This window comes from Pseudomonas sp. GD03862, assembly GCF_029840855.1.
Taxonomy (GTDB): Bacteria; Pseudomonadota; Gammaproteobacteria; order Pseudomonadales; family Pseudomonadaceae; genus Aquipseudomonas; species Aquipseudomonas alloputida.
The window spans coordinates 56944-114495 of sequence record NZ_JAOCDI010000013.1 but is presented as its reverse complement, the minus strand read 5'-3'; the positions used below and the strand labels follow the sequence as shown (position 1 = coordinate 114495).

Sequence of the window (57552 nt, the reverse complement as noted above, 5' to 3'; positions counted from 1 at the left end):
ATCACCGTTGCCTTGCCCACGTCGGTGCGTTTTTCCGCCCGCGCCGAGAAGATGCTCGCGCCCTCGATGCCGATGAACACCCACACGGTGACCAGCATCATGTTGCGCACCTGGTTCATGACACTCCCAAGCTCTGGCGTGCCCGTGGCCCAGATATCGGCGGTGAAGATGTCGAGCCTGAAGGCGAACAGGCAGATCAGGGCGAACAGCACCAGCGGCACCACTTTGGCCACAGTGGTGACCAAGTTGATGAAGGCGGCTTCCTTGATGCCGCGTAGTACCAGGAAGTGCACCGCCCACAACAGGATCGACGCGCCAATGATGGCGGCTGGGGTGTTGCCTTCACCGAAGATCGGGAAGAAGTAACCCAGGGTGCTGAACAGCAGCACAAAGTAGCCGACGTTGCCCAGCCAGGCACTGATCCAGTAGCCCCAGGCCGAGGAAAAGCCCATGTAGTCGCCGAAACCAGCCTTGGCGTAGGCATACACCCCGCCATCCAGATCAGGCTTGCGGTTGGCCAGGGTCTGGAACACGAAGGCCAGGGTCAGCATGCCGACTGCGGTGATCGCCCAGCCGATCAGCACGGCCCCAACCCCTGCGCTGGCGGCCATGTTTTGTGGCAGCGAGAAGATACCGCCGCCAATCATCGAGCCGACGACAAGTGCAACTAACGCGCCGAGCTTTAGTTTTCCGGATGAATCAGACATTTAACAACTCCTGCCAGGAGAAAGTTGACGACAGAATAGATCCGACGCCTTTGCCTTGACCTGACTTGCGTCAGTTTAAGGCGACGTGAAGGTAGGAAATTTCCTTCACGGGTGCTCCTGGAGAGTGCCGACAGCTTGAGCTGCAGGCCTTGTGTGCTGGCACCTCCATGTCCTTCTAGAGCAAACGCTCTGTTCAGCCTGCGATGCTTGAAACTAGCTGCTTTTGCCGCTTTCGCAAATTTTCCACAAGAATTTCGAGTTTTATCCGTTTCTTTTCTAGTTGCCGGACTGCTGCTAGTTTTGAGAGAGCAGGCACATAGACAAAGCAGTTATGAGTGATATAGGTTGAACGCACAGCTTTAGTATAAGTAACGATATTCATATAGCCCGCAAGGCTGTTTCAAATGCATGACAGGGCTCGAAGAAAGGGAGGCTCATGAGCGAACCGGGACAGAAGCTGCGCCTGGGCGCGCTGATCGCGCTGGTGGTCGGGTCGATGATTGGCGGCGGTATCTTCTCGCTGCCGCAGAACATGGCCGCGCGTGCTGATGTGGGCGCAGTGCTGATCGGCTGGGGGATCACCGCGGTCGGCATGTTGGCCCTGGCCTTCGTGTTCCAGACCCTGGCCAACCGCAAGCCGGAACTGGACTCAGGGGTATATGCCTACGCCAAGGCCGGCTTTGGCGAGTACATGGGCTTTTCCTCGGCCTGGGGCTACTGGATCAGCGCCTGGCTGGGCAACGTCGGCTACTTCGTGCTGCTGTTCAGTACCCTGGGCTTCTACTTCCCGGTGTTCGGCGAAGGCAACACGCCCATCGCCATCGGATGTGCCTCGCTGCTGCTGTGGTCGGTGCACTTCCTGGTACTGCGCGGCATCAAGGAGGCGGCCTTCATCAACCAGGTCACCACCGTCGCCAAAGTGGTGCCTTTGCTGATTTTCGTGGTGATCGCGGCATTTGCCTTCCGCGCCGATATCTTCACCCGGGATATCTGGGGCTTGAGCAACCCACAATTCGGCAGCGTGCTGGAGCAGGTGCGCAACATGATGCTGGTGACCGTGTTCGTGTTCATCGGCATCGAGGGCGCCAGTGTGTATTCCGGGCGCGCCCAGCGTCGGTCAGACGTTGGGAAGGCCACGGTCATCGGTTTTCTGGGTGTGCTGGCGCTGCTGGTGCTGGTCAACGTGTTGTCGCTGGGCATCATGACCCAACCGGAACTGGCCGGGCTGCAGAACCCCTCGCTGGCCTCGGTGCTGGAGCATATCGTCGGCCCCTGGGGCGCCTTGCTGATCAGCCTCGGCCTGGCGGTCTCGCTGCTTGGCGCCTTGCTTTCATGGGCGCTGCTGTGTGCCGAAATCCTTTACGCCACGGCGCGGGACAAGACCATGCCGCGCTTTCTGGCCAAGGAAAACGCCAACCATGTGCCGGCTAACGCCCTGTGGCTGACCAACTGCATGATTCAGGGTTTCCTGCTGATTACGCTGTTCTCCGCCGGTACGTACACCAGTCTGATCTACCTGGCCTCGTCAATGATCCTGGTGCCCTACCTGTGGTCTGCGGCGTATGCCGTGCTGCTGGCGATGCGCGCAGAAACCTATGCCGGGCAGCCGAGGTTGCGGCGCAAGGACTTGCTGGTGGCGCTGGTTGCCCTGCTGTATGCCGTGTGGCTGCTGTATGCCGGCGGGCTCAAGTACCTGCTGCTTTCGGCGCTGCTGTACGCCCCCGGCGTCATCTTGTTCGCGAGGGCCAAGCATGAGCAGGGGCAGACGTTGTTCACGGCCTGGGAAAAGCTGATTTTCGCCGCCGTGCTGGTGGGTGCCGCGCTGGCGGCCTACGCCTTGTATTCAGGGCTGCTGAGCTTGTGACGGGGCAGGGCAGACGTGTTCCGGGCGTGACCAGATCCACAGGTTGCCCAGGGTCATGCCGGCGATTGCCAGGAATACTGGCCAGTGGTGTTCCAGAAAGGTCAGCATCAAGCCCGCGCACAGCAGCATGCTGATGGTTGCGCTGACCTTGGCCCGGCGCTGGATCACCTTGCCGTTGCGCCAGTTATGCAGAATTGGCCCGAACAGCCGGTGGTTCTCCAGCCATGCCGACAGCCGCGGTGAACTGCGTGTGGCGGCCCAGGCGGCCAGCAGGATGAACTCGGTGGTCGGCAAGCCAGGAATCACAATGGCGACCAGACCCACCCCAAGGCTCACGTAAGCCAGGATTCCATACAACAGGCGGGCGAGTTTCGAGCGGGCTGGTAGGGTCATGTTCTCACTGCAAAAAACGGTTCGGCCACCGGAGGGGTGGCCGGCTACGGCGTATCAGACCAGCGCGGCATCCGCAGCGTAGGCGTGCTTGAGCAACTGGGTGAAGCGCTCGAAGGCAGCCACTGCACCGCGTTCGGCAGCCGCTTCCTCTTCAGGCGAGAGCGCCAGGCCATCGAGGATGCGGGTGAACTGCTTCCAGCCTTCGGCACGGCCACCGGCGGGCTCCCCCAGGTGACGGGCGCCGAAGCTGTCGGACAGTTCCAGGGCCACGGCACGCTTGATCAGAAACGCAGCGCCCAGTTTGGAGCCTTCGGAGACGAAGATCCAGCCCATTGCCTCGCCCAGGCTCGGCTTGCCCACGGCACCCGGTACGGCGGCCGGTATTTCGGTGTCGAGGTCGGCGAGGTCCAGGCGGGCCTGCTCGGCACGGCAGCGCTCAGCCAGATCAGGGACGATGGCGATCAGCTGAGGGTCGTTGTACAGGGCCTGCAGCTCGGACTGGAACAGGTACTGTGCGACGACGAAGCGGGCGAAACTTTCGCGGCTGTCGAAAGGCGCGTGGGATTTCACCAGGGCATCCAGCTCGGCGTGCGGGGCGTGGGTGATCTGGTTCAGGCGCTGGGAGCGCAGGGCTGGGCGGTCGGTCATGGGGGAGTCCTTGGAAAGAGGGCGTCTAGATACAAGACGAAACAGCGGGAGCGGGACAGTAAAAAAAGCCGGTATTTGTGTTGCCAGTACCGGCCTCTTCGCGGGTTTACCCGCAAAGAGGCCGGTACAGACGTAACGCCTCAGATATCCCAAACCACATTGATACCGAAGTTGCGCCCCGGCATGGTCAGGCGGTCGATGTTGGCTGGCTGGGTCACAGCCGCCTCACCCTGGCCGTCGTAGCTGCGCACCGAATCCCACTGCCAGTACTTCTTGTCGGTAAGGTTGTACAGCCCGGCGTTGATGGTGACGTCGTCGGTGACCTTGTAGTAGCCGGTCAGGTCCAGCACACCGTAGCCCGGGGTGCGGAACTTCGAGGTAGAACCGTCAGGCGAATAAAAGGTGCTGTCGTCGACACGGGTCTTGCGCTTGACCAGCGTCCAGCTCAGCAAGCCACCGTAGTTCTGCTGCTCGTAGCCCAGGCCGAATACGCCCTTGAGCGGGTTGACACTGTTCAGCGGTTGACCGGTGTCATCGTTACGACCATAGGTGTAGGCAATCGAGGTTTGGGTATAGAGACCCTGCGGTGCGCCGAAGTGGTCGAGGTTCAGGCGGCCCTTGAATTCGGCACCCTTGATGGTGGCGTGCTTGATGTTGTTGGCCTGGAAGGTCTGTTCCAGGTTGGCGCTTTGCACGGCATCTTCGTCGATGAAATCACGGTACTTGTTGTAGAACACTGCCACGTCGAAGTTGCCGGCGTCGAAGTTGCCTCGCAGGCCGGTTTCGTAGCTTTTGCTCTTTTCAGGCTCAAGGTTCGGGTTGCCCTCCACGCGGTAGCCTTGGTCCAGGTTCTGGAAGCGGCCATACATGGCTTTGGCGGTCGGCGTGCGGAAGCCCTCTGCATATTGGCCGTACCAGGTGTAATTGTCGTTGAAGGCGTAGGTCAGGCCGAACTTGGGCGAGACGCGGTGCCACTTCTTGTCCGAATCGTCCTGGGAGGTAGGCGCTGTACCGCTGGACTCCAGACCGCGCAGGAATTCCTCGGTGAATTTGGGCTCCATACGGGTGTAGTCGTAGCGCGCGCCGGGCATGAAGGTCCAGTTGTTCCAGCGGATTTCATCCTGCGCGAACAGGCTGTAGGTATTCACGGTCGGGTCCGGGAAGTCGCTGACCAAGGCCTGCCCGTCACGCGCGCTGTCCTGTCCGATGGCTGTACAGGTACCACCGATGTTCAGGCAAGTGCCGGTGCCGCTACGTGAACCCGTGACTTTCTCCTGTTTGAGTGTGGTGCCGTAGGTAAACAGGTGGTCGGTTTGGCCAATGCTGAAGGCCTTGTCCAATTGGGCGTCGAATACCCACTGGCGATCCTTGTAGGTAGTCTGCCGGTCCCGAAACACTTGGCGTCCCGAGGCGACATACAGCTCATCGGTACGTTGGTCGGTCTTCGCGATCTGGTAGTTGAGGCTCCATTTGACGTGATCCGCGACCACGCTATCGAGGTCGAATTCATGATTGAGGCCGAAGCGTTCACGGGTGATCGTGTCGTTGCCTTGGCGCATGCGGTACGAGTTCATGCCACCGAAGCCCGGAATGAACGGCCCACCCACCGCGCTGAGGATGTTCTGGTCGCGGTCATCCTTGTAGCGCTCGTAGGTGAACCCCAGGCGCGCGTCGTCGGCGTAGTTCCAGCCCAGCTTGGCCAGCACGTTGGTGGTGCGCGCATCCATCGGGTTGGCTTCGGTGCGCGACAGGCCGTCGCCACTGTGGCTGCCGTGGGTTTCGGTCTCGTGGCCGTTGCGCTGGCTCAGGTGCAGCAGGCCGTCGAAGTCACCCTGGCGGCCGGCGACGGTGGCGGAGGTCAGCCAGCTTTCGTCGGCCGAGCTGTAGCCGGTTTTCAGGCGTGCCCCCACATCCTTACCGGGCTTGATGATGTCGTCCGGATCGAGGGTGAAGTAGCTCACCGCACCGCCGATGGCGTTGCTGCCATACAACACCGAGGCCGGGCCGCGGAGGATTTCCACACGCTTGACGATTTCCGGGTCGACATAGTTGCGCTGGGTCTGGGCGTAGGGGCCGTAGAAGAAGCTGTCGGGGATCGACACGCCGTCGACTTGGGTGAGGATCCGCTCGCCGTCGATACCACGGATGTTGTAGCCGTTCAGCCCGCTGCGCTGGCCGGTTCCGGATACCGAAACCCCCGGCTCGTAGCGCACCAGATCCTGGATATTGTTCACGTTCTGCCGGTCCAGTTGCTCACGGGTCTGCACGCTGACAGTGCTCGGCACCTGGCTGACGTCCTGTGCGCTGCGGGTGGCGCTGACGGTCACCTGCTGCAGGGCGATCACGTTGCTTGCGGTTTGGCGCTCCAGTACCACATTGCCGTTGCTGATCTTGCGAAAACTCAGCCCGGTACCCCGCAACAGGCGCTTGAGGGCAGCATCTGGCGGCAGCGAACCCTGTACGCCTGGCGAAGCCACGCCGTCGGCCAGCTCGGCGCTGAAGCCGACCTGCCAGCCGGTGACCTGGCTGAAGGCGTTGATCGCCGACACCAGCGGCTGCTGGCCGATGCTGAAGCGGTAGTCGCCCATGCGCGGGCTGCTGGCCTGGGCCGGCTCGGCGGCCAGCGCCGGCAGGCTGCAGGCACCGCTGGCGAGCAGGGCAAGGGTCAACAGGGACAGTTGTCCTGTACGGCGGGGAAGGTTGGACGAGCGGGTAGGACCAGTGGACATCGGAAGCGCTCCCAGACGCGCGGGCTGTTATAGGTGATGGCTGTTCTCGTTCTCAAACAAGAATCAGTTGCATTGGCTATAACGAGACGGGCGGGCGAGTGCGATCGCGTAAAAATAATTCAGGGGTCAGTTCAGGATGACCAGCGCCGGGTACTCATGCAGTTGTGCCGAGGTGATGTGGGCCAGTGCGCGCAGGGTTTCCAGTGGCTGGTCGAGGCGGTAGTTACCGGTGACGGCAACGTGCTCCAACTGCGCATTGCGGTTGATGATCCAGCCCGGGTAGTAGCGCTGCACTTCGGCCAGCACCTGGCTCAACGGGCAGTTCTCGAACACCAGGCGGCCGTCGATCCAGGCCAGGTCCTTGTGCATGTCGGGGCGCTGGCGCTGGCCAAAGCCCTGGGGGCCGACGCTGATGCTGTCGCCGGCACTCAGGCGGATGCGCTGGTCGCGCTCCCCCTGCAGGTCGACATCGCCGCGTTGCACCCGTACCTGGGCCTCGCCGTCAAGGTAGCGCACGGCAAAGTCGGTGTCGCGCACCTGTGCGCGCAACGGCCCGGCTTCCACCTCCAGCGGCAGCTGCGCGCCCTCGGGGACCTGGAAGTAAGCCTCGCCCTGTAGCAGGCGGGCGACCTGGCGGCCGTCCTGGCGTTCGCTGGCGAATGCCGAATTGGTGTTGAGCAGCACTTTTGCGCCGTCTTCCAGTTGCAGGCGCTGGCGCTCGCCGACCACCGTAAGGTGGTCGGCCTGCAGGCGCATGGGCAGGTTACCGACGGTGAACAGCCCGACCAGCAGCAGCGCTGCGGTGGCCAGGGGTTTCCAGTGACTGCGCAGGCGCCCGCGCCATGAGCGGCGTTGCTGCTGGTGCATGTGCGTGGCCACCTTGTGCAACGGCGTACCGTTCCACAGCGCCTCGGCTTCGACATAGGCCTCGGCGTTTTCCGGCGCGGCGCTCAGCCAGGCTTCAAAGGCCTGGGTGTCTGCGGCATCTGCGCATTGCAGGCGCACCAGCCAGTCCAGCGCCTCGTCCATGGCACGAGCACGGGCATCAGGCCTGGCAGGTGACGGGCGAGGGGCAGGGCTGTCGGTCACGGTGAATCCTTGAATGGTTTTTTGCGAATGATCAGGGCTAAGGCGGGGTGTGGCAAGGGCTTTGCGTTGCCGTTCGCCTGGGGTCAGCTCACTTGAGTCGTTCGGCAACACCCATGCAGATTGCCATGATCAGTTTCAGTTCCTTTTGTACCGTGCTGGGCGAAACACTCAGTTGTTCGGCGATTTCCAGATAGGTGGCGCCATGCAGGCGGCTGAGGATGAAAATGCGTTGTTGGCGTTCGCTCAGTTGATTGAGGCTGACGCTGAGGTGCTTGAGCAACTGCTCGGCGTGGGCGGCATCCTCGCTGCTGGTGGCGGGCGCGGCGACACTGTGCAGCACTTCGTCGGGCACGTCGTCGACCAGCATGCGTGCCTGCACCCGGCGTGCACGCAGGTGGTCCAGCGCCAGGTTGCGCGCGGTCTGAAACACGAACGGCTCGATGTGCTCGATGGGCCGCTCGCCCAGCGCGCGGGACACCCGCAGGTAGGTTTCCTGCAGCAGGTCTTCGGCCGTGCTGGGGTTACCGACCATGCGCTGCAGGGTACGCAGCAGGGTGAGGCGCTGAACGAGGAAGACGGAATTGAACCGGGACTGACTCACGGGGGGACCTGGCCGACGAAAGGTTAATGATAATGCTTATCATCCGTGCGGCAGGTCAAGTGTGGAATTATCAGGAAAAGGTAAAGATTGTAGTCGCTGGATGTCGTTTGCTTTTTTTTGGAGCAACTGTCTTGCTCAATTTCCAAAAGCTGGCGCGATCCCTGTGGGAGCGGGCTTGCCCGCGAACACGGGCGAAGCCCGTGCCATCCACCACGGTGTTGGCTTCGCGGGCAAGCCCGCTCCCACACGGGTCGCGTCAGCCAGCCCGGTGCAGCGCCAGGCAGTTGTCCAGCATCCGGTTGCTGAACCCCCACTCGTTGTCATACCAGGCCAGCACCTTGAGCATCCGCCCGTTGGCCCGGGTATGGTTGGCATCGAAGATCGACGACAGCGGGTTGTGGTTGAAATCGCAGGAAACCAATGGCAGGGCGTTGTAGCCCAATACCTTGGAATGCTTGCTGGCCTCGAGGAACAGCTGGTTGACCTGCTCGGCCGTGGCCTCGCGCTTGAGGTTGACGGTGAGGTCCACCAACGACACGTTGATGACGGGCACCCGCACCGCCATGCCGGTCAGCTTGCCGGCCAGCTCCGGCAGCACCAGGCCCACGGCCTCGGCGGCACCGGTCTTGCTCGGGATCATCGACTGGGTGGCTGAACGCGCGCGGTACGGGTCGCTGTGGTAAACGTCAGTCAGTACCTGGTCGTTGGTGTAGGCGTGGATGGTGGTCATCAGGCCTTGCTCGATGCCGAACTCCCGGTGCAGCACCTGGGCGATCGGCGCCAGGCAGTTGGTGGTGCAGGAGGCATTGGAAATGACCTGGTGCGAGGCACGCAGGATGTCGTGGTTGACCCCGTACACCACAGTGGCATCGGCACCCTTGGCCGGAGCCGAGACAATCACCTTGCCCGCCCCGGCGGCCAGGTGCGCAGCGGCTTTGGCGCGGTCGGTGAACAGCCCGGTGCACTCGAACACCACGTCGATCGCCTCGGCCTTCCAGGGCAGTTCGGCCGGATTGCGAATGGCACTGACCGCGATACGGTCACCGTTGACCGTCAGGCTTTCGTGGTCGGCCTCGACGGTCGCGTCGAAGGTGCCGTGGACACTGTCGTACTTGAGCAGGTGGGCATTCATGGTGCTGTCGCCCAGGTCGTTGATGGCGACGACCTGCAGGTCCTGGCGGTAGCCTTGGGTATACAGTGCGCGCAGGACATTGCGCCCGATTCGGCCGAATCCATTGATGGCGATGCGAAGGGTCATGGCAGTACCTCTGGCAGTTCGAGTGAAACCTGTGGCACAAAGGAGCTTCACTGAAACGGTTTTGTTGTTGGAATTACAAGATTATTCACTGGCTGATAGAAAACAAGCCTTTTTAGTGGCAGTATTTTGTTTAAATATACAACGAGTGGTTGGGCGTCGTGCCTCCACCGATGCAGCGGGCTCCTAACCATGAGCCTAGGCCGCAATCGTTTGGAGGGGAAATGCCCGGTAAACCGCCCTTACAATTAGCCTGGAGTCCAGTACATGCATCCGCGCATCCTTGAGGTCACCCAGCGGCTGGTCGAACGCAGCCGCGCCACCCGCGAACGCTACCTGCAACTGATTCGCGGCGCGGCCAGTGAAGGCCCCATGCGTGCCAGCCTGCAGTGCGCCAACTTCGCCCACGGCGTGGCCGGTTGCGGCAGCGAAGACAAGCAGACTCTGCGCCTGATGAACGCGGCCAACGTGGCCATCGTCTCGGCCTACAACGACATGTTGTCTGCCCACCAGCCTTACTTGCACTTCCCCGAGCAGATCAAGCAGGCCCTGCGCGAGGTCGGTTCGGTCGGCCAGTTCGCCGGTGGCGTGCCGGCCATGTGCGACGGGGTGACCCAGGGCGAGCCGGGCATGGAGCTGGCGATCGCCAGCCGTGAAGTGATCGCGATGTCCACGGCGGTAGCGCTGTCGCACAACATGTTCGACGCGGCACTCATGCTGGGCATCTGCGACAAGATCGTCCCCGGCCTGATGATGGGCGCGTTGCGCTTCGGCCACCTGCCGACCATCTTCGTCCCGGGTGGGCCAATGGTTTCCGGCATCTCCAACAAGCAGAAGGCCGATGTGCGCCAGCGCTATGCCGAAGGCAAGGCCAGCCGCGAAGAGCTGTTGGAGTCCGAGATGAATTCCTACCACAGCCCCGGCACCTGCACCTTCTACGGCACCGCCAACACCAACCAGTTGGTGATGGAAGTGATGGGGCTGCACCTGCCGGGCGCCTCGTTCGTCAACCCGTACACGCCGCTGCGTGACGCACTCACCGCCGAGGCTGCGCAGCAGGTGACACGCATGACCAAGGCCAGTGGCAGCTTCATGCCGCTGGGCGAAATCGTCGACGAGAAGGCGCTGGTCAACTCCATCGTCGCGCTGCACGCTACCGGCGGCTCGACCAACCACACCCTGCACATCCCGGCGATCGCCCAGGCTGCGGGTATCCAGCTGACCTGGCAGGACATGGCCGACCTCTCCGAAGTGGTGCCGACCCTGTCGCACGTCTACCCCAACGGCAAGGCCGACATCAACCACTTCCAGGCTGCCGGCGGCATGGCCTTCCTGATTCGTGAACTGCTCGACGCCGGCCTGCTGCACGAAGATGTCAACACCGTGGCCGGCCATGGCCTGCGCCGCTACACCCAGGAACCCTTCCTCGACAATGGCAAGCTGGTGTGGCGCGAAGGGCCGCAACACAGCCTGGACGAAAGCATCCTGCGCCCGGTGTCGCGACCATTCTCGGCCGAAGGCGGCCTGCGGGTGATGGAGGGCAACCTGGGCCGTGGCGTGATGAAAGTCTCTGCCGTCGCCCCCGAGCACCAGGTGGTCGAGGCCCCGGCGCGGGTGTTCCAGGACCAGCAGTCGCTGGCCGACGCGTTCAAGGCCGGTGAGCTGGAACGTGACTTTGTCGCGGTGGTGCGCTTCCAGGGCCCGCGTTGCAATGGCATGCCGGAACTGCACAAGCTCACCCCGTTCCTCGGTGTATTGCAGGACCGTGGCTACAAGGTTGCGCTGGTCACCGACGGGCGCATGTCCGGTGCCTCGGGCAAGATCCCGGCGGCCATCCACGTTTGCCCGGAGGCTTACGACGGCGGCCCGCTGGCGCGGGTGCGCGATGGTGATATCGTGCGGGTCGACGGAGTCGAAGGCACGTTGCGGATCATGGTGTCGGCCGAAGAACTGGCCAGCCGTGAGCTGCCGCCGGCACCCCAGGGCAACGACCTCGGTTGTGGGCGCGAGCTGTTCGGCTTCATGCGCATGGCGTTCAGCCCGGCAGAGCAGGGCGCCAGTGCCTTTACCTCGGCCCTGGAGCACCTCAAATGAAGCACCTGCTGGTTGGTGATATTGGCGGCACCAATGCCCGTTTTGCGTTGTGGCGTGACAACCAGCTGCATGAAGTAAATGTTTTCGCCACCGCGGACTACACCAACCCCGAGCAGGCCATCGAGGCCTACCTGGAAAGCCAAGGTATCGCCCGCGGTGGTCTGGCGGCGGTGTGCCTGGCGGTGGCCGGCCCGGTCGATGGCGATGAATTCCGCTTCACCAACAACCACTGGCGCCTGAGTCGCACGGCATTTTGCAAGACCTTGCAGGTCGAGCGACTGTTGCTGATCAATGATTTCACCGCAATGGCGCTGGGCATGACGCGTCTGCGCGAAGGCGAGTTCCGCGAGGTGTGCCCCGGCCAGGCCGACCCCTCGAGGCCGGCATTGGTGATCGGGCCAGGTACTGGCCTGGGTGTGGGCTCGTTGCTGCGTCTGGGCGAACAGCACTGGAAGGCCCTGCCGGGTGAAGGCGGACATGTTGACCTGCCGGTAGGCAATGCTCGCGAAGCGGCAATCCACCAGCAGATCCACAGTCAGATCGGCCATGTCAGCGCCGAGGCCGTGCTCAGTGGGGGTGGCCTGGTGCGGCTGTACCAGGCGATCTGTGCGCTGGACGGCGACACGCCCAGGCACAAGACCCCGGCGCATATCACCGATGCCGCACTGGGCGGTGAGCCTCGTGCGCTGGCGGTGGTCGAGCAATTCTGTCGTTTCCTTGGGCGAGTGGCGGGTAACAATGTGCTGACGCTGGGCGCGCGAGGCGGGGTCTATATTGTGGGCGGTGTGATTCCGCGCTTTGCCGAGCTGTTCCTGCGTAGCGGGTTTGCTGCGAGTTTTGCCGACAAGGGGTGTATGAGTGGCTATTTCACCGGGGTTCCGGTGTGGCTGGTGACGGCGGAATATTCCGGGTTGGAGGGGGCAGGGGTAGCGTTGCAGCAGGCGTTGGATCACTGAGGGGGCCGCTTTGCGGCCCCGATGGCAATACCCGACAGCAGGCAAAAAGACCTGTAATCAACAAGAGGAAGGACCACCTTGAGCACTGCCGGCAAATCGATCCTGATGGTCGACGACGACCAGGAAATTCGTGAACTGCTGCAAACCTACCTGAGCCGCTCCGGCTTCCAGGTGCATGCCGAGGCTGACGGCAAGGGCTTTCGCCACGCGCTGGAAACCACGCCCTGCGACCTGGTCATTCTTGACGTCATGTTGCCCGACGAGGACGGCTTCAGCTTGTGCCGCTGGGTACGCCAGCACCCACGCCAGGCGCGCGTACCTATCATCATGCTCACCGCCAGTTCGGACGAGGCCGACCGGGTCATCGGCCTGGAGCTGGGCGCTGACGACTATCTGGGCAAGCCGTTCAGCCCCCGCGAACTGCAAGCGCGAATCAAGGCTTTGTTGCGCCGCACCGAGTTCGGCCAGACGGCGCCGGGCAGCGCCGTGCTGGCTTTCGACGACTGGCGCCTGGACACGGTCAGCCACCGCCTGTTCCACCGTGATGGAGAGGAGGTGATTCTCTCCGGCGCCGACTTTGCCCTGCTCAAACTGTTCCTCGATCACCCGCAGCAAATCCTCGACCGCGACACCATCGGCAACGCCACCCGTGGTCGCGAACCGATGCCGTTGGACCGTATCGTCGACATGGCGGTCAGCCGTCTGCGCCAGCGCCTGCGCGATACCGACAAACCTCCCCGGCTGATCCGCACCGTGCGAGGCAGTGGCTACTTGTTGGCGGCGCATGTCTGCTGTGCGCCCTGAGCGGCGCTGGCGCCTGCTGCCGCGCTCCTTGCTGGGGCGCATGCTGTTGCTGACCTTGCTGGTTGTCCTGCTGGCCCAGGGGTTGTCCAGCATCATCTGGGTGTCCCAGCTGCGCGCCAGCCAGCTTCAGGGGCTGCGTGCCAGCGCCAGCAGCCTGGCCCATTCCATGAGTGCCAGCGTCAGTTACTTCCGCTCGCTGCCGGTGGCCTATCGGCCGCTGGTGCTCGACCAATTGCGCAGCATGGGCGGCACGCGTTTCTTCGTGTCGCTTAACGCCACGCCGCTGGACATGCAGGCACTGCCCGTCACCCCTCGCAAGCAGGCGGTGATCGATGTGTTCCAGCAGGTGCTGCACGAGCGCCTGGGTTCGCAGATGGAAATTTCCGTGGAGTTTGTCGGGCCTGACGACCTGCGCATCTTCAACAGCGGCCTCAAACTCGACGAACTGCCGCGCTCATGGGCCCATTATTCGCTGACCCTGGAACCGCTGAAACCCCCGGTACTGGTCACGCAGATCCGCTTGGGCGAGGGCGAATGGTTGTACATCGCCTCGCTGTTGCCCGAACCGTACACGGGGCTGGAAGCCGAACGCCTGCCGCGCCAGCAGATCGGCTTCATCGTGCTGACCACGGCCTTGCTGTTGCTGTTCATCGGCTTGCTGGTGCATTGGCAAAGCTGGCCACTGAAGCGCCTGGCGCGGGCCGCCCGAGAGATGTCGCTGGGTGCCGATGTGGCGCCAGTGGCTGAAGCTGGCGGCAGTGAAGTGGTCGAGGTGAGCCGGGCATTCAACAGCATGCGCGAGCGTATCAGCCGTTACCTGACCGAACGCAGCCAGCTGTTCAGCGCCATTTCCCACGACCTGCGCACGCCGATCACCCGCCTGCGCCTGCGTGTCGAACTGCTGGAGGACGAGCGCCTGCAGGCCAAGTTCAGCCAGGACCTGGACGAACTGGAGTTGCTGGTCAAAGGCGCGTTGCAGTGCGTAAAGGACACCGACATCCACGAAAACATCGAGCCGGTCGACCTTAACCAGGTGCTGGAGATTCTGGCCGAGCCTTACCTGGGCGATGGTCGCATCACCGTCGAGGGCCAGGCGCTGGCGCCTTACCCGGGCAAGCCGCTGGCGTTGCGTCGCTGCATCGGCAACCTGATCGACAACGCCATCAAGTACGGCGAACGGGCGCGGCTGCGCATCATCGACGGGGCAGAGGGCTTTGTGCTGCAGGTGGATGACCAGGGGCCCGGGGTGCCGCAACAGCAGCTGGAACAGGTGTTCGAGCCGCATTTCCGGCTGGCCGGGCAGCAGCAGGGGTATGGGCTGGGGTTGGGCATTGCGCGCAACATCGCCCATAGCCATGGGGGCGAGGTGAGCTTGCTGAACCTGCGGGAGGGCGGGCTGCGGGTGACCCTGTATTTGCCGCGGGGTATGGATTGAGTTTTTGGGGTGCCTGTGCGGGCCTCTTCGCGGGTGAACCCGCTCCTGCAACGACCGAGTCAGGTTTGCGTCGTAGGAGCGGGTTCACCCGCGAAGAGGCCCGCACAGGCACCCAAAATGTCACTGCCCGGTGACAATCCCGCCGTCCTTCGTGACATCCGCCATGACCCCGCTGGCTAGAATTCGCAAACGACTGGCAAGGATCAAGCTGGCCCATGACCCCCCTCAACCTGTCCGTTAACAGCTGGCTCAATGCCCCGGCCCACACCGCCTGGCGCCTGGCTGAAGCACAGCGCCTGCTGGCCTTTGCCAAGGCCGCGAAACTACCCGACGGTTTCGGTAACCTGGATGCCAATGGGCAACTCGCCCCCGGTGCCCGTGCCGAAACCATCAACACCGCCCGCATGACCCATTGCTTTGCCCTGGCCCACCTGCAGGGCATCCCCGGTAGCCTGGCCTATGCCGAGCACGGTGTGGCAGCACTGCGCGGTGCCATGCAGGATGCCACCCACGGCGGTTGGTTCGCCCATCCTGGCGGCCACGACGATAGCGGCAAGGCGGCGTACCTGCATGCCTTCGTCGCGCTGGCCGCCAGCTCGGCGGTGGTGGCCGGCGCTGTCGACGCCAATACGCTATTGGCAGACGCAATCCAGGTGATCGAAGCGCATTTCTGGAGCGAAGAAGAAGGTGCCCTGCGGGAAACCTTCTCCCGCGCCTGGCAGCTCCCCGAGCAGTACCGGGGCGCCAACAGCAACATGCACGCGACCGAGGCCTTCCTGGCGTTGGCAGACGTCACCGGCAACGGCCTGTGGCTGCAACGTGCCTTGCGTATCGCCGAACGCATCATCCATACCCATGCCGCCGCCAACGGCTATCGGGTGATCGAACATTTCGATGCCCATTGGCAGCCGCTGCCGGATTACAACCTCGAACACCCCGCCGACCCCTTCCGGCCTTATGGCACTACACCCGGGCATGCCCTGGAGTGGGCGCGGTTGCTGTTGCACCTGGAAGCCAGCCTTGAACGGGCCGGCCTGTACGCCCCGCAATGGCTGGCGGACAGTGCCCGCGCATTGTTCGACACAGCCTGCCAACAGGCCTGGAACGTCGATGGCGAACCGGGTTTCGTCTATACGCTGGACTGGGCTGATCGCCCGGTGGTGCATGCACGATTGCACTGGGTGCACGCTGAGGCTTGCGCGGCTGCGGCAGCCCTGTTGCAACGCACCGGCGAGGCGCATTACGAACAGTGGTACCGCTGCTGCTGGGGCTTTATCGCCAACCATTTCATCGACCCCATTGGCGGCAGCTGGCACCACGAACTCGATGCGCACAACCAGCCGGCCGGGTCCCTCTGGCCGGGCAAGCCCGACCTCTACCACGCCTACCAGGCGCTGCTGCTGCCAGGCTTGCCGCTGGCACCCAGCCTGGCCAGCAACCTGGCCAGCTCCAGCTATGTAACCAGATGATGACATTCACGCATCGCTTCGTTACCTGACGAGGCGGGCACGCTGTTTAGACTTCATGCTACGCAAGCGATCGACTTGCACGGCATAACAACAAGAAAGGTGCTCCGATGAATTCCACGCTCCGTCTCGCTGCCGCAATTTCCTTTGCCTCGTTAATCCCCTTGGGTGCCCAGGCTGCTGAGGCCAAAGGCAGTGTCGAAGTGGTGCACTGGTGGACCTCCGGTGGTGAAAAAGCGGCGGTCGATGTGCTCAAGGCCCAGGTCGAAAAAGACGGCTTCATCTGGAAGGACGGCGCCGTCGCCGGCGGCGGTGGTGCAACGGCCATGACCGTGCTCAAAAGCCGCGCAGTGGCCGGCAACCCGCCGGGCGTCGCGCAGATCAAAGGCCCGGACATCCAGGACTGGGCGGCCACCGGCCTGCTCGACGCCGATGTGCTCAAGGATGTGGCCAAGGAAGAAAAGTGGGACTCGCTGCTCGACAAGAAAGTGGCCGACACCGTGAAGTACGACGGTGACTACGTTGCCGTACCGGTGAATATCCACCGCATCAACTGGCTGTGGATCAACCCCGAGGTGTTCAAAAAAGCCGGCATCGACAAGGCGCCCACCACTCTCGACGAATTCTACGCCGCTGCCGACAAGCTCAAGGCTGCCGGTTTCATCCCGCTCGCCCATGGTGGCCAACCCTGGCAGGACAGCACCGTGTTCGAAAGCGTGGTGCTGTCGGTGATGGGCGTCGATGGCTACAAGAAGGCCTTGGTCGACCTCGACAGCGCAACGCTGACCGGGCCGCAGATGGTCAAGGCGCTGACCGAGCTGAAAAAAGTCGCCACCTACATGGACCCGGACGGCAAGGGCCAGGACTGGAACCTGGAAGCTGCCAAGGTCATCAACGGCAAGGCCGGCATGCAGATCATGGGCGACTGGGCCAAGAGCGAATGGACCCTGGCGAAGAAAACTGCTGGCAAGGATTACCAGTGCGTGCCGTTCCCCGGTACTGACAAGTCCTTCCTGTACAACATCGACTCGTTGGTGGTGTTCAAGCAGAACAACGCTGGCACCTCTGCCGGTCAGCAGGACATCGCCCGCAAGGTGCTGGGTGAGGACTTCCAGAAAGTCTTCAGCATCAACAAGGGTTCGATCCCGGTACGCAACGACATGCTTGCCGACATGGGCAAGTATGGTTTCGATGCCTGTGCTCAAACCTCCGCCAAGGACTTCCTGGCCGACGCCAAAACGGGCGGCCTGCAACCGAGCATGGCGCACAACATGGCCACCACGCTGGCCGTGCAGGGCGCGTTCTTCGATGTGGTGACCAACTACATCAACGACCCCAAGGCCGACCCGGCCGATGCGGCGAAGAAGCTGGCGGCGGCTATCAAGGCTGCCCAGTAACGGCTGTTCGCGGGCACGCCCGCTCCCAGATGGGCCCTGCTCACCACTGTTCCTGGTCATGACGCCGGACCTGTGGGAGCGGGCTTGCCCGCGAAGCGGTGCATAGCACTGCCACTACCTCGGGATCCAATACATGACCACGACCACCGCCCAATTGCGGGCCTCACCCCTGGACGCGCTTCAGCGCTGGCTGCCCAAGCTGGTGCTGGCACCCAGCATGTTCATCGTCCTGGTGGGCTTCTACGGCTACATCCTCTGGACCTTCGTGCTGTCCTTCACCACCTCGACCTTTCTGCCCACCTACAAGTGGGCGGGCCTTGCGCAATACGCCCGTCTGTTCGACAACGACCGCTGGTGGGTGGCGAGCAAGAACCTGCTTCTGTTCGGCGGCCTGTTCATCGCCATCAGCCTGGCCATCGGTGTGTTGCTGGCGGTGCTGCTGGACCAGCGCATCCGTCGCGAGGGCTTCATCCGCACCATTTACCTGTACCCCATGGCGTTGTCGATGATCGTCACCGGTACCGCCTGGAAGTGGCTGCTCAACCCGGGCATGGGCCTGGACAAGTTGTTGCGTGACTGGGGCTGGGAGGGCTTTCGCCTGGACTGGCTGATCGATCCCGACCGGGTGGTGTATTGCCTGGTGATCGCGGCCGTGTGGCAGGCTTCGGGCTTCATCATGGCCATGTTCCTTGCCGGCTTGCGTGGCGTCGACCCGTCGATCATCCGCGCTGCGCAGATGGATGGCGCCAGCCTGCCGCGCATCTACTGGACCGTGGTGCTGCCCAGCCTGCGCCCGGTGTTCTTCAGTGCACTGATGATCCTCTCGCACATTGCCATCAAGAGCTTCGACCTGGTGGCGGCAATGACGGCCGGCGGCCCGGGTTACTCCTCCGACTTGCCGGCCATGTTCATGTACTCGTTCACCTTCAGCCGCGGCCAGATGGGCATGGGCTCGGCCAGCGCCATCCTGATGCTCGGGGCAATCCTGGCGATCCTCGTGCCTTACCTGTACTCGGAGCTGCGGAGCAAACGCCATGCATAGTCCTGTCGACAAGCCGGTGCTCAGCTTCAGCCGTATGGCCATCCATGCCGTGTTGCTGATCGCCGTGCTGCTGTATCTGGTACCGCTGGTGGTGATGCTGCTGACCAGCTTCAAGACCCCCGAAGACATCACCACCGGCAACCTGCTGAGCTGGCCTGCAGTGATTACCGGCATAGGCTGGGTCAAGGCCTGGGGAGCGGTCAGCGGTTACTTCTGGAACTCGATCATGATCACCGTGCCCGCGGTGCTGATCTCCACCGCGATTGGTGCACTGAACGGCTATGTGCTGTCGATGTGGCGCTTCCGAGGTTCGCAACTGTTCTTCGGCCTACTGCTGTTCGGCTGTTTCCTGCCGTTCCAGACTGTGCTGCTGCCGGCCTCGTTCACCCTCGGCAAGCTTGGCCTGGCCAGCACCACCAGCGGCCTGGTGCTGGTGCATGTGGTCTACGGCCTGGCCTTCACCACGCTGTTCTTCCGCAACTTCTACGTGAGCATCCCCGACGCGCTGGTCAAGGCCGCGCGGTTGGACGGTGCCGGGTTCTTCACCATCTTCCGCCGCATCATCCTGCCGATGTCCACGCCGATCATCATGGTCTGCCTGATCTGGCAGTTCACCCAGATCTGGAACGATTTCCTGTTCGGCGTGGTGTTCTCCAGCGGCGATTCGCAACCGATTACCGTCGCCCTGAACAATCTGGTCAATACCAGCACCGGGGCCAAGGAATACAACGTCGACATGGCGGCAGCGATGATCGCTGGCCTGCCAACCCTGCTGGTCTACGTGGTGGCAGGCAAATATTTCGTGCGCGGGCTGACGGCCGGCGCGGTCAAGGGGTAAGCCATGGCAACGCTCGAACTTCGCAATGTGAACAAGACCTACGGCAGCGGCCTGCCGGATACCCTCAAGGACATCCAGCTGTCGATCAAGGACGGCGAGTTCCTGATCCTGGTGGGCCCGTCGGGCTGCGGCAAGTCGACCCTGATGAACTGTATCGCCGGCCTGGAGCAGATCACCGGCGGCGCCATCCTCATCGACGAGCAGGACGTCAGTGGCATGAGCCCCAAGGACCGCGATATCGCCATGGTGTTCCAGTCCTATGCGCTGTACCCCACCATGAGCGTGCGCGAGAACATCGAGTTCGGCCTGAAGATCCGCAAGCTGCCCCAGGCCGCCATCGACGAGGAAGTGGCGCGGGTGGCCAAGTTGCTGCAGATCGAACACTTGCTGGCGCGCAAGCCGGCGCAGCTGTCCGGCGGCCAGCAGCAGCGCGTGGCCATGGGCCGGGCGCTGGCGCGGCGACCCAAGATCTACCTGTTCGATGAACCCCTGTCCAACCTCGATGCCAAGCTGCGGGTCGAAATGCGCACTGAAATGAAGTTGATGCACCAGCGCCTGAAGACCACCACGGTGTACGTCACCCATGACCAGATCGAGGCCATGACCCTGGGCGACAAGGTCGCGGTGATGAAGGACGGCATCATCCAGCAGTTCGGCACCCCGCAGCAGATCTACAACGACCCGGCCAACCAGTTCGTGGCCAGCTTCATCGGTTCGCCGCCAATGAACTTCATTCCGGTGCGTCTGGCCAGGCAGGATGGCCGCTTGCTGGCGCTGCTCGACAGCGGCCAGGCGCGCTGCGAACTGCCCTTGGGGGAGGCTGCTGACGCGCTTGAGGGGCGCGAGATCATCCTCGGCATCCGCCCTGAGCAGATCGCCCTGGGCGCTGCTGACGGCAATGGTTTGCCGGCTATCCGCGCCGAGGTGCAGGTGACAGAGCCCACCGGGCCGGACCTGCTGGTGTTCGTCACGCTCAACCAGACCAAGGTGTGCTGCCGCCTGGCGCCAGATGTGGCGTGCCGGGTGGGTGACACCCTCAACCTGCAATTCGACCCGGCCCGGGTGCTGCTGTTCGACGCCGCCAATGGCGAGCGCCTGCATCTGGCCAGTACTGGCGCAACCGCAAAGGACAACGTGGCTCACTTCAAAGGCCGTTGACTCGTCTACACCATCAATAAGAAAAAGAGGACGCAAAGGGATGGAACAGCGCAAACGCATCAAGACACTGGGATCGCTGGCCTTGCTTGCACTTGTAGGCAGCAGCGGTACACAGGCTGCCGAGGCTTTTTCCAGCGAATCCAAATGGATGACCGGCGACTGGGGCGGCACCCGGACCGAGCTGCTGGACAAGGGCTATGACTTCACCCTCGATTATGTGGGTGAGGTGGCTGGCAACCTGCATGGCGGCTACAACGACGACAAGACGGCACGCTACAGCGACCAGTTCGCCCTCGGCGCGCATCTGGACTTGCAGAAGATACTGGGTTGGCATGATGCCGAGTTCAAGCTGGCGATCACCGAGCGAAGCGGTCGCAACCTGTCCAACGACCGCATCAGCGACCCGCGCGCCGGGCAGTTCAGCTCGGTGCAGGAGGTGTGGGGCCGTGGCCAGACCTGGCGCCTGACCCAGATGTGGATCAAGCAGAAGTACTTCGACGGCGCGCTGGACGTGAAATTTGGCCGTTTTGGCGAGGGCGAGGACTTCAACAGCTTCCCTTGCGACTTCCAGAACCTGGCCTTCTGCGGCTCGCAGGTGGGCAACTGGGTGGGCGGCATCTGGTACAACTGGCCGGTCAGCCAGTGGGCGCTGCGGGTGAAGTACAACATCACGCCGGAGTTCTTCGTACAGGTCGGGGCCTTCGAGCAGAACCCTTCCAACCTGGAAACCGGCAACGGCTTCAAGCTCAGCGGCAGTGGTACCAAGGGTGCGATCTTGCCGGTGGAAGCGGTGTGGTCGCCCAAGGTCAATGGCCTGCCGGGCGAGTACCGCCTGGGTTACTACTACAGCACGGCCAAGGCTGACGATGTGTACGACGACGTCAACGGCAACCCGCAGGCGCTGACAGGTGAAGCCTTCAAGTCGCACTCCAGCAAGCACGGATGGTGGGTGGTGGCGCAGCAGCAGGTCACTGCCCATGGCGGCGACGTCAACCGGGGCCTCAGCCTTTTCGCCAACTTCACCGTGCACGACAAGGCCACCAACGTGGTCGACAACTACCAACAGGTGGGGTTGGTCTACAAAGGCGCTTTCGACGCCCGGCCCAAGGATGACATCGGCTTCGGTGTGGCGCGTATTCATGTGAATGACGACGTGAAGAAGCGCGCCGAACTGCTCAACGCACAGAGCGGCATCAACGATTACGACAACCCTGGTTTCGTACCGCTGCAGCGTACCGAATACAACGCAGAGCTCTACTACGGCTTCCACGTTACCAACTGGCTGACCGTGAGGCCCAACCTGCAGTACATCAAGAGCCCTGGCGGGGTGGACGAGGTGGATAACGCGCTGGTCGCTGGCTTGAAGATTCAGTCGTCATTCTGAGTCAACTTGTTGTAAATTTACGCCAATCCATTTTCGGTTCCCGGCACCCACTGGTCTGCAGTGGGTGTTGGGGATAGGCCGAGACAGCGCTATCTCAAACAACAAGAGCTCTGAACCATGCCCGAACATCCGCTCCATCGCTTCTTCTCCTCGCAGCGGCCCCGGCCGACATTCGAGTGGGAGCGTTATCAGCAGCGCGATGTCCTGATCATCGACCACCCCCGTTGCCAGGCGGTGTTCAGCCGCCAGGGCGCGCAGTTGCTGCACTTTCAACCAGCGGGTGAACGGCCGTGGCTGTGGTGCGCCGAACAGTGGCCGCAGGTGGGGGCGATCCGCGGTGGTGTGCCGGTGTGCTGGCCCTGGTATGGCCGTCATCCCAGCGAAGACCTGTGGCCGGCCCACGGTTGGGCGCGGTTGCTGGACTGGAAGCTGGTGGACAGCCGTGAGGACGAGGAGGGCGTGACCCTGAAATGGCGGCTGGACCTGTGCGACTGGCAGGTCGACCTGCATGCCCGGTTGGGTAGCCGCATGGAGCTGAGCTTGAGCACCGAACATCAGGACAGCGAACCCTGCCAGTTGAGCCATGCGCTGCTGGCGTACTGGCGCATCAGTGACGTGTCCGAGATAGCGCTGTCTGGTCTGGAAGACATCGAGGGCTACGACCGCCTCAACCGCCAGGCTTGCCGTGAGGATGGCGCGCTGAAGCTCAAGGGCGGCTGCCAGAAGGTCTACCCCGGTACGCCACGGGTGCAATTGCAGGACCCAGCCTGGCAGCGCGAGCTGTGCATCGACACCGGTGACAGCGACGACACCGTGGTCTGGCACCCTGGCAATCGCCCGCTGATGGGGGTGACTGGCCGCGAGTCGCAGCGTTTTGTCTGCGTCGAGGCGACCAGTGGCAGTGGCGAAGGCCTGAGCCTGGCACCTGGGCAGCGTGCGCACCTGCGATTGCAGGCGCACCGGCTCAGTTGAGTTCGTCGTCCTCGATCGGGTAGCGGCTGGCGTTGAGGCTTTCCTTGATCTTGCGCAGGTGGGGCTGGAAGTCCACGCCGCGGCGCAGGGTCATGCCGGTGGCCAGTACATCGAGCACAGTCAGCTGGATGATCCGCGAGGTCATTGGCATGTAGATGTCGGTATCTTCCGGCAGCGGAATGTGCAGGCTCAGGCTGCAAGCATTGGCCAGTGGCGAGCCTGCGGCGGTCAGGCCCAGCACCGAAGCGCCGTTTTCACGTGCCAGGCGCGCCACTTCGACCAGTTCGCGGGTGCGCCCGGTGTAGGAAATGATCACGAACAGATCGCCGGTGTGGGCGACCGAGGCCAGCATGCGCTGCATCAGCACATCGGCGTGGGCCGACACGGCCAGGTTGAAGCGGAAGAACTTGTGCTGCGCATCCAGGGCCACCGGGGCTGAGGCGCCGAGGCCGAAGAAGTGGATCTGCCGGGCCTGGATCATCATGTCCACGGCGCGGCTGACCTGCTGCGGGTCCAGTTGCTGGCAGGCGCTGTCAAGCGAGGCGATGGCGCTGGCGAAGATCTTCTGGGTGTAGGCGGCCGGGTCATCGTCGGCCTCTACCGCGCGGCTGACATAGGCGGCACCACTGGCCAGGCTCTGCGCCAGTTGCAGCTTGAGCTCGGGGTAGCCGCTGACGCCGAACGAGCGGCAGAAGCGGTTGACGGTCGGTTCGCTGACCTTGGCCGCCTGGGCCAGCGCAGCGATGCTGAAACGGGTGGCTTGTTGCGGGTTGAGCAGGATGACTTCGGCGACTTTGCGTTCGGCCTTGTTCAGCTCGTCGAGGCGGCCCTGGATCTGTTCCAGGAGGTTTCGCACGCGGTCCATGGGTGTGTCCTTGGGTCGGGAAGACAGCCGGCTGTGTGAGCAGCAGGCTTTTTGCACGGTCGTCTATCGTACTGTCGGTGCGGTTGGCGTACCACTTGTCTGTAACACTTGTGTGTAATGTTGTGGTTTTTACTACATTATCCCTTGAAAACCGTGTGTGAAAGCGGTATTCCTAGACCAACTTTAGGAAAGAACCAACATCATGGCCGCAATCAGTGTCGAACCTTGCACCTTTGCCCTGTTTGGCGCCCTCGGCGACCTGGCATTGCGCAAGCTGTTTCCTGCGCTCTACCAGCTCGACCGGGCCAACCTGTTGCACCCGGACACCCGCCTGCTGGCCCTCGCCCGTGAGGTCGGCAGTGCGCAGGAGCACCTGGACAGCATCGAAGCCCACCTGCGCCGGCACGTGCCCGAGGCAGATATCGAGCCTGCTGCGCTGGGGCGCTTCCTTGCCCGCCTGAATTACCAGCACCTGGACTTCCTTCAGCCCGAGGGCTATCAGGCCTTGGCCGAGCAACTGCCGGGCGAGCTGCCGCTGATCGCCTACTTCGCCACGGCGGCGGCGGTGTATGGGGCCATCTGCGAAAACCTCGACAAGGTCGGGCTGGCTGCGCGCACCCGGGTAGTGCTCGAGAAACCTATTGGCCACGACCTGGAGTCGTCGCGCCGGGTCAACGATGCCGTGGCGCGGTTCTTCCCTGAAAGCCGGGTTTACCGCATTGACCATTACCTGGGCAAAGAGACGGTGCAGAACCTGATTGCCCTGCGCTTCGCCAATAGCCTGTTCGAAACCCAGTGGAACCAGAATTCCATCTCCCATGTGGAGATTACCGTCGCGGAAAAGGTCGGTATCGAGGGCCGTTGGGGTTATTTCGACAAGGCCGGCCAACTGCGCGACATGATCCAGAATCACCTGCTGCAGTTGCTGTGCCTGATCGCCATGGACCCGCCCAGCGAACTGTCCGCCGATGCCATCCGCGACGAGAAGGTGAAAGTGCTCAAAGCCCTGGCACCGATCACTGGCGACGGCCTGAGCACCAGCGTGGTGCGCGGCCAGTACATTGCCGGCTACAGCGAAGGCAAACCGGTGCCGGGTTACCTGGAAGAAGACAACGCCAACGCCCAGAGCGACACCGAAACCTTCGTTGCCCTGCGCGCCGACATCCGTAACTGGCGCTGGTCGGGCGTGCCGTTCTACCTGCGAACCGGCAAGCGCATGCCGCAAAAACTGTCGCAGATCGTCATTCACTTCAAGGAAACGCCGCACTACATCTTCGCCCCGGAACAGCGTTTGCAGATCGGTAACAAGCTGATCATCCGCCTGCAACCGGACGAAGGCATTTCTTTACGGGTGATGACCAAGGAGCAGGGCCTGGACAAGGGCATGCAACTGCGCAGTGGCCCATTGCAGCTGAATTTTTCTGATGCCTGGCGCAGTGCACGAATTCCGGATGCCTACGAGCGACTGTTGCTCGAAGTGATGCGCGGCAACCAGAACCTGTTCGTGCGCAAGGACGAAATCGAGTATGCCTGGAAGTGGTGCGACCAGTTGATCGCCGGCTGGCGTAATGCGGGCGATGCGCCCAAGCCATACGCGGCGGGCTCCTGGGGGCCGATGAGCTCGATTGCACTGATCACACGCGATGGGAGGGCGTGGTATGGGGATATCTGAATTGAAACTGCCAGCGGCCGTGAAGGCTCATGAACTGGCGGATGCCAAGGCACTGTCCGTGTCCTTGGCTCATGATGTGGCTGAGCGCCTGCGCGCCGCGATTGCCGCCAAGGGGCAGGCCTGTGTGGTGTTGTCTGGCGGCCGCAGCCCGGTGCCGTTCCTGGAGAAACTGGCCAGCGAGCACCTGGACTGGGCCAAGGTCACTGTCAGCCTGGCTGATGAGCGCTGGGTGCCGGTGGAGCACGCCGACAGCAATACCGGCCTGCTGGCCCGCCACCTGCTGAAGGGCGAAGCGGCCAAGGCCCGTTTCGTTGGCCTGTACCAGCAGGCGGAGAACCTCGATGCAGCTGCGCTCAAAGCTGACCAGGCCTTGGCCGAGCTACCGCCGATCGACGTGCTGGTGCTGGGCATGGGCGACGATGGCCATACCGCCTCGCTGTTCCCCGCCAGTCCCAACCTGGAAGCAGGCCTGGACCCGGCCGGCCCACGCCGCTGCCTGCCGATGCTGGCGCCGAGCGTGCCGCACCAGCGCCTGTCGATGACCCGTTCGCTGCTGGCCAGCGCGGCCTTCATCGCGCTGTCTGTGCAAGGCCAGGGCAAACTCGCTACCCTGCGCGCCGCGCTGGCGGGCAACGACCTTACTGAAATGCCGATTCGCGCTTTTCTTCACGACCCCCTGGACATCTACTGGTGCCCATGAGCCAAGGATCCACTGTCATGACCACCCTTGAACGCCCACAGCCCAAGCTCTCGATGGCTGATAAAGCCGCGCGGATCGACGCCATTTGCAAAAAGGCGCGCATCCTGCCGGTAATCACCATTGCTCGTGAGGAAGACATTCTGCCGCTGGCTGACGCCCTGGCCGCTGGCGGTATCCGTACCCTGGAAGTGACCCTGCGCTCGCAGCATGGCCTCAAGGCCATTCAGGTGCTGCGTGAGCAGCGCCCGGAGCTGTGTGTCGGCGCCGGTACCGTGCTCGACCGCAGCATGTTCGCGGCGGTTGAAGCTGCGGGCGCGCAGTTCGTCGTTACCCCTGGCATTACCCAGGACATTCTCGAGGCTGGCGTGGACAGTGAAATCCCGCTGTTGCCGGGCATCAGCACGCCGTCCGAAATCATGATGGGCTATGCCCTGGGCTACCGCCGGTTCAAGTTGTTCCCGGCGGAAATCAGCGGCGGCGTAGCGGCGATCAAGGCCTTTGGTGGCCCGTTCGGCGATATTCGTTTTTGTCCCACCGGCGGTGTGAACCCGGCCAACGTGCGCAACTACATGGCACTGCCGAATGTGATGTGCGTGGGTGGAACCTGGATGCTCGACAGCAGCTGGATCAAGAACGGTGACTGGGCGCGGATCGAAGCGTGCAGTGCCGAGGCGATGGCGCTGCTGGACGCCAACTGAAAACAGTTGTGTGCTTTACGGCTTGTGGGGCGCTTGGTCGGCGCCCCTTTTTTTGCCTGGGGTATTTGCCGTGGTTGTGCTGGCCCTTTCGCGGGTAAACCCGCTCCTACGCACCGATCTGCGGTGGACATACACCGGGGGGCACAGGCCGTTGTAGGAGCGGGTTCACCCGCGAATGGGCCGGGCCTGCTGGCCAATATCCCTGGCCGTTCACCGTTGCCGTGGCCTCCGTATTCGCGGGTAAACCCGCTCCTACACCTGATCGGTGGTGGACACACATTGGTGATTGGGCGCAGCCCGTCGTAGGAGCGGGTTTACCCGCGAAAGGGCCAGTCCAGGCCAACAAAAAGCCCGCATCAAACGATGCGGGCTTTCTCATCCCTCATTCCAGGCTTCAGGCCGCCTTGGCTTCCTGCTGGCTCAGCGAGCGGTTCAGCGCACTGAACAGGGCCTTGAAGCTGGCCGTGGTGATGTTCTCATCGATACCCACGCCATGTACCGGGCGGCCACCGGCCACGCGCAGTTCGATGTAGGCAGCTGCCTTGGCGTTGGTGCCAGCGCCAATCGCATGCTCGTTGTAGTCCATGATCTCCACGGCAATCGGCAGGCCGGCCACCAGTGCTTCCAGGGCGCCGTTGCCCTTGCCGCGCCAGTGCAGGGTGGTTTCGCCTTCACCGGCAACTTCCACTTCCACGGCGCTGTGGCCGTTTTCTTCCTGCAGGCGATGGCTGACCAGTGCGTATGGCGCGTTGGCCTGGAGGTATTCCTTGTGCAGCAGGCTGTAGATCTGCTGGGCGGTCATTTCCAGGCCCAGGCGGTCAGTCTCACCCTGCACCACCTGGCTGAATTCGATCTGCATGCGACGCGGCAGGCTGATGCCATATTCCTGCTCGAGCAGGTAGGTGATACCGCCTTTGCCCGACTGGCTGTTGACGCGGATTACCGCTTCGTAGCTGCGGCCGATGTCGGCCGGGTCGATCGGCAGGTAAGGCACCTCCCACAGTTCCCCATCCTGCTGCTTGGCGAAGCCCTTGCGGATGGCGTCCTGGTGCGAGCCGGAGAACGCGGTATGGACCAGGTCGCCCACATACGGGTGACGAGGGTGTACCGGCAACTGGTTGCATTCTTCGACCACCTTGCGCACGCCGTCGATGTCGGAGAAGTCCAGCAACGGGTCGATGCCCTGGGTGTAGAGGTTCAGTGCCAAGGTCACCAGGTCGACGTTACCGGTACGCTCGCCGTTGCCGAACAGGCAGCCTTCGGCACGGTCGGCGCCGGCCATGAGGCCCAGTTCGGTGGCAGCGATGCCGGTGCCGCGGTCGTTGTGGCAGTGCAGGCTGATGATCACGCTGTCGCGGCGGCTGACGTTGCGGCAGAACCACTCGATCTGGTCGGCGTAGATATTTGGCGTGGACACTTCCACGGTGGCCGGCAGGTTGAGGATGATCTTGTGTTCAGGGGTAGGGTTCCACACCTCGATGACCGCGTCGCAGACCTCCTTGGCGAACTCCATTTCAGTGGCGCTGAAGGTTTCTGGCGAGTACTGGAAGGTCCACTGGGTTTCCGGCTGCTGGGCGGCGTACTTGACGAACAGCTTGGCCGCGTTCACCGCGATGTCCTTCACGCCTTGCTTGTCCTGATTGAAGACGATGCGGCGGAACGACGGGCTGGTGGCGTTGTACAGGTGGACGATGGCCTTCTTCGCACCGCGCAGCGATTCGAAGGTACGGGCAATCAGGTCTTCACGTGCCTGGGTGAGCACCTGGATGGTGGTGTCATCCGGGATGTGGCCGTCCTCGATCAGGGTGCGCACGAAGTCGAAATCGGTTTGCGAGGCAGACGGGAACGAGGCTTCGATCTCCTTCACGCCAACCTGCACCAAGGTCTTCCAGAAGCGCAGTTTCTTCTCCGAGTCCATCGGCTCGATCAGCGACTGGTTGCCATCACGCAGGTCGGAGCTGCACCAGATAGGTGCCTGGGTGATGGTCTTCGACGGCCAGGTACGGTCAGGCAGGTCGATGGTCGGGAAAGCGCGGTATTTCTTCGAAGGGTCTTTGAGCATGGTCATGGAAGCAATCCTTTTGTGTGCGGCCGAGATCGGGCCTGCCGAGCGATAACGATATGAAGAGGCGAGGCGACGCGATTCAGCCTGGTAGTCGGGCGCTGACCAGGCAGAGGCTGCGATGTTGTCGGAGCAGGATGAGGGTGCTGAAGGTTTTCATGCCTTCAAACTTAACCAGTGGGGTGGGGGATGGCAAGCGTTCGGGAAAAATTGAGAGGAATGCTTAAAAAAAGCCATTAGGCGAGATTTTATGGCTTGGATCTGCTGGGCGCTTATTGATGTTTGCGCAGTATTTTTCGATGGCGCAACACAGTTGAACTGCTGTCGACTGTGCTGGCCTCTTCGCGGGCATGCCCGCTCCCACAAGTATTGTGCTGTGTCTGAAGGCTTCGCTGTACCTGTGGGAGCGGGCGTGCCCGCGAAGCAGGCGCCGCAGTTTCAGGGCTGGAACGCGCCAATGAAAATCGCCGGGTCCACCCGCGCATCGTTCAGGCTGACGTTCCAGTGCATGTGCGGCCCGGTAGCCCGCCCGGTCGAGCCCACGCGTCCGACCACCTCGCCACGACGCAGTTGCTGGCCGACCTGCACATCGATTTTCGACATGTGGCAGAACATGCTGATAAAGCCCTGCCCATGGTCGACGAACACCGTGCGGCCGTTGAAGAAATAATCCCCCACCAGAATCACTTTGCCATTGGCGGGTGTCTTGATCGGCGTGCCTGCCGGCACCGCAAAATCCAGCCCCGCATGAGGGTTGCGTTCTTCGCCGTTGAAGAAGCGGCGCACGCCGAACTTGCTCGACAGCGGGCCGTTGACCGGCTTGTCGAGAACCAGGTTGCTCGGCAGGTTCGGGCTGAAGCTGCGGTAGGCCTTGATCTGCTCGGCCAGCTCGCGCTCGATGCGCTTGAGGTCGGCCGGGTTCGGGTTGACTTGGCGCGTGTTCTTCAGGGTAATGCGCTGCTCAGGGTACTTCTTGCTGCCTACGCTGAAAGGCAGGGTGCGCCCGCCCTGGTTCAGCACTGCGGTGCCGGGCTTCTGGGTCAGCGGGATGCCGACGATGGCCAGCCAGTTGTCCTGCTCCTTCACCACCAGCACCGGCTTGCCGTCGAAACGGGCGCTGGGTGCGTTAGCGGCGGGGCCCAGGTCGACGACTGCCACACCGCCGGGTACCGGTTTGTTCAGTGTGCGGGTGATGTAGCTGGCCTGGGCGCCGCCGGCCAACAGCAGCAGGGAAAGGGCAAGCAGGGGCGCGAGCACGCGGGGCATGTGTCAGTCCAGTAGTGAGAGGGTGACCGGGGTCAGGTGGTTGTCTTCGACCCGCACCAGCAGCTCGCCTTCGTTCAGGCGGGCGGTCAGGCGTTGGCCGTTGCGGGTCTGTTCGGCGCTGCGAATGGCCTGGCCTTGCTCATCCAGCAAAATGCTGTATCCACGGGCCAGGGTGGCCAGCGGACTGACCACCTGCAGTGTCTGCAACTGGGCCTGGAACCGCTGGCGACGGTCCTTGAGCACCTCGCGCATGGCCCGTGGCAGGCGCTCGGCCAGGCTGTCCAGGCGCTGGTTCAGCAGTTTCAGGTTACGCCCCGGATGCTGCGCGGCCAGGCGGGCGTCCAGGCGTGCCAGGCGTTCGCGGCGCTGGTTGAGGTTGAGCATGAACGCGCGACGCAGGCGCATGTCCAGGTCGTCCAGGCGTTGAGCCTGCTGGCGCAAACGCTCGCCTGGGTGGCGCAGGCGCCGGGTGAGTGACTCCAGGCGCAGGCGGTCGTGGGTCAGACGGTTCTGCATGCGCAGCAGCAGGCGCCGTTGCAGGCCATCCAGGCGTTGCCGAAGGCCGCTGTTGTCAGGGGCCAGCAGCTCGGCGGCAGCCGACGGGGTGGGCGCGCGCACGTCAGCCACGAAGTCGCTGATCGACACGTCGGTTTCATGGCCCACGGCGCTGACAATCGGCGTGACGCAGGCGGCCACGGCACGCGCCACGGCTTCCTCGTTGAAACACCACAGGTCTTCTAGCGAGCCACCACCCCGCGCCAGAATCAGCGCATCGAAGCCGAGGCTGTCGGCCAGGCGGATGGCGCGTACGATCTGCGCGATGGCTTCGCGGCCCTGTACCGCCGTAGGTATCAGGTTCAGCTCCACCTGCGGGGCACGGCGGCCGAACACGCTGATGATGTCGCGGATCACCGCGCCAGTGGGCGAGGTGATGATGCCGATGCGCTGCGGGTGAGCCGGCAGTGGCTTCTTTCGTTCGGCGCTGAACAGCCCCTCGGCCCCGAGCTTTTCCTTCAGGGCATCGAAAGCCAGGCGCAGCGCGCCATCACCGGCTGGCTCGACGGTGTCGAGAATCAGCTGGTAGTCGCCACGCCCCTCGAACAGCGAAACCTTGCCACGCACCCGCACCGCCAGGCCATCGCGCAGCGCCTGGCGTACCCGCGTGGCGTTCTGCCGGAACAACGCACAACGCACCTGGGCGCCGCTGTCCTTGAGGGTGAAGTACAGGTGGCCGGACGCCGGGCGGGCGAGGTTGGAGATTTCGCCTTCCACCCACACGCTGCGGAAAACGTCTTCCAGCAGCACGCGGGCGCGGCCGTTGAGTTGGCTGACGGTAAGGACCTCGCGGTCCAGCCCGAGTCGTTCGAAAGGGTCTTTGATCATGGCTGGCATCATAAATGACATCGGCCCCGGTTGTCTGTCCCGGGCCCTGTTGGAGCGGGTGCACCGGCGAAGAACAAGGTTCAGGCCTGCAGGGCCGTTACGAACTGCCGGGCTATCTGCCCCGCATCGCGGCGACAGGCCAGCGCCACTGTGCTCTGGCAATCTCCTTCCAGTGCCACGAAACTGACCGAAGCGGGTGCGATCTGGCGCATGCACTCTGGCAACAACGCCACCCCAAACCCCGCCTGTATCAGCTGCAACTGCGTAGTCTTGCGCGACAGTACCTGCGCCGCCTGCGGGAAGAACCCTGCCCCCATGCACAACGAGGCCGACAGGTAGCTCAAGCCACCGCGATCCCGGTGCGGGATGGAAATGAAGCGTTCTTCCTTCAATTGCTCCAGTTGCACGTGCTGAGTACCCGCCAAGGGGTGTCCAGCGGCGACCGCCAGCAACAAGGGTTCGTCGAACAACTCGTGCAGCACCACGCCTTCATGCTGGCGCAGCACCGGCAAGCGCAACAGGCCGATATCCAGCCGTCCGGCAGCAATGTCTTCCAGCTGTGCCTCCGATGACTGCTGCGCAATCTCCAGCGAAACCCCTGGGTTGTGCTTCAGGTAGTTCCCCAGGCGAGCCAGAAGCCCGCCGGTCAGCGGCACGGTGCTGGAATGGTTCAGGCGCAAGCTGCCTTGCAACCCTTGGCCAATGTCACGGGTAACCCGCTCGGCCTGTTCCAGGTCAGCCAGCAAGCGTCGCGCCCGTTCAAGAAAGGCCTGACCGGCCAGCGTCAGGCGAGGCAGGCGCGCCGTGCGTTCGAACAGCGGCGTGTCCAGTTGTTGCTCCAGCTCCTTGATCTGCCGGCTAAGGGCCGACTGGGCTACGTACAGGCGCTCGGCTGCACTGCTGAAACTGCCGCACTCGGCGATCTCCACGAAGTAACGCAACTGTCGGATCGACGTCATGTCATGCCTTTTCGAGATGGCTTTTTAAATAAAGGCATATTAGTCGGCATGGCTCATGGCTGGCTAACCTTTGCCTGTCTTCCCAGGAACTGCTGCCATGCTTGCCCAACTGTCGTTTTCCGGCCTTGACTGGCTGTCGATCCTGTTCGCCATTGCCGTGGCTTACATCGTCTTCGGCATCGCCGGCTTCGGTACTGCACTGGTGGCGGGGCCAGTGCTGATTCACTTCATGCCGTTGTCACGCATCATCCCGTTGCTGGTGCTGCTGGATTTCGTGGCCGCGTTCGGCAACCTGCTGCCGTCGCGCCGGGATGTGGTCCGCAGTGAATTGCTGCGGCTGCTGCCCTTCATGGCCTTGGGTTGTACGTTGGGCGTGGTGTTCCTGCTGCAACTGAAGTCCGACCTGTTGCTGCTGTTGATGGGGGTATTCGTGACTGCCTATGCAGTTTACGGGCTGGCAGTGAAAGTGAGGCCAGCCAGCCTGTCCGGCTTCTGGGCGGTGCCGATGGGCACGGCAGGCGGGTTGTTCGGGGCTTTGTTCGGCAGCGGCGGGTTTCTTTATGCCCTTTACCTGAGCGCACGGCTGGAGGTGAAGGAACAGGTACGCGCCACCCAGAGCGCGCTGATCAGCTGCAGTACGATAGTGCGTCTGTCACTGTTCCTGATTGCCGGTGTCTATGCCGACCAAAGCCTGCTGCTGCTCGCCGCCTCCCTGCTGCCTGTCATGTTCATTGGCCTTTGGGTAGGGCGTCGGTTGACCAACCGGTTGTCCCGCGAAGCGTTCGTACGGCTGGTGACCTGGCTGGTGCTGGCCAGTGGGCTGGCGTTGATTGGTCGCTACCTGAGCGCCTGAGCGGTAGAATTGCGTCATTACCGGCGTTTTTCAGGCTTGTCCCGTTCATGAACACCCAGAGCATCATCGTTCCAAAGCTGTCTACCGTCCCGGTGCATGAAGCCCGTGCCCGTGCCATCCTGCGCTGGCTGGTGCGCGAAAAGATCGTCGAGGAGCAGCTGACCACCTGTGGCCGCACCGGCAACCGCATGGGCCACGCCCTGGCGGCAGGGGCGCGCAAAGTGGCCCTGCACCCGGAAAAACTGCCCTTCGGCGAACCGGTCAACGGCCTGGAAGTGATGCTCAAACGCTGCATCTATACCCCCACCGAAGGCTTCCTCGAAGAAGCCGGTTGCCCGGAGTGCCGGCGCGAGGTAGGTGAGCCGTTGTTCGAAAGCCTGGAAGAGTGGATGCCGGCAGTGAGCGACAACTTCACCTGCCCACTGTGCGGCTTCGAAGATGACATCAATGGCTTCATTTACCTGCAGCCATGTGCCTTTTCCAACCTGGGGTTCATCTTCAACAACTGGGGCGAGGCAGGCTTCACCCAGGCCTTTCTCGACAGCTTCGCCGACTGGCTCGACCAGCCGGTGGCCGTGGTGCAGGTAAAACTGCCACAAGCCTGACCGAAGGCCCTTATTTTGCATTGAGCGGCGCGCCATGCATGAGTATAATGGCGCGCTTCCATTTTTCCCGCCCGGGAGCCCCCGCGATGCTGCGTATCAGCCAAGAAGCCCTGACCTTCGACGATATCCTCCTTGTACCTGGCTATTCCGAGGTACTGCCCAATGAAGTCAGTCTCAAGACCCGTTTGACCCGTGGCATCGAGCTGAACATTCCGCTGGTTTCCGCTGCCATGGATACCGTGACCGAAGCGCGTCTGGCCATTGCCATGGCTCAGGAAGGCGGTATCGGCATCATCCACAAGAACATGACCATCGAACAACAGGCCGGCGAAGTGCGCAAGGTCAAGAAGTTCGAGGCTGGCGTGGTCAAGGACCCGATCACCATCGACGCCGATGCCACTGTGCGCGACCTGTTCGAGCTGACCCGCCTGAACAACATTTCCGGCGTGCCGGTATTGGCCAACGGCGACCTGGTCGGCATCGTCACCTCCCGTGACGTGCGTTTCGAAAATCGCCTGGACGCCAAGGTTCGCGACGTGATGACGCCGAAAGAGCGCCTGGTCACCGTCCGCGAAGGCGCCGACAAGAACGAAGTTCGCGAGCTGCTGCACAAGCATCGTCTGGAAAAAGTCCTGATCGTTGACGACAAGTTCAACCTCAAGGGCATGATGACCGTCAAGGACATCGAAAAGGCCAAGGCTTACCCGCTGGCCAGCAAGGACGACCAGGGTCGCCTGCGCGTCGGCGCCGCTGTCGGCACCGGCAAGGACACCGGCGAGCGCGTTGCTGCCCTGGTGGCGGCTGGCGTTGATGTCGTCGTCGTCGACACTGCCCACGGCCACTCCAAAGGTGTGATCGACCGCGTACGCTGGGTGAAAGAAACCTACCCGCAAGTGCAGGTGATCGGCGGCAACATCGCCACCGGCGCTGCCGCCAAGGCCTTGGCCGAAGCGGGTGCCGACGCGGTCAAGGTCGGTATCGGCCCTGGCTCTATCTGCACCACCCGTATCGTTGCTGGTGTCGGCGTGCCGCAAATCAGCGCCATCGCCAACGTTGCCGCAGCACTGGAAGGCACTGGCGTGCCACTGATCGCTGACGGCGGTATCCGCTTCTCCGGTGACCTGTCCAAGGCCATCGTTGCCGGTGCGTCCTGCGTGATGATGGGTTCGATGTTCGCCGGTACCGAAGAGGCCCCGGGTGAGGTCGAGCTGTTCCAGGGTCGTTCCTACAAGGCCTACCGCGGCATGGGCTCGCTGGGTGCCATGGCACAGGCGCAAGGCTCGTCCGACCGTTACTTCCAGGACTCCTCGGCCGGCGCCGAGAAGCTGGTACCGGAAGGCATCGAAGGCCGCGTTCCTTACAAAGGCGCCCTGGCCGCGATCATCCACCAGCTGATGGGCGGCCTGCGTTCGTCCATGGGCTATACCGGCAGCGCAACCATCGAAGAAATGCGCACCAAGCCGGAGTTCGTGCGTATCACCGGTGCCGGCATGGCCGAGTCCCACGTGCACGACGTGCAAATCACCAAAGAAGCCCCTAACTACCGCGTAGGCTGAGGCTTCCAGCTACAACATAAAGCGGGGCTGTCATGACAGCCCCGCGTCGTTTCCGATTTCCACTGACGAGATTGAGTCATGGCCCTCGACATTCACGCTCACCGCATCCTGATCCTCGATTTCGGTTCCCAGTACACCCAGCTGATCGCCCGCCGCGTGCGCGAAATCGGCGTGTACTGCGAACTGCACCCGTTCGACATGGACGATGAAGCGATCCGCGAATTCAACCCGCGCGGCATCATCCTCGCCGGCGGCCCCGAGTCGGTCCACGAAGCCAACAGCCCGCGCGCTCCGCAGGCCGTGTTTGACCTGAATGTGCCTGTGCTGGGTATCTGCTACGGCATGCAGACCATGGCCGAGCAGATGGGCGGCAAGGTAGAAGGTTCCGACCTGCGTGAGTTCGGCTATGCCCGCGTGGACGTTGTCGGCAAGAGCCGCCTGCTCGACGGCATCGAAGACCACGTTGACGACGACGGCGTGCTGGGCCTGGACGTGTGGATGAGCCACGGTGACAAGGTCACCCAGATGCCTGGCAACTTCAACATTCTGGCCAGCACCCCAAGCTGCCCGATCGCCGGCATGTACGACGACGTCCGCGGCTACTACGGCGTGCAGTTCCACCCCGAAGTGACCCACACCAAGCAAGGTGGTCGCATCCTGTCCCGCTTCGTGCAGGACATCTGCGGCTGTGAAGCCCTGTGGACGGCGTCCAACATCGTCGAAGACGCCATCGCCCAGGTGCGTGCGCAAGTCGGTTCGGCCAACGTTCTGCTGGGCCTGTCCGGCGGCGTTGACAGCTCGGTGGTTGCCGCGCTGCTGCACCGCGCCATCGGCGACCAGCTGACCTGCGTATTCGTCGACAACGGCCTGCTGCGCCTGCACGAAGGCGACCAGGTGATGGCCATGTTCAAAGAGAACATGGGCGTCAAGGTGATCCGCGCCGACGCTGAAAAGCAGTTCCTCGACAACCTGGAAGGCGAAGCCGACCCTGAGAAGAAGCGCAAGATCATCGGCCGCACCTTCATCGACGTGTTCGATGCCGAAGCCAGCAAGCTGGAGAACATCCAGTTCCTCGCCCAGGGCACCATCTACCCGGACGTGATCGAGTCGGCTGGCGCCAAGAGCGGCAAGGCCCACGTGATCAAGTCGCACCACAACGTAGGCGGCCTGCCGGAGGAGATGAACCTCAAGCTGGTCGAGCCGCTGCGTGAACTGTTCAAGGACGAAGTGCGCAAGATCGGCCTGGAGCTGGGCCTGCCATACGACATGGTCTACCGCCACCCGTTCCCGGGCCCGGGCCTGGGCGTACGTATCCTCGGTGAAGTGAAGAAGGAATACGCCGACATCCTGCGTCGCGCCGACCACATCTTCATCGAAGAGCTGCGCAAGGCCGACTGGTACCACAAGACCAGCCAGGCGTTCGTGGTGTTCCAGCCGGTCAAGTCGGTCGGCGTCGTCGGCGACGGCCGTCGCTACGCCTGGGTCGTGGCCCTGCGTGCCGTCGAGACCGTGGACTTCATGACCGCGCGTTGGGCACACCTGCCGTACGAGCTGCTGGAAACCGTCAGCGGTCGAATCATCAACGAAATCGACGGTATCTCGCGCGTTACCTACGACGTGTCGAGCAAGCCGCCTGCCACTATCGAGTGGGAGTGATCGGGTAGCCAGCCCAGGCTGGCACCCGCAGGACGGATACACCAGAAAGCCCGCATGATTGCGGGCTTTCTGGTTCTTGTTCGTTAAGATTGCTTATTCTTCTGGCTTTCTGGCAAATAGCGCTTTCTGGTAGGCGTTATAGGACAGCAGCCTACTCCTCACTGCGATGAACTCATCACCCTCCACGCGTTGCGGGTGCTTTTCCTGCGGGTCATCCTCAAGGTTGTATTTAGTCAGGGTGTCCGAACTGAATTCGTATATGTATTTGTACGGGTGCTCCACCAAGGCTGACGCCAGTTGGTCAAAGAACGTGGACATGAAGAATGTGCGTTTCCCCTGTTCCCTCAACAAGCTGATGCCTTGTACCGAGAGGGGGGATTCGGTCACATCAAAAAAATCGGCAACCGTGGGCGCAATATCGATCTGGTGACTGGTGGTTGAGGCGGGTTTGGGCAGTGCCTTTCCATTACTCCAGAAAATCAGGGGTACGCTCACTTCTTCTTCGTGCATGGACGCGTTGTGAATGAACAGACCGTGCTCACCAAATGACTCACCGTGGTCACCCACGAGTACGAATAATGTCGAGTCCAGAAGGCCTTGCTTGTCGAAGGATGTCAGCATTTCACCCAGTACGCTGTCTGTCTTGGCTATGCAGTCTTCATACTTTTCCAGCTCGCTCTGTAATGGGGGCCCTTGGCTGCATTGGTAGGGGTAGTGGGCTGCGCTTGGGAAATAGAGCGCGATGAAACCCTTGCCATTCTTTTTGATGTTTTCCAGGTAAGCGATGCTGGACGAAAACAGCTGTTCATCACTTTCACCGAAGCTGCTGGCGTTTTGTGAGCGGTTCTCGGCGGGGATGAGCTCCGAAATTCCGTAAGCATTCGACACACCGATGGATTTCAGGAAGCCCTCCATGTTTTCGAACTGCAGGTACAGCGAGCTGAAGGCGACGGCTTCCATGTTTTTCCTGTTCTTCAGCTCATGGATGACACTGGGTTGTAGCAGGTACATGGCTTCTTTGATTTCAATATCAGGGTAGGCATGCAGCCCCGTCAGGATCGCGTGGTAGCCTTTGGACGAGTGAGGCACTGAGACGTACGATTTGAAGAGCATGCCCTCCCGAGCGAGCTTATCGAAGGTGGGGTAGCGCTCGGCGGTTTTGATGTCGGGAGCAAACACGCTGTTCCAGCGCACTGATTCCAGAACGATGAAGACCAGGTTCTTGAAGTCTGGCGTGGGGTGAGATTGAAGTTTTCGGATTTCGTTGACGCTGGTCAGCGGGTAGGCGGGTTGTTCGAATGGCAGCGACGGTCTATGCGGCGCTGCGGTCAAGGAAGTGGTGTTTCTGAGTGTTGTGACCAGCGGGCTGATGACAATGTTTTCGTTCAGGTGATAGCGCGCGTCTTTGGCATGGATGGAGCCGAAGAGCAGGGCGCCGATCACCAGCAGTGATGCCCAGAGGTGTTGTCTTTTCTTTACTGTGCGGGTGCGCTGTTCTTTATAAGCGATGCAGGTTGCCAGCCCAGCGAAAGACCAGGTCGCCAGGTAAGCCAGAAAAAGCACAAAGACAATGAACCTGAATGTGTGCCCGAAACCGGCAGATTGCGTGAGAAACACCTCGGCCCCGGAGGTCAGGTTGCTTGCGTTTTGCAGGCTGTAGCTTATCAGTTGCCAGTCCAGTGGCTTTAGCCATAGCTCCCGAACACGCATGTCCACCAGCAGGAACAGCAGCAAGGCGCCTGAGGCGATGCTCAACAGATAGAAGTTGAATTTGTTTCTGGTAATGGTGTTGGCGGCAATCACATAGAGGGCAACCACTAACAGCACGTCTTGAAGCAAGTACAGGGCAATGTCGAAAACACCGGTCTCCACCCATCGATGGGAGAAAAACTCGATCAGGATGATCTTCGGTGCCAGCAGCAGGCCTGCAGCGAGCAGGAGCGAGATATGCAGTAATGAATTCCTGAGCCACATGGTGTCTACCTTCGCATTCACAGAGCCGGCGTCTTGTCTGAAGCGATAGGCGGGCAAAAGGCCAGCACCTGCGCACCCCGTTTTTAGACTTAAGCAGCCCACCCTGAATTCGGCAAGCCAGCCCCGGGGCGTTTGTTGGGTACCGAGGGGGGAGCGGGTTGCCACTGGCGATCGCGGCCGCTAACCGGCCGTGCGACAAGACTTCACTTAATATTTCGCAAATGCAGGTGTATCGTATTCGCCCTTCATCGCCAGCCCCTGCTGGCAGACTGATTGCGCAGAAACGAGGTACCCGCACCGATGTCCTTTACCCGTCGACAAATGCTCAAAGGCCTTACTGGTCTGGTTGTGGTAGGCCTGGGCGCCGGGGGCGCGGCGCGCTACTGGCTGGGCAAGGTCGAGGACGAGAATGCCGGGCACGACTACGAGCTGATTGCTGCCCCACTGGAAGTGGAGCTGGTGCCGGGTTTCAAGACCGAAGCCTGGGCCTTCGGCCCATCGGCACCTGGCACCGAACTGCGGGTACGCCAAGGCACCTGGTTGCGGGTGCGTTTCATCAATCACCTGCCGGTCGAAACCACCATCCACTGGCACGGCATCCGCCTGCCGCTGGAGATGGATGGTGTGCCATACGTTTCGCAACTGCCGGTCAAGCCTGGTGAGTACTTCGATTACAAATTCCGCGTGCCGGACGCCGGCAGCTATTGGTATCACCCCCATGTCAGCAGTTCCGAGGAGCTGGGCCGCGGTCTGGTCGGGCCGCTGATCGTCGAGGAACGTGAACCCACCGGGTTCCAGCATGAGCGTACGCTGAGCCTGAAGAACTGGCATGTGGACGAGCAGGGCGCATGGCTGCCTTTCAGCATCCCGCGCGAGGCCGCGCGCAACGGCACTGCCGGGCGGTTGATCACCATCAATGGCCAGGCCGACTCGATCACCGAGCTGCCGGCCGGCCAGGTGGTGCGGGTGCGCCTGCTGAACCTGGACAATACCTGGACCTACCGCCTCAACCTCAAGGGCAACTGCGAGGCGAGAATCTATGCCCTCGATGGCAACCCAGTGACCCCGCGTGCGCTGGATGAGTACTGGCTAGGGCCGGGCATGCGTATCTGCCTGGCCATCCGCATTCCCGAGGCGGGTGAGGAAATCTCCCTGCGCGACGGTTTCGTGCGCCTGGGCACCCTGCGTTCGGTGGCCAGCAACGACGCGCCGAGTGACTGGCCGCCCGCGCTGCCGCCCAATCCGATCGCCGAGCCGGACCTGGAGAATGCCGAAAAGCTGAACTTCAATTTCGAGTGGGCGGCCAGCGTCTCTGTCACCCCTGATCCGGCCAAGCCGTCGAGCATGTGGCAGATCAACGGCCAGGCCTGGGATATTACCGACAAGACCTGCGCCGACCGCCCCATCGCCACGTTGCAGAAGGGCAAGAGCTACATCTTCGAGCTTAAGAACATGACCCAGTACCAGCACCCGATCCACTTGCATGGCATGAGCTTCAAGGTGATCGCCTCCAACCGTCACGACATCAAGGAGCCGTGGTTCACCGACACCTACTTGCTGGGCAAGAACGAGCGCGCCCAGGTAGCACTGGTGGCGGATAACCCTGGGACCTGGATGTTTCACTGCCACGTCATCGACCACATGGAAACCGGCCTGATGGCCGCGATTGCGGTGGTCTGATGCGCCCGCAGATCATCGATCGCAGTCGCGATCAGGAATTCATGCGTCTGGCGCTGGCCTTGGCCGCCGAAGGCGCGGCGTTGGGCGAGGTGCCAGTGGGGGCGGTGCTGGTACAGCATGGGCAGGTGATCGGCCAGGGTTTCAATCGGCCGATCATCGACAGCGACCCCAGCGCGCATGCCGAGATGGTGGCGATCAGGGCGGCAGCCAGGTCGGCCAGCAACTACCGGCTACCCGGCAGCACCCTGTATGTGACCCTGGAACCGTGCAGCATGTGTGCAGGGCTGATCGTGCATTCGCGGGTGATGCGCGTGGTGTTTGGCGCGCTGGAACCCAAGGCCGGGATCGTGCAGAGCCAGGGGCAGTTCTTTGGCCAAGGCTTTCTCAACCACCGGGTGATGGTGGAGGGCGGGGTGCTGGCGCAAGAGTGCGGGCAGATCCTCAGCGACTTCTTCAAGGCCCGCCGGGCCAAGGCTTGAGCTGCAACGGCCTCTTCGCGGGCAAGCCCGCTCCTATAGGTTCTGCGCAAATCTTGTAAGCGCGGGCGTGCCCGCGAAGAGGCCTGCTGGCTTACATCGGCGACGACTTATCCGCTGGCTTGTCCTTGTTGACCCCGGGCACATGCAGGTTGCCCTCGGCCACCTGGCCTTCGAGCTGCGGCTGGGTCACCCAGGTGAGGATGTCGTAGTAACGGCGGATGTTGGCCACGAAATGCACCGGTTCGCCCCCACGGGCATAGCCGTACTTGGTCTGCCGGTACCACTGCTTCTGAGCCAGCCGCGGCAGCATCTTCTTCACGTCCAGCCACTTGTTCGGGTTGAGCTTCTCGCGCTTGGCCAGGGTGCGGGCGTCTTCCAGATGGCCGCCACCGACATTGTAGGCAGCAAGGGCGAACCAGGTGCGGTCCGGCTCCTTGATGCTGTCGTCAAGCTCTTCCTTGATCTTCATGAAGTACTTGGCGCCGCCCTGGATGCTCTGCCTCGGGTCCAGGCGGTTGGACACGCCCATGGCCTGGGCGGTGCGCTGGGTCAGCATCATCAGGCCGCGCACGCCGGTCTTGGAGGTGACTTCCGGCTGCCACATCGATTCCTGGTAGCCGATGGCTGCCAGCAGGCGCCAGTCGACCTGCTCGACCTTGGCGTAGCTCTTGAAGTGCTTCTCGTACTTGGGCAGGCGCTGTTGCAGGTGCTGGGCGAAGGTGTAGGCGCCGACATAGCCAAGTACGTCGACATGACCGTAGTAGCGGTCCTTCAAGCGCTGAAGGGTGCCGTTTTTCTGTGCCTTGTCGAGATACTCGTTGATTTCGTTGAGCAGGCTGTTGTCTTCGCCTGCGGCCACTGCCCAGCGCTGGGCACGGGTTTCGCCCAAATCGAAGGCGACCCGCACGTTGGGGAAATACACCTGGTTCATCGCCAGTTCGTTGGAGTCCACCAGGGTCAAGTCGATCTGACCTTCGTCCACCATGCGCAGCAGGTCGACCACTTCGACGGCGTCCGATTCCTCGTATTGCAAGGCCGGGTACTGCTTTTTCAGCTCGGCCAGCTGGTCAGCATGGCTGCTGCCCTTGAGCACCATGATCTTCTTGCCGACCAAACCCTTGGCGCCGGTGGGGCGCGGGCGGCCGTTGCGGTAGATGACCTGCGGGGTCACCTCCAGATAGGGATGGGAGTATCTCACCTGGGTTTTGCGCCGCTCACTGCTGACCAGGCCGGCGGCAGCCAGTACCGGGCCGGAGGGCTTGCCGAGGGCGTCGTACAGCTCGTCCAGGTTGTCGGCGGTCTCGATCTGCAGCTTTACGCCGAGATCGTCGGCGAAATGCTGGACCAGTTCGTACTCGAAGCCGGTTTCGCCGTTACGGTCCTGGAAGTAGGTTGCCGGGCTGTTGCGTGTGATCACGCGCAGCACGCCATCCTCCTTCACGCGCTCGAGGGTGCTGGGTTTTTCAACGCAGGCACCTAGCAGCAGAAAGAGTCCGGTTGCGAGAAGCCATTTGGCGCAACGCTGGCGCAAATCAGTGTGGGCGAACATAGGTTGCAGTATACGCAAAGGACTGGCCCAACCATATCTCGACAACTGTTAGCTTGTCTGGTAGCGGGTTGTGTGGTTGGGGAGGGGGGGGATTGCATCAGGGCTACCAGGTGGCCGGCTTGAGACATTCAGCGCCTGGGCGATCGAGCGCCGCCAGGTGTCCGCCTTGAGACATTCAGCGCCTGGGAGATCGAGCGCCGCAGGTGCCCGCCTTAAAATATTCAGCGCCTATGAGATCGAGCGCCGCCCGCGCGGCGCTTCGCGGGTAAACCCGCTCCTACGTTTGTTTCGGGCCAATTATGCCTGTGGGATTTGCGCGCGAACGCCTTGGTGCCTATCTCGATATCGCGTCGTACCAACAAGGCGGTCGCGCGCGCCAGGCACAGGATGGACTGGCCCGAAACAAACGTAGGAGCGGGTTTACCCGCGAAGCGCCGCGCGGGCGGCGCTCGATCTCACAGGCGCAGAATGTCTCGAGGCGGACACCTGGCGGCGCTCGATCTCACAGGCGCAGAATGTCTCGAGGCGGACACCTGGCGGCGCTCGATCTCATAGGCGCTGAATGTGTCGAACCGGACACCCGGCGCCGCTCGATCTCGTCTCAAGCCGGACTCCTCTGAAAACTGACCCCGAAGTCCGGTTCCGCCGCCCGGCAGGCGTGGCTTAGAGCAGGTGCCGAAAGCCATCGAATTAGGCTAGAATGCACGGCCTCTAAGCACACCCCTTCCTGAGGCTGTCCCGACGATGTTGATCCTGCGCGGCGCTCCTGCCCTTTCTGCCTTTCGCCACGGTAAATTACTCGAGCAACTGAGCCAGAAAGTCCCCGCTGTTACTGGTTTGTATGCCGAATTTGCCCACTTCGCCGATGTCGACGGCGAGCTGACCGCCGACCAGCAGCAGGTGCTGGGCCGTCTGCTCAAGTACGGCCCGAGCGTGCCGGTACAGGAGCCGACGGGTCGTCTGTTCCTGGTGGTACCGCGCCTGGGCACCATTTCGCCATGGGCCAGCAAGGCCAGCGACATCGCCCACAACTGCGGCCTGCAGTCGATCCAGCGCCTGGAGCGCGGCATCGCCTACTACGTTGCCGGCACCCTGAGCGACGCTGATGCCGAACTGATCGCCGCCGAACTGCACGACCGCATGACCCAGCGTGTGCTCGGCCAGCTGGAGCAGGCTGCAGACCTGTTCAGCCACGCCCAGCCCAAGCCGATGACCTCGGTCGACATCCTTTCCGGCGGTCGCGACGCCCTGGCCAAGGCCAACATCGACCTGGGCCTGGCCCTGGCCGAAGACGAGATCGACTACCTGGTCAATGCCTTCCAGGGCCTCAAGCGCAACCCGAACGACATCGAACTGATGATGTTCGCCCAGGCCAACTCCGAGCACTGCCGCCACAAGATCTTCAACGCCAGTTGGGATATCGACGGCCAGGCCCAGGAAAAAAGCCTGTTCGGCATGATCAAGAACACCTACCAGATGCACAACGAAGGTGTGCTGTCGGCGTACAAGGACAACGCCTCGGTGATCGTCGGCAACGTTGCCGGCCGCTTCTTCCCGAACCCTGAAACCCGCCAGTACGGCGCGGTGCAGGAGCCGGTGCACATCCTGATGAAGGTGGAAACGCACAACCACCCGACCGCCATCGCCCCGTTCTCCGGCGCCTCCACCGGCTCCGGTGGCGAAATCCGCGACGAAGGTGCTACCGGCCGTGGCGCCAAGCCCAAGGCCGGTCTGACCGGCTTCACAGTGTCCAACCTGCGCATTCCGGGCTTCGAGCAGCCTTGGGAGCAGGCCTACGGCAAGCCCGAGCGTATCGTCGACGCCCTCGACATCATGATCGAAGGCCCTCTTGGCGGCGCTGCGTTCAACAACGAATTTGGCCGCCCGGCCCTGACCGGTTACTTCCGTACCTTCGAGCAAGCCATCAACACCCCGCACGGTGAAGAAGTGCGCGGCTACCACAAGCCGATCATGCTTGCCGGAGGTATGGGCAACATCCGTGAAGACCACGTGCAGAAGGGCGAAATCACTGTCGGCGCCAAGCTGATCGTGCTCGGTGGCCCGGCCATGCTGATCGGCCTGGGCGGCGGCGCTGCTTCGTCGGTGGCTACCGGTGCCAGCTCGGCTGACCTGGACTTCGCTTCGGTACAGCGCGAAAACCCGGAAATGGAGCGCCGTTGCCAGGAGGTCATCGACCGTTGCTGGCAGCTGGGCGACGAAAACCCGATCGCCTTCATCCACGACGTGGGCGCTGGCGGTATTTCCAACGCCTTCCCTGAGCTGGTCAACGACGGTGGCCGCGGTGGTCGCTTCGAGCTGCGCAACGTGCCCAACGACGAGCCGGGCATGGCCCCGCACGAAATCTGGAGCAACGAATCGCAAGAGCGTTACGTGCTGGCCGTCAGCGCGGTCGACTTCGAGCGCTTCAAGGCCATCTGCGAGCGCGAACGTTGCCCGTTTGCCGTGGTGGGTGAAGCGACTGAAGAACAGCACCTGACCGTCAGCGACAGCCACTTCGGCAACACCCCGGTGGACATGCCGCTGGACGTGCTGCTGGGCAAGCCGCCGCGCATGCACCGTTCGGTTACCCGCGAAGCCGAGCTGGGCGATGACTTCGACCCGAGCGAGCTGGACCTGGACAGCGCCGTCCAGCGCGTGCTGAACCACCCGGCCGTGGCCAGCAAGAGCTTCCTGATCACCATTGGCGACCGCACCATCACCGGCCTGGTTGCCCGCGACCAGATGGTCGGCCCGTGGCAGGTTCCGGTGGCCGACTGCGCCGTTACCGCCACCAGCTTCGACGTCTACACCGGTGAAGCCATGGCCATGGGCGAGCGTACGCCGCTGGCGCTGCTGGATGCCCCGGCGTCCGGCCGCATGGCCATCGGCGAAACCCTGACCAACCTGGCGGCTTCGCGCATCGAAAAGCTGTCCGACATCAAACTGTCGGCCAACTGGATGTCCGCTGCTGGTCACCCAGGTGAAGACGCACGCCTGTACGACACCGTGAAGGCTGTCGGCATGGAGCTGTGCCCGGAGCTGGGCATCACCATTCCGGTCGGCAAAGACTCGATGTCGATGAAGACCAAGTGGAGCGACGAGGGCGTCGAGAAGAGCGTCACCTCGCCGATGTCGCTGATCATCACCGGCTTCGCCCCGGTCACCGACATCCGCAAGACCCTGACCCCGCAACTGCGCATGGACAAGGGCGAGACCGACCTGATCCTGATCGACCTGGGCCGCGGCAAGAACCGCATGGGCGCCTCGATCCTGGCCCAGACCTACGGCAAGATCGCGGCCCAGGCACCGGACGTCGACGACGCCGAAGACCTCAAGGCCTTCTTCGCCGTGATCCAGGGCCTGAACGCCGACGGCCACCTGCTGGCCTACCACGACCGTTCCGACGGCGGCCTGGTCACTACCGTGCTGGAAATGGCCTTCGCCGGCCACTGCGGCCTCGACCTGCAACTCGACCCGCTGACCGACAGCAAGGGCGAAGTGCCGGCCATCCTCTTCAACGAAGAGCTGGGTGCGGTGATCCAGGTTCGCCAGGATGCTACCCCGGACGTGCTGGCACAGTTCAGCGCTGCTGGCCTGGGTGAAGAATGCGTCGCGGTGATCGGCAAGCCGGTCAACAACGCTGAAGTGACCATCAGCCTGAACGGCGAAGTGCTGTTCGACGATGACCGTCGCATGCTGCAGCGCCAGTGGGCTGAAACCAGCTACCAGATCCAGCGCCTGCGCGACAACGCCGACTGCGCTGACCAGGAATTCGACCTGCTGCTCGAGGAAGACAACCCGGGCCTGTCGGTGAAGCTGGGCTTCGACGTCAACGACGACATCGCCGCGCCTTACATCAAGAAGGGCGTGCGCCCGCAAGTGGCCATCCTGCGCGAGCAGGGCGTCAACGGCCAGGTCGAGATGGCTGCTGCCTTCGACCGCGCCGGCTTCGCCGCCATCGACGTGCACATGAGCGATATTCTCGCTGGCCGTGTCGACTTCGAAGCCTTCAAGGGCCTGGTCGCCTGTGGCGGCTTCTCGTACGGTGACGTGCTGGGCGCTGGCGAAGGCTGGGCCAAGTCGGCGCTGTTCAACGCCCGTGCCCGTGACGCCTTCCAGGCCTTCTTCGAGCGTACCGACAGCTTCGCCCTGGGCGTGTGCAACGGTTGCCAGATGATGTCCAACCTGCACGAGCTGATCCCGGGCACCGAGTACTGGCCGCACTTCGTGCGCAACCGCTCGGAGCAGTTCGAGGCACGCGTGGCCATGGTCGAAGTGCAGAAGTCCAACTCGATCTTCCTGCAGGGCATGGCCGGTTCGCGCATGCCGATCGCCATCGCCCACGGCGAAGGCCATGCCGAGTTCGCCAGCGAAGAAGCATTGCTGGAAGCCGATGTGTCCGGTTGCGTGGCCCTGCGCTACGTCGACAACCACGGCAAGGTCACCGAAGCCTACCCGGCCAACCCGAACGGCTCGCCGCGTGGTATCACCGGCCTGACCAGCCGCGACGGCCGCGTGACCATCATGATGCCGCACCCGGAGCGTGTGTTCCGCGCTGTGCAGAACTCCTGGCGCCCGGACGAGTGGCAGGAAGATGCCGCGCTGATGCGTATGTTCCGCAACGCACGGGTGTGGGTGAACTAAGGCGTGTACAAGCTCGCCTTCTTCGTCCCCGCCAGCCATGTCGAAGTGGTCAAGGCCGCTGTGTTCGCTGCTGGCGGCGGGCGCATCGGTGACTATGACCACTGCGCCTGGCAAACCCTTGGCCATGGCCAGTTCCGCCCGTTGGACGGCAGCCAGCCGTTCCTCGGGCAAGCGGGCCAGGTCGAGGCGGTGGAAGAGTGGAAGGTGGAGCTGGTGGTGGCTGACGAGCTGATTGTGCAGGTCGTCGCTGCGCTCAAGCAGAGCCACCCGTACGAGACGCCAGCCTATGAAGTCTGGCGGCTCGCCGAGTTCTAGAACGCATCACGGCTATTCGCGGGCACGCCCGCTCCCACAGGGATATCACAATCTTCAGAACCGTGATATCCCTGTGGGAGCGGGCGTGCCCGCGAAAGGGCCCTACAATCCAGCTACAATCTCCTTGCCTGGCTCCGGCCGCTTCAACATTCCACAAGCCAGCAACCCCATCTCGAACAGCACCCACATCGGCACTGCCAGCATCGTCTGCGAAAACACATCCGGCGGTGTCAGGATCATCCCCACCACAAAGCACCCGACGACCACGTAGGGCCTGCTGCGCCGCAATGTGGCCACATCGGCCAACCCTGCCCAGACCACGATGAACGTCGCCACCGGGATCTCGAACGCCAGCCCGAACGCCAGAAACAGCGCCAGGATAAAGTCCAGGTACTGGCTGATATCGGTCATCATCGCCACGCCGTCCGGCGTCACGCTGGCAAAGAAACCGAACATCATCGGGAAAACCAGGAAGAACGCGAACGCCATGCCGGCATAGAACAAAACGATGCTCGATACCAGCAGCGGCAGGGCAATGCGCCGTTCACGGCGGTACAGCCCAGGCGCCAGAAAGCCCCAGGCCTGATGCAGCAGCAGCGGCATGGCCAGGAACAGGGCGCACATCGCGGTCAGCTTGAACGGTGCCAGAAAGGGCGAGGTGACGCTGGTGGCGATCATGCTCGCGCCTTCCGGCAAAAAGCGCCGTAGCGGCTCGGATATGAGCGTGTACAGCGTCTGGGCAAAGGGGAACAGGCCGGCGAACACCAATGCCACCAGCGCCAGGCAACGCACCAGGCGTTTGCGCAGGTCGCGCAGGTGTTCGGTCAGGGGCATGCTCGCGGCAGGGTCCATGGCAATACTCATGAAGCATTTTCCTTGGGCAGCACGGCCGTGGCCGCATCATTGGCCGGTTCCGCGTTCAGGCTGATGCCCTGGCGGATCTCCTGTTCCAGGCGTTGCAGAGGTGCCTGGTCGAGGTTGGGCATCTCGATTTCGCGCTCCACCTGCGTGCGCAAGGCGTGCATGGCCCGGCGCGCCTGGCCCAGGCCGCGGCCGAGGGTACGGGCTGCCACCGGCAGGCGCTCGGGGCCCAGCACCAATAGCGCGACGACGCCGATCAGCAGCAACTCGCTGAAGCCTACCTCGAACATCAGGCCTGGCGGTCCGCTTGAGATTGCTGGGCCACTTGGCCGTTCAGCGGGCACTGTTGCTGCACGTGCGCCTGGCCAGCGGCGCTGGCGTCATTGTCACCACCCATGGACTTGCGAAAACCCTGGATCGCCTCGCCCACATCGCTACCCAGGCCCTTCAGGCGCTTGGTACCAAACAGCAAGAACACGATCAGCAGTACGATCACCAGTTGCCAGATTCCAATGCCACCCATAGCGACCACTCCTGTAAGGTCATGAAAAGGAAGGGCAATCCTGCCTTGCCTAGATGACGTGCACATGACGAACGGGCATTGCCATCTAGCTGAAACACCCCGCGTGTTGACTGGCGTTTTTATTCCGCGAGCGAGGCACGCACGGATGGGTGGAAGGCAACAGCAGGGTGCGGCCCTGTTGATGGTGATGGTGGTGCTGGCAATGCTGGCGGCGGGCATGGCCTGGCTGGTGGAGGATGGCCGGCGTCAGGTCGACGAAGTGCGCCTGCTGCACCAGCGAGTGCAGGTGCGGGCCATGGAGCAGGCCGGCCTGGCCTATGCCGGGCAGGCCCTGCGGGACCCTGCCTGGCGGCTCAGTCCGCTGTTCTGGCAAGCCTTGCGCGGGCAGCCGCTGAACTACGACTTTGGCGCTGGCCAGGCGCAGTTGCGGGTACGCGACCAGCACACCTGCTTCAATGTAAACGCATTGCTCGGCGCCGACGGCGAACGCGCCGAGCGCCAGTTGCGTTACTTGCTGGGCAATGACATGGCGGCCGAACGCCTGGTCGATGCCCTGGCCGACTGGCTCGATGCCGACAGTGATGCCCGCCTGCAGGGCGCCGAGAGCGCCCAGTACCTGCGTCAGCAACCGCCACGGCTGGCGGCTGACCAGCCGATGCTCGACACCAGCGAGCTGAACCTGTTGCTGGAGCCGGACGCCAGCCGCCAGGCGCGTTACCCGATGCTGTGCGCCTTGCCCCAGACCACGGGTTGGCGGCTCAACGCCAATGCGCTGGGGTTGGAGCATCTGCCTCTGCTGGAGGCGCTGTATGAAGGGCGTTACTCGCGTTCGTTGCTAAGCCGCATTGTCAGCGGCAGGCCGGCGTCGGGGTATGTGGACGCGGCTGCACTGCGCCAGGCGCTGGGGGCGGTGGATGACGAAACGTTCGAACGGTTGAGCGAAGGGCTGCTGCTCAACAGCGGTCATTTTCTGTTGCAGCTGTCGTTCGAGGAAGAGGGGCGGGTGATGCGCAGCGAGTTCCAGGTGGAGGCGCTGGGGGTGGTGCAATGGCATGCCCGGGTGCCCGCGCAGCAAGTGCGGGTGCGTAGCCGGGAGCCGATAGCCTGGTAACGTTCACTGACCTCTTAGCGGGCAAATCCGCCCCTACGCTGGTTCTGTAACCAGTGAGCCCCCGTAGGAGCGGGCTTGCCCGCGAAGAGGCCGGTACAGCCAGCAAAAGTTGGCTGACCGGCACGGGATCAAACGGTCCCGATCTCCCCACCATCAATACGCTGGATCACCACCGTCGAAGCCCGCGGCCGTACGGTAGCCCCAGCCGGCGTCGCATCGGTCGCCTTGTCGGTATACGGCCAGTTGTCCGGGTGTTGAATGTTGACGAACAGCGTCTTGTTGTCCGGGGTAAAGGTAATACCGGTCACCTCGCAACCATTTGGCCCGACAAAGAAGCGCCGCAGGTCCACCTGGTTCTGTGCGTTCACTGGCACCTGCTTGCCGCTGGCATCCACCAGGTCGGTAGGGATCACCGCCAGCAACTGGTCGTTGGTGTAGTCGGTCAAGGTGGTTTCGCCGTTGTCGGTCTCGAACCACAGCACGCCGCGGCTATCGAAGCTCATGCCGTCGGGGCTGGCGAACTGGTTCAGTTCGGTCAGGCCGGAGCGGTTGATGTCGGCGGTGCCGGCAGCGTTGGCGCCGAACACGAAGATGTCCCAGGTAAAGCTCAGTTGGTCGTCGCTGTCGTGCCAGCGAATGATGTGGCCGTGTCGGTTCGGGCCGCGTGGGTTCGCTGCATCGACCTTGTCCGGGGTACGTGCACTGTTGTTGGTCAGGGTCAGGTATACGTCGCCGTTCAGCGGGTTGACCGTGGTCCATTCCGGGCGGTCCATCGGCGTTGCGCCCACGGCATCGCCAGCACCACGGGTGTTGAGGATGATGCCCGGCAGGTCACCATACAGCGCGCCCAGGGTGCTGCCGCCGGTGGTGGCGGTGGCCACGTCCAGCAGCAGCCATACGCCGGTGCCGTCGGCATTGAAGCGGGCCACGTAGAGTTTGCCTTGGTCGAGGTACTTGGCGCCGGTGGCCAGGCGGTCGGCCGGGTTGGCATCAGCGGCGTCCCACACGGCGGTGGACACCCACTTGTACAGGTACTCGTTGTTCGAGTCGTCACCCATGTACCACACCAGCGGCTTGCCGGCGACGGGCAGGCCGGGGGCGCAGCCCTCGTGGCGGAAGCGGCCCAGCGCAGTGCGTTTGGTGGCCAGGGTGCTGTTGTTGTACGGATCGATCTCGACGATGTAACCGTAGGTGCTGGCTTCGTTGCGGTAGTCGTCGGTGGCGCTGGCGCCTTTGACGGTAACGTCGAAGCGGGTGAATTCGTCGTCCACTTCGCTGGCGTCACCGGCAGCGGTTTCCCACTTGTACTGGCCGCTGGAGGTGCCCACGCCAATGCGGCGCTGGTCCTCGGGGCGGGTGCCCTTGTTGACGAAGATGCCCGGCCAGTTCTCTTCGCAGGTCAGGTAGGTGCCCCACGGGGTATAGCCATTGCCGCAGTTGTTGTTGGTGCCACGGCAGTGGGTGCCAGCAGTGGAATACTTGGTCTTGACGTGGTCGGTGCCACGCAGCGGGCCGGTGATTTCCATGCGTGAAGCAGTGGTGAAGCGACGGTTCAGCGGGTCGTTGTCGACCACCTGCCAGCGGCCGTTGATTTTCTGCAGGCGTACCACGCCAGCACCGTGTGCGTTGATTTCCTTGCGCACTTCCTCAACCGGGCGCTTGCCGTTGACATCGGTAGTGGGGCCGGCCGGGTGCAGGGCGGCGGTATCGATGTACTCGAAATTGATTGCCAGCAGGCCGTCTTCCGAGCTGCCGTTGATGGGGAAGAAGTGCATGCCGTCGTGGTGCATGCCCATGGCGTTGGCCTGGTCGGTCGAGGTGTTGCTGCCGTCGGACTTCCACGGGTTGCCGTTGCTGTTCAGTGGCGTGCCCCAAGGCGCCAGCACATAGGCGCTATAGCCGGCGGCGACCACACAGGCGTCGGTGCGCGAGCCTGGGATGGACTGGAAGCCTAGCGCCAGTTTCGGCACTTCCGGCTCGGTGACTGGCGGTTCGGTCACCGGTGGCTCGGTGACCGGATCATCGTGATCGGAACCACCACCGTCGAAGCAGCCTGTCAGGCCGGTACCGGCGATCATGGCGATGGCGGCGCCCAAGCTGCCGCGCATCACGCTGCGGCGGCTCAGGTAGGCGTCCATGACGTTGGCCATCGGCAGGTTGCCGCTTTGGTTCCGGTCCAGGTTGTCGCCGGTATCTCGACTCATCAGGTTGTCCTTATGTTGGCTGAGTTGGAAGAAACCGCGACTGTAAGGCGCAAGTGTGATGATTCCTTGGCAGAAATGTTAACGAGCTTTTAAAACTTCCGGTTCTTGGATGGGTGTTCTAAAGATCGAATTGGAATTGCTGTCGGATTTCTGCCATCAAACTGTAATGCCAACGCCGCAACATCCGGGACCCTGAATGGACGTGGATAAGGATGGCGATGCGATGGCGAGCAGTGTGCACAGGCGCGAAGTGATCGGCTGGATGGGTATCGGTGCCTTGGCACCGCTGCTCGGCGCCTGCACAGCCTTCCCAGGGCAGCAGGGCGGCAATGCCCAGCTCGACTTGCTGTACGTCGCCGATACCCTCGATGCCCGCCAACCTGGCCAGGCGGTGGTACCGGCTACCCGGTTGGGGCCGGTCAGCCACTTGGGCCGTGCGCCCTGGATGACCGGCCGCAGCGCCAGTATCGCCTACCCGCAACTGGCGCCGCTGCTCGATGCCCGCCAGGCAACGACAGCCCAGCTGGGCGGTTATGCGGTGCTCGCGGCGTTGCTGGAACAACTGCGTGGCGAGGCCGGTGCGGGCAACAGCCTGACCCTGGAGAACGGCCAGGGCTGGAATGGCAGTGGCCTGGCGTACCTGACCCAGGGCGAAAGTGGTGTGCAAGGCAGCCAACTGCTGGGCATCGAAGCGCGGGTCAGCAGCGATGAGCGTGTGCTGTGGCCACAACGCAGCACGGGCCTGTATCGCCAGGCCAGCGCCATTACCCTCGGCGCCGGGCTGGCTGACGCACAACGCCAGGCACTGGGTGTGCAAGCCCTGCACGTTTTCGAGCGCGGCGGTGCCCGTATCGCAGTGGTCGGCGTGACCGACCCGTACGCCCAGGATCAGAAAGCCTCACTTAAACAGTGGTACCAGTCTCTGCTGCCGGTATTCGAACAAGCCCGGCACGAGGCTGACCTGGTGGTGGCCATGGCCGATGCAGGCACGGGCCCCGGCCTGTGGCTGGCTGAACGGGTGCCGCAAATCGACGTGCTGTTGTGCGCCCGTGGTCAGGACCTGTGGCCCGCGCCGGTCGAGGTCACCCAGGCCAGCGGTCGCCGCGTACCGGTGCTGTTTGCCGGCTGCCGGGGCAGCGGTGCCTTCCGCCTGCGCTGCCAGCGTGTGGCCGGCCAGTGGCAGTTCGACGGGCGTTTTTTCCCGGCCTTTGAACAGCAACTGGCGCCTGCCGCGCAGCTGCGTGTCGCGCAATTGCAGGCGCAACTGCGCCAGCAACGGTCCGGCCACGCGGCCTGGCTTGACCAGCCGCTGGCCCGCGCGCCTCAGGCCTTGTGGCGCCGCGATACCCGTGGCGGCAGCTGGGACTGCCTGCTGCATCAAGCCTTGGCCGACGATAGCAGCATGCCCGTGTTGCTGCCGGGCTTGCGTTATGACTACCCGCTGGCAGCGGGGGCGGCCATTACCCGCGAACATCTGATCAGCCTTACCGGAGGCTACCCCGCGCCAGTGGTCGAGGCACCGGCCCGGCAGGTTGAGCAAGTGCTGGAAAACGCCGCTGAACAATTGTTCGGTGACCCGCTGCTGCTGGACAACAGCCAGGACCTGCCGCGCTGGCAGGGCCAGGCCTGGAGCGTCAGCTACAGCCCGCAAGGCAAGCGCATCACGGGGTTGGAGCCGGTGCAAGGCCTGTGCCGCACCTTTGGCCTGCAGTTCGAAAGCCAGGCCGGCGAGCCACTGTGGCAGCGGGTCGAGGCCTGGCTCGCCCGCCAGCCTGAGGATTGGCAACTGGCGCCGCTGCAACTGCCCGAAGTGCGTTACGTGCAGGGGCACCCAGGCTGGCACCCACGGCAATTGGCCTCGTGATGCTTACCTCGCGTCTGCTCACCGGCGCTGGCCTGACCCTGGCCGGCTGGCTGTCTGCGCAGTGTGTGCTGCAGTTGAGCCGGCAGCCACACCCGGCCACGGCGCCTGCGGTGGCCGACAGCCCGCTGCCCGGGCTGATGGTTGGTCACTGGCAGGCGCCGCCCGACGACGGCGCCATCACCATCACTCGTCTGCCGCTGCAATACCTCGGCGGCCTCAAGGCCCAGCCATTGGCCGCCAGTGTGGTGGTGCTGCGCTACGGCGAGCAAGTGCGCACCCTGGCCCGCGGTCAGCGCCTGGCGCCAGGGATCGTGCTGCAGGACATCGACAGCGATGGCCTGATTTTCAACAACCAGGGGCGGCGTGAGCGCCTGCCCTGGCCGCCACGCCCCGCCGTGACCGGCTTCAAGCGGCAAGGATGAACGATGCCTGTTAGATACTGCATGGCAGCTGCGCTGAGCCTGGCCTTGTCCATGGCCTATGCCCAAGAGCCGGTGTTCGATGACAACGGTACGCCGATGTACGAAGTGAATTTCGTCGATACCGAACTCGGCGAGTTCATCGACAGCGTGTCGCGCATCACCGGCACCACCTTCATCGTCGACCCCCGGGTCAAGGGCAAGGTCACCGTGCGCACCGTCGACCTGCACGACGCCGACGCCATCTACGACATCTTCCTGGCCCAACTGCGCGCCCAGGGCTATGCCACCGTCGACCTGCCCAACGGCAGCGTGAAAATCGTGCCCGACCAGGCCGCGCGCCTGGAGCCGGTGCCAGTGGAGGCGGGCGGGCAGCAAGGCGAGGGCAGCGACAGCGTGGCCACCCGCGTATTCAGCGTGCGCAACGCCGCCAGCGAACAGGTACTGGGCATCCTCAAACCGCTGATCGACCCACGGGTTGGGGTTATTACACCGTACCCGGCGGCGCACCAGTTGGTGGTGACTGACTGGCGCAGCAACCTCGAACGCATCGCCAGCCTGCTGCGCCAGCTCGACCGCCCTCAAGAGGCACCGGGCAGCGGCAGCACCCAGGTGATCTACTTGCGCCATGCCAATGCCGGTGAAGTGGTCAAGGTGCTGCGAGGGCTCAGCCAGGAAGGGGCGGTGCCGGCTGAAGGCGCGGGTGAGGCAGAGGGCAAGGACCGGCCGGTGATGCCAGCCTCCGGTGGCCCGGGCATCCGCCTGGAATACGAAGAAGGTACCAATGCCGTGGTCATGGTCGGCCCCGACAGCGAGCTGGCAGCGTACCGGGCCATTGTCGAGCAACTGGACATTCGCCGTGCCCAGGTGGTGGTCGAAGCGATCATCGCCGAGGTGTCCGACAGCAGCGCCCAGGAGCTGGGCGTGCAGTGGCTGTTCGCCGACGAGAAGTTCGGCGCCGGTATCGTCAACTTCGGCAGTAACGGGGTGAATATCGCCAGCATCGCCGGCGCCGCCGCCAGTGGCGACAACGAGGCCCTGGGCGATCTGTTGTCCACCACCACCGGTGCCACGGCGGGCATCGGCCATTTCGGCGGTGGCTTCAACTTTGCCATGCTGGTCAACGCGCTGAAGGGCAAGAGCGGCTTCAACCTGCTGTCCACGCCCACCTTGCTGACCCTGGACAATGCCGAGGCATCGATCCTGGTCGGCCAGGAAGTGCCCTTCGTCACCGGCTCCGTGACGCAGAACAACGCCAACCCGTACCAGACCATCGAGCGCAAGGAAGTCGGGGTGAAGCTGCGCATCAAGCCGCAGATCAATATCGACAACAGCGTGCGCCTGGACATCGTCCAGGAGGTGTCGTCGATTGCCGACACCAGCTCGGCCAGCGACGTGATCACCAACAAGCGCGAGATCAAGACCAAGGTCATGGTCGAGGACAACGGCCTGGTGATACTTGGCGGCCTGATCAGCGACGAGTTGAGTACCAGCGACCAGCGTGTGCCACTGCTCGGCGACATTCCTTATCTTGGCCGGTTGTTCCGCTCCGATGCCACCCGCAATACCAAGCAGAACCTGATGGTGTTCATCCGCCCGCGTATCCTGCGCGACGGGCCGAGCCTGGCGGGCCTCAGTGAAGACAAGTACCGCACCCTGCAGCAGACCACACCGCTGCAGTTGCCGGACCTTGCAGAGGGCACGCGGCTGTTGCAGGTATTCCCCGCCAGCCGCGCACGCCTGGAAGGCGGTGACTGGTGATGCTGCCCTATCGCCAGGCACGGCAGAGCGGAGTGGCCATGGCCCCGGCAGAGCAGGGCTGGCAGCTATGGCTGCGGCCCGACGCCGACAATGCCCAGTTGCAGGAGTTGCTGCGTGTGCATGGCCAGCCAAGCCTGTTCGAATACCTGGAACCTGCGCTGTTCGACGAGCGCCTTGGCCAGCTGTACCAGGCCGGCGATGCCGCCACCGAAGCGCTGATCGAAGGCATTGGCGACCAGGTCGACCTGGATAGCCTGATGAGCGAGATGCCGCGCATCGAAGACCTGCTTGAAAGCGACGACGAAGCCCCGGTGATCCGCCTGATCAACGGCCTGTTCGGCCAGGCGCTACGGCTGCGCGCCTCGGACATCCATATCGAGACCTTCGAGCAGAGCCTGGTGGTGCGTCTGCGGGTCGATGGCCACCTGCGTGAGGTGCTGCGCCCTCCACGTGCGTTGTCGGCCATGCTGGTATCACGGATCAAGGTCATGGCCCGCCTGGACATTGCTGAAAAGCGTCAGCCCCAGGACGGCCGCATCACCTTGCGCGCGGCGGGGCGCGAAGTGGACGTACGGGTCTCGACCTTGCCCGGCATCCACGGCGAGCGGGTGGTGATGCGCGTCCTCGACAAGCAGGCCAGCCTGCTGGCGCTGGATAACCTGGGCATGCCGGCAGCGGTATTGCAGGGCCTGCGCAGTTGCCTGGCGCGGCCCAACGGCATCGTGTTGTCCACCGGGCCGACCGGTTCGGGCAAGACCACGACCCTGTACGCCAGCCTGAACAGCCTCAACGATGGCAGCCGCAACATCCTCACCGTCGAGGACCCGGTGGAGTACGCCATCGCCGGCATTGGCCAGACCGCCATCAACCCGCGTGCCGGGCTGACGTTTGCCAGTGGCCTGCGCGCCATCCTGCGTCAGGACCCTGACGTGATCATGCTCGGCGAAATCCGCGATCAGGAGACTGCGCAGATCGCCGTGCAGGCCAGCCTCACCGGCCACCTGGTGCTGTCGACCTTGCACACCAACAGTGCGGTAGGCGCAGTGACCCGCCTGCGCGAC

46 protein-coding genes (2 of these 46 cut by a window edge) are annotated in these 57552 nt (G+C 63.0%); 28 read left to right on the top strand and 18 right to left on the bottom strand.

Features of this window, described 5'->3' with window-relative positions:
* Positions 1-707, bottom strand: the 5' end (the start) of a protein-coding gene (gene arcD / locus N5D53_RS11415; protein WP_190869661.1) for an arginine-ornithine antiporter. The gene continues 721 nt to the left of window position 1, outside the view; 707 of the gene's 1428 nt are visible here — the first part of the coding sequence; it begins with the start codon at positions 705-707; the stop codon falls past the left edge of the window.
* Between the two features lie 436 nt (positions 708-1143).
* Between arcD (N5D53_RS11415) and arcD (N5D53_RS11410) the strand changes: the two genes are divergently transcribed.
* Positions 1144-2571: an arginine-ornithine antiporter gene (gene arcD, locus N5D53_RS11410; protein ID WP_003255067.1), complete on the top strand. Its 1428-nt coding sequence runs from the start codon at positions 1144-1146 to the stop codon at positions 2569-2571.
* Here the strand turns inward: arcD (N5D53_RS11410) and N5D53_RS11405 are convergent.
* The 6 genes from N5D53_RS11405 to gap all read right to left on the bottom strand — a co-directional run bounded on the left by N5D53_RS11405 (position 2551) and on the right by gap (position 9289).
* Positions 2551-2964 carry a YbaN family protein gene (locus N5D53_RS11405; protein ID WP_190869660.1) on the bottom strand — a complete coding sequence of 138 codons (414 nt, stop codon included), beginning with the start codon at positions 2962-2964 and terminating at the stop codon, positions 2551-2553. The genes arcD (N5D53_RS11410) and N5D53_RS11405 overlap by 21 nt on opposite strands.
* A gap of 54 nt (positions 2965-3018) precedes the next feature.
* Positions 3019-3612, bottom strand: coding sequence for a biliverdin-producing heme oxygenase (locus N5D53_RS11400; RefSeq protein ID WP_104960869.1), 594 nt, complete (start codon positions 3610-3612; stop codon positions 3019-3021).
* A gap of 140 nt (positions 3613-3752) precedes the next feature.
* Positions 3753-6341, bottom strand: coding sequence for a TonB-dependent receptor (locus N5D53_RS11395; protein WP_190869659.1), 2589 nt, complete (start codon positions 6339-6341; stop codon positions 3753-3755).
* A gap of 126 nt (positions 6342-6467) precedes the next feature.
* Positions 6468-7430: a FecR domain-containing protein gene (locus N5D53_RS11390; RefSeq protein ID WP_041166852.1), complete on the bottom strand. Its 963-nt coding sequence runs from the start codon at positions 7428-7430 to the stop codon at positions 6468-6470.
* Positions 7431-7518: 88 nt separating this feature from the next.
* A complete protein-coding gene (locus N5D53_RS11385) occupies positions 7519-8031 on the bottom strand; it encodes a sigma-70 family RNA polymerase sigma factor (RefSeq protein WP_003255059.1) in 513 nt (170 codons plus the stop codon).
* Between the two features lie 256 nt (positions 8032-8287).
* Positions 8288-9289 carry a type I glyceraldehyde-3-phosphate dehydrogenase gene (gap, locus tag N5D53_RS11380; protein ID WP_014589858.1) on the bottom strand — a complete coding sequence of 334 codons (1002 nt, stop codon included), beginning with the start codon at positions 9287-9289 and terminating at the stop codon, positions 8288-8290.
* Between the two features lie 264 nt (positions 9290-9553).
* On the opposite strand from gap, the gene edd reads away from it, so the two are divergent.
* The 11 genes from edd to N5D53_RS11325 all read left to right on the top strand — a co-directional run bounded on the left by edd (position 9554) and on the right by N5D53_RS11325 (position 22832).
* The gene (gene edd / locus N5D53_RS11375; RefSeq protein ID WP_003255057.1) at positions 9554-11380 is read left to right on the top strand and encodes a phosphogluconate dehydratase; all 1827 of its coding nucleotides are present in this window, start codon (positions 9554-9556) and stop codon (positions 11378-11380) included.
* Positions 11377-12336 (top strand): glucokinase, encoded by a 960-nt coding sequence (locus N5D53_RS11370; RefSeq protein ID WP_104960870.1) that lies wholly within the window; start codon positions 11377-11379, stop codon positions 12334-12336. The genes edd and N5D53_RS11370 overlap by 4 nt, the downstream gene beginning before the upstream one ends.
* 78 nt (positions 12337-12414) lie before the next feature.
* Positions 12415-13140, top strand: a complete 726-nt coding sequence (gltR, locus tag N5D53_RS11365) for a two-component system response regulator GltR (RefSeq protein ID WP_014589861.1) — start codon at positions 12415-12417, stop codon at positions 13138-13140.
* Entirely contained in the window at positions 13121-14575 is a 1455-nt protein-coding gene (locus N5D53_RS11360; RefSeq protein WP_010952195.1) for an ATP-binding protein, read from the top strand. Before gltR ends, N5D53_RS11360 begins: the two co-directional genes overlap by 20 nt.
* A gap of 215 nt (positions 14576-14790) precedes the next feature.
* Positions 14791-16044: an AGE family epimerase/isomerase gene (locus tag N5D53_RS11355; RefSeq protein WP_190869658.1), complete on the top strand. Its 1254-nt coding sequence runs from the start codon at positions 14791-14793 to the stop codon at positions 16042-16044.
* Positions 16045-16151: 107 nt separating this feature from the next.
* Positions 16152-17438: an ABC transporter substrate-binding protein gene (locus N5D53_RS11350; protein ID WP_266025051.1), complete on the top strand. Its 1287-nt coding sequence runs from the start codon at positions 16152-16154 to the stop codon at positions 17436-17438.
* A gap of 133 nt (positions 17439-17571) precedes the next feature.
* The gene (locus tag N5D53_RS11345) at positions 17572-18480 is read left to right on the top strand and encodes a sugar ABC transporter permease (protein ID WP_003255050.1); all 909 of its coding nucleotides are present in this window, start codon (positions 17572-17574) and stop codon (positions 18478-18480) included.
* Positions 18473-19318 (top strand): carbohydrate ABC transporter permease, encoded by an 846-nt coding sequence (locus N5D53_RS11340; RefSeq protein ID WP_104960872.1) that lies wholly within the window; start codon positions 18473-18475, stop codon positions 19316-19318. The genes N5D53_RS11345 and N5D53_RS11340 overlap by 8 nt, the downstream gene beginning before the upstream one ends.
* Before the next feature lie 3 nt (positions 19319-19321).
* Entirely contained in the window at positions 19322-20476 is a 1155-nt protein-coding gene (gene ugpC, locus N5D53_RS11335; protein WP_003255047.1) for a sn-glycerol-3-phosphate ABC transporter ATP-binding protein UgpC, read from the top strand.
* A gap of 40 nt (positions 20477-20516) precedes the next feature.
* Positions 20517-21860, top strand: a complete 1344-nt coding sequence (locus tag N5D53_RS11330) for a carbohydrate porin (RefSeq protein WP_010952199.1) — start codon at positions 20517-20519, stop codon at positions 21858-21860.
* A 117-nt stretch (positions 21861-21977) separates the two neighbouring features.
* Entirely contained in the window at positions 21978-22832 is an 855-nt protein-coding gene (locus N5D53_RS11325) for a D-hexose-6-phosphate mutarotase (RefSeq protein ID WP_003255044.1), read from the top strand.
* Here the strand turns inward: N5D53_RS11325 and hexR are convergent.
* A complete protein-coding gene (gene hexR, locus N5D53_RS11320; RefSeq protein WP_169774905.1) occupies positions 22825-23688 on the bottom strand; it encodes a DNA-binding transcriptional regulator HexR in 864 nt (287 codons plus the stop codon). The genes N5D53_RS11325 and hexR overlap by 8 nt on opposite strands.
* Before the next feature lie 211 nt (positions 23689-23899).
* Here hexR and zwf point away from each other — a divergent pair, with 211 nt between their 5' ends.
* The 3 genes from zwf to N5D53_RS11305 are packed head-to-tail and all read left to right on the top strand — an operon-like array spanning position 23900 to position 26767.
* Entirely contained in the window at positions 23900-25369 is a 1470-nt protein-coding gene (gene zwf / locus N5D53_RS11315; RefSeq protein ID WP_010952201.1) for a glucose-6-phosphate dehydrogenase, read from the top strand.
* Complete coding sequence (gene pgl / locus N5D53_RS11310; RefSeq protein ID WP_104960873.1) at positions 25356-26069, top strand: 6-phosphogluconolactonase; 714 nt, start codon at positions 25356-25358, stop codon at positions 26067-26069. Before zwf ends, pgl begins: the two co-directional genes overlap by 14 nt.
* Before the next feature lie 17 nt (positions 26070-26086).
* A complete protein-coding gene (locus tag N5D53_RS11305) occupies positions 26087-26767 on the top strand; it encodes a bifunctional 4-hydroxy-2-oxoglutarate aldolase/2-dehydro-3-deoxy-phosphogluconate aldolase (RefSeq protein WP_003255037.1) in 681 nt (226 codons plus the stop codon).
* A gap of 394 nt (positions 26768-27161) precedes the next feature.
* On the opposite strand, the gene leuA is transcribed toward N5D53_RS11305, so the two are convergent.
* The 4 genes from leuA to N5D53_RS11285 form a co-directional block, all read right to left on the bottom strand.
* The gene (gene leuA, locus N5D53_RS11300) at positions 27162-28835 is read right to left on the bottom strand and encodes a 2-isopropylmalate synthase (protein WP_010952204.1); all 1674 of its coding nucleotides are present in this window, start codon (positions 28833-28835) and stop codon (positions 27162-27164) included.
* A 432-nt stretch (positions 28836-29267) separates the two neighbouring features.
* Positions 29268-30095, bottom strand: a complete 828-nt coding sequence (locus tag N5D53_RS11295; protein ID WP_104960874.1) for a M23 family metallopeptidase — start codon at positions 30093-30095, stop codon at positions 29268-29270.
* 3 nt (positions 30096-30098) lie between these two features.
* Entirely contained in the window at positions 30099-31478 is a 1380-nt protein-coding gene (gene xseA / locus N5D53_RS11290) for an exodeoxyribonuclease VII large subunit (protein ID WP_104960875.1), read from the bottom strand.
* An 80-nt stretch (positions 31479-31558) separates the two neighbouring features.
* The gene (locus N5D53_RS11285; RefSeq protein ID WP_104960876.1) at positions 31559-32437 is read right to left on the bottom strand and encodes a LysR substrate-binding domain-containing protein; all 879 of its coding nucleotides are present in this window, start codon (positions 32435-32437) and stop codon (positions 31559-31561) included.
* A gap of 97 nt (positions 32438-32534) precedes the next feature.
* On the opposite strand from N5D53_RS11285, the gene N5D53_RS11280 reads away from it, so the two are divergent.
* The 4 genes from N5D53_RS11280 (at position 32535) to guaA (ending at position 37107) form a co-directional block, all read left to right on the top strand.
* On the top strand, positions 32535-33290 hold the full coding sequence (locus tag N5D53_RS11280) for a sulfite exporter TauE/SafE family protein (protein WP_104960877.1): 756 nt from the start codon (positions 32535-32537) through the stop codon (positions 33288-33290).
* Positions 33291-33337: 47 nt separating this feature from the next.
* A complete protein-coding gene (locus tag N5D53_RS11275) occupies positions 33338-33895 on the top strand; it encodes a sugar ABC transporter ATPase (RefSeq protein ID WP_104960878.1) in 558 nt (185 codons plus the stop codon).
* An 86-nt stretch (positions 33896-33981) separates the two neighbouring features.
* On the top strand, positions 33982-35451 hold the full coding sequence (gene guaB / locus N5D53_RS11270) for an IMP dehydrogenase (protein WP_003255025.1): 1470 nt from the start codon (positions 33982-33984) through the stop codon (positions 35449-35451).
* Positions 35452-35529: 78 nt separating this feature from the next.
* The gene (gene guaA, locus N5D53_RS11265; RefSeq protein ID WP_010952209.1) at positions 35530-37107 is read left to right on the top strand and encodes a glutamine-hydrolyzing GMP synthase; all 1578 of its coding nucleotides are present in this window, start codon (positions 35530-35532) and stop codon (positions 37105-37107) included.
* Positions 37108-37200: 93 nt separating this feature from the next.
* Here guaA and N5D53_RS11260 read toward each other — a convergent pair whose 3' ends face one another.
* On the bottom strand, positions 37201-39081 hold the full coding sequence (locus N5D53_RS11260) for a sulfatase-like hydrolase/transferase (RefSeq protein ID WP_104960879.1): 1881 nt from the start codon (positions 39079-39081) through the stop codon (positions 37201-37203).
* A 300-nt stretch (positions 39082-39381) separates the two neighbouring features.
* Between N5D53_RS11260 and N5D53_RS11255 the strand changes: the two genes are divergently transcribed.
* Positions 39382-40761 carry a multicopper oxidase family protein gene (locus N5D53_RS11255; RefSeq protein ID WP_020193354.1) on the top strand — a complete coding sequence of 460 codons (1380 nt, stop codon included), beginning with the start codon at positions 39382-39384 and terminating at the stop codon, positions 40759-40761.
* Entirely contained in the window at positions 40761-41240 is a 480-nt protein-coding gene (gene tadA / locus N5D53_RS11250) for a tRNA adenosine(34) deaminase TadA (RefSeq protein ID WP_012051365.1), read from the top strand. Before N5D53_RS11255 ends, tadA begins: the two co-directional genes overlap by 1 nt.
* 91 nt (positions 41241-41331) lie before the next feature.
* Here the strand turns inward: tadA and mltF are convergent, their stop codons facing one another.
* Positions 41332-42789 (bottom strand): membrane-bound lytic murein transglycosylase MltF, encoded by a 1458-nt coding sequence (gene mltF, locus N5D53_RS11245; RefSeq protein WP_104960880.1) that lies wholly within the window; start codon positions 42787-42789, stop codon positions 41332-41334.
* A 744-nt stretch (positions 42790-43533) separates the two neighbouring features.
* Here mltF and purL point away from each other — a divergent pair.
* Positions 43534-47433 carry a phosphoribosylformylglycinamidine synthase gene (gene purL / locus N5D53_RS11240; protein WP_104960881.1) on the top strand — a complete coding sequence of 1300 codons (3900 nt, stop codon included), beginning with the start codon at positions 43534-43536 and terminating at the stop codon, positions 47431-47433.
* 3 nt (positions 47434-47436) lie between these two features.
* The gene (locus tag N5D53_RS11235; RefSeq protein ID WP_104960882.1) at positions 47437-47748 is read left to right on the top strand and encodes a YqfO family protein; all 312 of its coding nucleotides are present in this window, start codon (positions 47437-47439) and stop codon (positions 47746-47748) included.
* 102 nt (positions 47749-47850) lie between these two features.
* Here the strand turns inward: N5D53_RS11235 and tatC are convergent, their stop codons facing one another.
* The 3 genes from tatC to tatA are packed head-to-tail and all read right to left on the bottom strand — an operon-like array spanning position 47851 to position 49132.
* Complete coding sequence (tatC, locus tag N5D53_RS11230; protein WP_010952216.1) at positions 47851-48612, bottom strand: twin-arginine translocase subunit TatC; 762 nt, start codon at positions 48610-48612, stop codon at positions 47851-47853.
* On the bottom strand, positions 48609-48899 hold the full coding sequence (gene tatB, locus N5D53_RS11225; protein ID WP_003255013.1) for a Sec-independent protein translocase protein TatB: 291 nt from the start codon (positions 48897-48899) through the stop codon (positions 48609-48611). The genes tatC and tatB overlap by 4 nt, the downstream gene beginning before the upstream one ends.
* A complete protein-coding gene (gene tatA, locus N5D53_RS11220; RefSeq protein WP_104960883.1) occupies positions 48899-49132 on the bottom strand; it encodes a twin-arginine translocase TatA/TatE family subunit in 234 nt (77 codons plus the stop codon). Before tatA ends, tatB begins: the two co-directional genes overlap by 1 nt.
* 145 nt (positions 49133-49277) lie before the next feature.
* Here tatA and gspK point away from each other — a divergent pair, with 145 nt between their 5' ends.
* Complete coding sequence (gene gspK, locus N5D53_RS11215) at positions 49278-50243, top strand: type II secretion system minor pseudopilin GspK (protein ID WP_003255010.1); 966 nt, start codon at positions 49278-49280, stop codon at positions 50241-50243.
* 128 nt (positions 50244-50371) lie between these two features.
* Here the strand turns inward: gspK and N5D53_RS11210 are convergent, their stop codons facing one another.
* Positions 50372-52447, bottom strand: a complete 2076-nt coding sequence (locus tag N5D53_RS11210; protein WP_104960884.1) for a PhoX family phosphatase — start codon at positions 52445-52447, stop codon at positions 50372-50374.
* A gap of 223 nt (positions 52448-52670) precedes the next feature.
* Here N5D53_RS11210 and N5D53_RS11205 point away from each other — a divergent pair, with 223 nt between their 5' ends.
* The 4 genes in view from N5D53_RS11205 to N5D53_RS11190 are tightly spaced (at most 21 nt apart) and all read left to right on the top strand, a layout consistent with a single transcriptional unit that may run on beyond the window.
* On the top strand, positions 52671-54311 hold the full coding sequence (locus tag N5D53_RS11205; protein ID WP_104960885.1) for a lipoprotein UxpA: 1641 nt from the start codon (positions 52671-52673) through the stop codon (positions 54309-54311).
* Entirely contained in the window at positions 54308-54733 is a 426-nt protein-coding gene (locus N5D53_RS11200) for a pilus assembly protein PilZ (RefSeq protein WP_010952220.1), read from the top strand. Before N5D53_RS11205 ends, N5D53_RS11200 begins: the two co-directional genes overlap by 4 nt.
* Positions 54734-54754: 21 nt before the next feature.
* On the top strand, positions 54755-56491 hold the full coding sequence (gene gspD / locus N5D53_RS11195) for a type II secretion system secretin GspD (protein ID WP_104960886.1): 1737 nt from the start codon (positions 54755-54757) through the stop codon (positions 56489-56491).
* Positions 56491-57552, top strand: the 5' portion of a protein-coding gene (locus N5D53_RS11190) for an ATPase, T2SS/T4P/T4SS family (RefSeq protein ID WP_104960887.1). 387 nt of this gene lie beyond the right edge of the window; the window shows 1062 of its 1449 coding nt (coding positions 1-1062); it begins with the start codon at positions 56491-56493; the stop codon falls past the right edge of the window. The genes gspD and N5D53_RS11190 overlap by 1 nt, the downstream gene beginning before the upstream one ends.

What these genes read in the sequence shown, in the direction of transcription:
- arcD (WP_003255067.1), top strand. Translation starts at nt 1,144, where the DNA reads ATGAGCGAACCGGGACAGAAGCTGCGCCTGGGCGCGCTGATCGCGCTG.
- N5D53_RS11405 (WP_190869660.1), bottom strand. Translation starts at nt 2,964, where the DNA reads ATGACCCTACCAGCCCGCTCGAAACTCGCCCGCCTGTTGTATGGAATC.
- N5D53_RS11400 (WP_104960869.1), bottom strand. Translation starts at nt 3,612, where the DNA reads ATGACCGACCGCCCAGCCCTGCGCTCCCAGCGCCTGAACCAGATCACC.
- N5D53_RS11395 (WP_190869659.1), bottom strand. Translation starts at nt 6,341, where the DNA reads ATGTCCACTGGTCCTACCCGCTCGTCCAACCTTCCCCGCCGTACAGGA.
- gap (WP_014589858.1), bottom strand. Translation starts at nt 9,289, where the DNA reads ATGACCCTTCGCATCGCCATCAATGGATTCGGCCGAATCGGGCGCAAT.
- edd (WP_003255057.1), top strand. Translation starts at nt 9,554, where the DNA reads ATGCATCCGCGCATCCTTGAGGTCACCCAGCGGCTGGTCGAACGCAGC.
- N5D53_RS11370 (WP_104960870.1), top strand. Translation starts at nt 11,377, where the DNA reads ATGAAGCACCTGCTGGTTGGTGATATTGGCGGCACCAATGCCCGTTTT.
- N5D53_RS11360 (WP_010952195.1), top strand. Translation starts at nt 13,121, where the DNA reads ATGTCTGCTGTGCGCCCTGAGCGGCGCTGGCGCCTGCTGCCGCGCTCC.
- N5D53_RS11355 (WP_190869658.1), top strand. Translation starts at nt 14,791, where the DNA reads ATGACCCCCCTCAACCTGTCCGTTAACAGCTGGCTCAATGCCCCGGCC.
- N5D53_RS11350 (WP_266025051.1), top strand. Translation starts at nt 16,152, where the DNA reads ATGAATTCCACGCTCCGTCTCGCTGCCGCAATTTCCTTTGCCTCGTTA.
- N5D53_RS11345 (WP_003255050.1), top strand. Translation starts at nt 17,572, where the DNA reads ATGACCACGACCACCGCCCAATTGCGGGCCTCACCCCTGGACGCGCTT.
- N5D53_RS11340 (WP_104960872.1), top strand. Translation starts at nt 18,473, where the DNA reads ATGCATAGTCCTGTCGACAAGCCGGTGCTCAGCTTCAGCCGTATGGCC.
- ugpC (WP_003255047.1), top strand. Translation starts at nt 19,322, where the DNA reads ATGGCAACGCTCGAACTTCGCAATGTGAACAAGACCTACGGCAGCGGC.
- N5D53_RS11330 (WP_010952199.1), top strand. Translation starts at nt 20,517, where the DNA reads ATGGAACAGCGCAAACGCATCAAGACACTGGGATCGCTGGCCTTGCTT.
- N5D53_RS11325 (WP_003255044.1), top strand. Translation starts at nt 21,978, where the DNA reads ATGCCCGAACATCCGCTCCATCGCTTCTTCTCCTCGCAGCGGCCCCGG.
- zwf (WP_010952201.1), top strand. Translation starts at nt 23,900, where the DNA reads ATGGCCGCAATCAGTGTCGAACCTTGCACCTTTGCCCTGTTTGGCGCC.
- pgl (WP_104960873.1), top strand. Translation starts at nt 25,356, where the DNA reads ATGGGGATATCTGAATTGAAACTGCCAGCGGCCGTGAAGGCTCATGAA.
- N5D53_RS11305 (WP_003255037.1), top strand. Translation starts at nt 26,087, where the DNA reads ATGACCACCCTTGAACGCCCACAGCCCAAGCTCTCGATGGCTGATAAA.
- leuA (WP_010952204.1), bottom strand. Translation starts at nt 28,835, where the DNA reads ATGACCATGCTCAAAGACCCTTCGAAGAAATACCGCGCTTTCCCGACC.
- N5D53_RS11295 (WP_104960874.1), bottom strand. Translation starts at nt 30,095, where the DNA reads ATGCCCCGCGTGCTCGCGCCCCTGCTTGCCCTTTCCCTGCTGCTGTTG.
- xseA (WP_104960875.1), bottom strand. Translation starts at nt 31,478, where the DNA reads ATGATCAAAGACCCTTTCGAACGACTCGGGCTGGACCGCGAGGTCCTT.
- N5D53_RS11285 (WP_104960876.1), bottom strand. Translation starts at nt 32,437, where the DNA reads ATGACGTCGATCCGACAGTTGCGTTACTTCGTGGAGATCGCCGAGTGC.
- N5D53_RS11280 (WP_104960877.1), top strand. Translation starts at nt 32,535, where the DNA reads ATGCTTGCCCAACTGTCGTTTTCCGGCCTTGACTGGCTGTCGATCCTG.
- N5D53_RS11275 (WP_104960878.1), top strand. Translation starts at nt 33,338, where the DNA reads ATGAACACCCAGAGCATCATCGTTCCAAAGCTGTCTACCGTCCCGGTG.
- guaB (WP_003255025.1), top strand. Translation starts at nt 33,982, where the DNA reads ATGCTGCGTATCAGCCAAGAAGCCCTGACCTTCGACGATATCCTCCTT.
- guaA (WP_010952209.1), top strand. Translation starts at nt 35,530, where the DNA reads ATGGCCCTCGACATTCACGCTCACCGCATCCTGATCCTCGATTTCGGT.
- N5D53_RS11260 (WP_104960879.1), bottom strand. Translation starts at nt 39,081, where the DNA reads ATGTGGCTCAGGAATTCATTACTGCATATCTCGCTCCTGCTCGCTGCA.
- N5D53_RS11255 (WP_020193354.1), top strand. Translation starts at nt 39,382, where the DNA reads ATGTCCTTTACCCGTCGACAAATGCTCAAAGGCCTTACTGGTCTGGTT.
- tadA (WP_012051365.1), top strand. Translation starts at nt 40,761, where the DNA reads ATGCGCCCGCAGATCATCGATCGCAGTCGCGATCAGGAATTCATGCGT.
- mltF (WP_104960880.1), bottom strand. Translation starts at nt 42,789, where the DNA reads ATGTTCGCCCACACTGATTTGCGCCAGCGTTGCGCCAAATGGCTTCTC.
- purL (WP_104960881.1), top strand. Translation starts at nt 43,534, where the DNA reads ATGTTGATCCTGCGCGGCGCTCCTGCCCTTTCTGCCTTTCGCCACGGT.
- tatC (WP_010952216.1), bottom strand. Translation starts at nt 48,612, where the DNA reads ATGAGTATTGCCATGGACCCTGCCGCGAGCATGCCCCTGACCGAACAC.
- tatB (WP_003255013.1), bottom strand. Translation starts at nt 48,899, where the DNA reads ATGTTCGAGGTAGGCTTCAGCGAGTTGCTGCTGATCGGCGTCGTCGCG.
- tatA (WP_104960883.1), bottom strand. Translation starts at nt 49,132, where the DNA reads ATGGGTGGCATTGGAATCTGGCAACTGGTGATCGTACTGCTGATCGTG.
- gspK (WP_003255010.1), top strand. Translation starts at nt 49,278, where the DNA reads ATGGGTGGAAGGCAACAGCAGGGTGCGGCCCTGTTGATGGTGATGGTG.
- N5D53_RS11210 (WP_104960884.1), bottom strand. Translation starts at nt 52,447, where the DNA reads ATGAGTCGAGATACCGGCGACAACCTGGACCGGAACCAAAGCGGCAAC.
- N5D53_RS11205 (WP_104960885.1), top strand. Translation starts at nt 52,671, where the DNA reads ATGGCGAGCAGTGTGCACAGGCGCGAAGTGATCGGCTGGATGGGTATC.
- gspD (WP_104960886.1), top strand. Translation starts at nt 54,755, where the DNA reads ATGGCAGCTGCGCTGAGCCTGGCCTTGTCCATGGCCTATGCCCAAGAG.